Source organism: Nocardia sp. NPDC101769, from assembly GCF_044766925.1.
Taxonomy (GTDB): domain Bacteria; phylum Actinomycetota; class Actinomycetes; order Mycobacteriales; family Mycobacteriaceae; genus Nocardia.
Genome location: NZ_JBIWMX010000037.1, coordinates 1 through 55,942, shown reverse-complemented (window position 1 = coordinate 55,942; position 55,942 = coordinate 1). Strand labels below are relative to the sequence as shown.

The window sequence follows — 55,942 nt, the reverse complement described above, 5'->3', positions numbered from 1 at the left end:
CATGGCACGGGCCACCAGCTCCTCGGGACTGTAGAGGTCGTAGCGCTGCTGGTAGTACTCCTCCGGCGTGGTGTATCCGGGTAGGTCGTCGTGAATGCCGCCGGTGTGCTGGAGCAGGTGGCGAATGGTGATCCGGCTGCCGTCGTTCCCGTTGCCCTGCACGACTCCCGGCAGCCAGCGGTCGACCGTGTCGTCGAGAGTCAGCGTGTGCTCGGCCTCGAGTTGGAGGACCACGGTGGCGACCAGGGTCTTGGCGGTGCTGGCCATGCGGAAGTAGCCGTCGGAGGGGACAGGGAGGCCGGTGTTCAGGTCTGCGGTGCCGCCGGTGGCGACCGATTGCCCACCATCGGGCGCGATGACGCGGGCCTGCACGCCGCTGACACCGAGAGCGTGGATCGCTTCCAAGTCCTGACGCAACTGCTCCGTGAGCGAGGCACCGGCGGGCTGGGCGACCGCGGTGGCCCCCTCGGCGACAAGCAACGCGGCGGCACTGAGGGCAACCGAAAGGCGCCCGCGCAGAGTCGAAGTCATAGCTGAACGCTAGTTTCGGCGCCGCCCCGGCGTAATCCGGCACATCCCCAGAATCGGAATGGGGGAAATCCCCGAGCCCGACCCAAGGAGCTGGTCAATCCAGCTCAGCGAGTTTGGCTTCGAGCAGAGTGCGTTCCTGGTCGTTGCCGCACAGGACGATGGCAAGGTCGAATTCGGTTCGGGCTTCGGCTATCCGGCCCAGTCTGGGACAGCAGCTGGCCTGGATTCGAGGAATCTCAATGGCCACTGTCAAGCGGTCGCGGCGATACCCGGCGTCCGTTCGGAGTGGTGACGACCGTCCCGCAGCAACGCCCATGACACGTCGACACCGACGAGCCAATGCGAGTAGTGCCTGGGTGTGGAGCAATCGCTCGGATCGTCTGCGCTGGTAGAACTCTCGCGACGGTCCCGCGACCTTCAGGCTGGAAAGGGCTGCGATGAAGAACGCTCGGCGCAGTGAGGCCAGGTCACCACCTGTGGCCACCAGGAATTCCGCACCCAGGTGAGCGCTGCTGAATGATCCTCAACACCACCGGTGTTCGTTGACTGCAGATCCAATCGCCTGAACCAGGCCAGTTCGAATAGGCCGCTGAGAGTGCCCCGGTTTGTTGGGGCTGCCGCCAGGACGGTACACCAACGTACCGTGCCGTGCGAGATTGGCGAGAGGAGATCCGATGTCGGTTCGAATTCGCTGGCGCACAGTCATCCTGGCTGCACTCATAGCAGCATCATCCGTCGCGGCGGCAGAAGGGCCGGCCTCAGCAGACACCACAATGACCCTGCCCGGCGACGACCCGTTCTACCACGGTCCCGTCGGCTGGCAACACGCGGTGCATGGAACCGTATTACGAACCCGCACAGTGCCATTGGCGCCGACCACGGTTCCGCTGCCGATCGAGGCAACTCAGATGCTGTACTCGACGACCGGCCAATTCGGAGAGCCCGATGCGACGGTCGCAACGCTCATTCGTCCGCCTGTCACATCCGGTCCGTTGCGGCTGATCTCGTATCAGACCGCCTACGACTCACTCAGCGCCGGCTGCGATCCGTCATACGCGTTGCGAGGTGGCGGCGGCGGTGCACCGCAGGACGCGCTGATCATCGCCGGCTACCTGACGGCCGGGTTCACGGTGGTCGTCTCCGACTACGAGGGGTCCGACCTCGCCTATGGTGCCGGACGAGCTTCTGGCACAGCCACTCTCGACGGCATCCGGGCTGCCCTGCAGACCCTCGGCGCCCCGGACACCATCCCTGTGGGCATGTCCGGATTCTCCGGTGGATCCATCGCCACCGAATTCGCCGCCGAACTCGCGCCGTCCTACGCACCCGAACTAGACATCATCGGCGCCGCAGCAGGCGGTATGCCCGTCGACATGGCCGACACCATCGACTACGTCGACGGCAGCCCCCAATGGGCGCTGGTGCTGCCGTACGTCATGCAAGGCGCCGCACGCGGCTTCGGCCTCGACCTGACCCCCTACCTCTCCGACCATGGCCGGGACATCATGGCCCAGATCGCCGACCACTGCGTCTCCAACGGCCCGCAATTCCCCGGCCTACACCTCTCCGACCTCCTCCGGCCCGAGTACCAGGATTATCGATCGATCCCAGGCTTTGCCCGCATCCTCACCCAGAACCGGATGGGCAGCGCCGGCACTCCGACAGCACCCATGCTGTTGGGCGCAGGCAATGTTGACGGCATCGGCGACGGCGTGATCGTCGCCGCGGGCGAACGCGATCTCGCCGCCGACTATTGCCGCCGCGGCGTCTCCGTGCAGTACGTGGAATACCTCGGCCTCAACCACCTCCTGGCCGGCGCCCTCTTCGTTCCGGCCGCACAAGCTTTCCTCATGGCCCGCTTCGCCGATGCGCCACCGGACAGCGGCTGCACACGGCTGACACAGTGATCAGCCGCCGACAAATCCTCGACTTCCCAACGAGACTCGACCGAGTGGGACAATCTCACAGACACTTCGTAAGCGAAGCCGACACGAAATCGTTCATGAGATTGCAAAGCGCTTGCCGAAGATCTCTCCGCGGATGCGCACCGCCCGGGCCACCGGCTCTCTTCGGCAGGCGCCGGACACCCGTTCTCTGACGAACCGCATGCCCCTCGAGAACTCGCCGCCGAGGGCAGCACCATCGGTCACAGGCGCCGCTGGTCGAGCGGGCGCCGCCGACACCAATACCGCACCCGACGCAGCCGCTACCAGCGCCGATCCCGACTCACACCATGATCACGAAGTCCGGCTGGAGCATCAGCGGGTAAGCGTGAGTGGTCAGCGGGAGTTCCGGTCGACGATTATGTTGGCGACGCCATCGAGTAGGCAATGTAGTCCGAATTCGAAGATACTGTGCGGCTGAGAGGCTTCGAAGGCGTCGGTCCCGAAGCGCGCGATCATCGGCAGCGCGCCCGAGGCGAACGTTTCCTGGACTTCGCCGCTGCGGGCGCCGATCCATTCCTCGCGGGTATCGTTCGCGAATTGTTCCCGGGCCAGCGGATACGCCGCGCTCTGTGTGTGGGTGGAGACCACGATCGCGATCCGAACCATAGTCGGGAAGTCGAGGCCGAGATCGTCGACCGCGCGGATGCGCCAATCGGTGTACGCCATCAGCCGCGGTGCGATCGGCGGCCGGGTGGTCAACGCAAAAAGCTGTGGCACCCAAGGGTGTTCGCGGTAGATCTGCCATTCTTGCCGGGCGGAAAGTTCCAGCTTCGCTCGCCACCCCGGCGGGCCCGGTTCGGGTAGCGGGTGATCACCGAAGACCGCGTCGATCATGAGCCGCCCGAGTTCCTCTTTGCCGGAAACGTAGCGGTAGAGCGACATCACGCCGACACCGAGTTCGGCGGCAGTGCGGCGCATGGAGGGTCCGGGGCCGCCTTCGCGGTCGACCAACTCGATCGCGGCCCGCACCACGCAATCGGTGGAAAGTGCGGCATCGGCCACTGCCGTGGGCTCAGCGGCGCTCTGTTGTCTTGCCGCGACACGTTCCCGATACGCACGCGCGCGGCATGCACGGGAACAGTATCTGGCAGGCCTGCCACGCACCGCAGGCGGCAGCGCGCGGCCGCAGATCTGACAGTTCGGCATGCGACCCTCTTTTCGTCACGAATCTTCGAACGGTGACGAAAGTCTACCTCGACGGTTCTGGTGTGTCGAAAATCGTGATTGCCTCCGCAAAATAGCAGGTCAATACGATTTATGTTATCCAAATGTGCGGCGTACGCAGACGCTCAGTACGATGTATTTATGACTCGTACGGTGTACCCAGTAAATGTGCCGGAGGCAGCACTCGGGCGTAACAGTGTGGAGTTGCGTCAGGTGGTGAAGGTGCATGGGCAGGGTCCTACCGCGGTCAGAGTCCTCGACGGAGTGAGCTGGGGATTTCCTCGGCGTACCTTCACGGCGGTCATGGGGCCGTCCGGATCGGGAAAGAGCACGCTGCTGCAGTGCGCGGCAGGGCTGGACCGGCCGACGTCGGGATCGGTTTCGATCGACGGAACCGAGTTGACGACGCTCGACGAGACTGCATTGACACGCCTGCGCCGCGACCGGTTGGGCTTCATCTTTCAGTCCTACAATCTGGTTCCGACCTTGACCGTGGCGCAAAATGTCACGCTGCCCATGGAATTCGCTTCCCGGCCGATTCCGGCCGGCGCCGTGCGCAACGTACTGGCCCGGCTCGGCCTGGAGCAGCACACGCACACACGGCCCGCGGCGTTGTCGGGTGGTCAGCAACAGCGGGTGGCGATCGCCCGCGCGTTGCTGGGCGATCCCGCGGTGATCTTCGCCGACGAGCCGACCGGCGCACTGGACAGCCGTGCCGCCGCCGAAGTGCTCGGCCTGTTACGGGGAGCAGTCGACAGCGGGGGCCGCACCATCGTGATGGTCACCCACGATCCGGTCGCTGCGGCGGTGGCCGATGCCGTGGTGTTCTTCGCGGACGGGCGGGTGGTGGACGTGTTGCATCGCCCCAGCGCGGACGCAGCGGCGGCGCGTATGGCGCGGCTGGCCGATGGCTTCGCCGAGCGGGGCGGGGTCCGATGATGTGGCGTTTTGCCCTGCGCACGGTGCGGGCACGCTCCTCCGCGTATATCGCCTCGGCGTGTGTGATCGGTGCTGGAACGGCGTTGCTGACCGCGTTCGCCGCGTTGGTCGAGACCGGCATCACCATGCCGGCGGGCGGCGGGGAATCGCTGGCCATTCTGGCCACCATCATGGGTGGCTGGACGGTTGTTGTCGTAGTGTTCGGGATCGCCTCCACGGTCACGCTCGTAGTCCAGCAGCGCACACGAGAACTGGCCCTGATCCGATTGATCGGAGCGGTTCCCCGGCAGGTGTGCGCAATGGTGGTAGTGGAGACGAGCGCGGTCACGTTGCCCGCTGCTGTGGCCGGCCTCCTACCGGGTATCGGACTCGGCGCGTTCCTGCTCGATCGGATGGTCGGGGTCGGTGTGGTTCACGAGCCGATCCAGCTTGCCGTGAGCCGGGCGACCATCGCAGCGAGCGCGGTGATCTCGGGGTTGGCGGCGGTGGTGGCGGCGGCGATCGCCGGTCGGCGCGCGGCGATGGTCGCGCCGGTGCTCGCCCTGGCCGACGCATCGGGCGCGGAGACGGGCCCGGTCTCCCGGGCGAAGACGATCATCGGCGTGGCATTTCTGCTGATCGGCATCGGCTCCGGGATCGGTACGCTGTTCATGGCCGACGGGCCGCTATTGGCCGCGGTAGCCGGGCCCGCGTGCATCGGTGTCGCGATCGGCCTCGCGCTGTTGAGTCCCTTCGTCGTCGCGACGCTCGGGCGGATCGCGACGCTGGTGCCGAGCAGTGTCGGCAGACTGGCCATGCGTAATCTGAACGCCCGTGCCACGCAGGCAAGTACGATCGTCGGCGCGCTGGCCCTGCTCGTCGGTATCGCCACCGGCACGCTGTACATGCAGAGCACCGAGGACAGCATCGTCGATCGCGCACCGGATGACATCGGACCGCAGTTCGCGGCCGCGAACTACCTGATCGTGGCGATGATCATCGCATTCTGCTCGATCGCCGTCAGCAATTCGCTGATCGCGGCGACCTGGCAGCGCCGCAGGGAGTTCGGCCTGCTCCAGCTGACGTCGTCGACGAGGCGTCAAGTGCTGGGCATCGTGGCGGTCGAAAGTACCGTCACGACCGTCATCGCGGTTGTCCTCGGCACGATTGCGGCGGCAGCCACCGTCGTTCCCTACAGCATCGTCAAAACCGGGTCGCCGATCCCGGCCGGTCCGTGGTGGATGTACCCCGCGATCGTGGCAGCCGGTTTCTCCATCGCCCTTGCCGCGACCTTGTCGACGAGTGTTCGCGCCACACGCCTGCGACCGGTCGCTGCCCTCACAACACTGTGAGCCCAAGCGGGAACGACCCCACCGGCAGACCCGCGCCCGGTCCGCCATCGAAAGCAGACAAGCCGTGACCGAGAATCGAGAATTAGACCTCGTTCTCTTCGGCGCCCGACGTCAGCGAACCAGCCCGCAACCCCGATATCGACCACCACGGTTTCACCGACGATCACACGCCGGTCGCATGCGCGAAGGCTGGACGTCCCACCGCGACCTGGGTCCTTTCGGTTCCCGTCATCGGCACTGCCAATCAAGGTGAACCGTGCAACCCGACAGTCCAGGGATTCATCACCGACCAGGAGACTGGCCGCGACCTCATCTGCATCGACATCCAAACCCGAAGTTGTCAGCGGTCAAGTAATTCCCCCAGGTGAGGGGTAGTTCCGTCACGGAATTCCCCCACCTGGCTGTCACCGAATTCCTCCACCCGGCCGTCACGTAATTCCTCCACCCGGCGGTGTGTCGGCCGTGGGCGTGTCTCGCACACATGTTCGCTTGTTCTCGACGGTTGTTCCGGCGAGGAGAGCGAGAAGAAGATGGCGAGGAGGAGTTTCTCGGTGTTCGATCTTGTCGAGCTCTACACCCACTGGCAGGCCGGTCGCGGGCAACGCGAACTGGCGGCGTCGCTGGGCATCGACCGGAAAACGATCCGGAAATACGTCGCACCGGCCGTCGCAGCCGGCATCGAGCCGGGCGTGAGCCCGCCGTTGTCGGCGCAGCAGTGGGCCGAGCGGGCGGCGGAATGGTTTCCCGGACTGCATGATCCGGGTGCGCGGGCGGTGACATGGCCATTGATCGACCCGCACGCCGAGCGGATCCGGGAGTGGCTGGATGCGAAGGTAACACTCGCGACGATCGCGCAGCGGTTGCGTGACGACTACGAGGTGGAGGTGTCGGAGTCATCGGTGCGGCGTTGGGTGGCAACGCATTTCGCCGACGAGGTGGCGCGGGCGAAGGTGACGGTGCCGCGGCCGCCGGTTCCGCCGGGCAGCGAAGCCCAGATCGACTACGGCACGCTCGGGTCGTGGTTCGACCCGGTGCGCGGGCGGCGAGTATCGGTGCAGGCGTTCGTGATGGTGCTCTCGTGCTCACGGATGCCGTTCCTGCAGCCAGTGCTGTCGATGGATCAAACATCGTGGTGCGCTTCGCATGTCGCGGCATTCGAGTTCTTCGGCGGGGTCCCCGCGAGGCTGGTGATCGACAATCTGCGCACCGGTGTCGACAAGCCCGATCTCTACGACCCGAAACTCAACCGCACCTACGCCGAACTCGCCGTGCACTACGCGACGTTGATCGACCCCGCGCGGGTCCGCAAGCCGAAGGACAAGCCACGCGTCGAACGGCAGATGCAGTATGTTCGCGATTCCTTCTGGCGCGGACGGGAATTCACTACGCTGGCGCAGATGCAGGCCGAAGCGGTTCGCTGGTGTCGCGACGTCGCCGGGCTGCGCAACTCCCGCGCCCTGGACGGCGGACAACCGTTGCGGGTGTTCGAAGCAATCGAACGCGACGCGCTGGCACCGCTGCCGACGACGCCGTTCGTGTTGTCGGTGTGGTCGACCGGGAAAGTCGGGCTCGACACCCACATCAAGATCGGGAAAGCGTTGTATTCGGTGCCGTGGCGGCTGATCGGGCAGACCCTGCACGCCCGCACCAGCGGCGATATCGTGCAGATCTTCCGCGACCAGCACGTGGTCGCCACCCACGTCCGCCGCCTGTCAGGGCGAGCGACGAACATGAGCCACTATCCGCCCGAGACGGTCGCGTTCCATCTGCAGGGCCCGACCTGGTGCCGCAAGATCGCCGCCGACGTCGGACCGGCCTGCGAACTGGTCATCGGTGACCTGTTGTCCCCGAACGCGATCCACCACCTGCGCGCCGCTCAAGGCATCCTCCGGTTTGCGGGAGAAATACGGCATCGACCGCCTGGAGGCGGCCTGCTCACGCGCGATCGAGGTTGGTGACCCCTCCTATCGCACCGTCAAAGGCGTCCTCGCCGCCGGCACCGAAACCGAGGACCCGTTCGCGGGCACCGGCGGTGGTGACATCACCGCGGTTCCGGCGTTCCTGCGCGGCCCCGGCCAGTTCAGCAACAACTGACCTCCCCTCGGTCGGAGCATTCCAATTCTTCACTCCAACAAGGAAATACATTCATGAACATCAGTGACCCAGCCCTGCGTGACGTTCTGCGCGCGCTGAAACTCACCGGCATGCTCGACACCCTCGACGCCCGCCTTGCCCAGACCCGCGACGGGAAACTCGGGCACCTCGAGTTCCTGCAGGTCCTCTGCGAGGACGAGATCGCCCGCCGCGAAACCAACGCTCTCACACGACGAATCCGACGGGCGAAGTTCGAAGAACAAGCCACCTTCGAGGACTTCGACTTCGCCGCGAACCCGAAACTACCGTCCGCGATGATCCGCGACCTGGCAGCCCTGCGCTGGCTCGACTCCGGCGAGTCGGTCATCCTCTACGGACCAGTCGGGGTCGGGAAAACCCATGTCGCACAAGCACTCGGACACGCGGTCGCCCGCCGCGGCGGCGATGTCCGCTTCGCCAAAACCAGCCGAGTGCTGGCCGACTTGGCCGGTGGCCACGCGGACCGGTCCTGGGGCAAACGGATTCGTGAATACACCCGCCCGCACGTGTTGATCCTCGACGACTTCGCCATGCGCGAGCACACCGCCCTGCACGCCGACGACCTCTACGAGCTGATCAGCGAACGCGCACTCAGCGGCAAACCGCTCATCCTCACCAGCAACCGCGCCCCGAAAGACTGGTACGCCCTGTTCCCGAACCCCGTCGTCGCCGAAAGCCTGCTCGACCGGCTGATCAACACCAGCCACCAGGTCCTCATGGACGGCCCGTCCTACCGACCCCGCAAACGACCCGGCCGACCCACCAACTGACCACCGCACAGCGAATCGCTACGCTCGCAGCGAGGCACGCCCACTGGAGGAATTCCGTGACGGCAGCCCGGAGGAATTACCTGACGGTCGACACCCGAAGTCATCTCGAATACTACTGAGAGCCACACTATTTCGCTGACATCCTCTGCTTTTGGTGGCTCAGCTCGCCGTGCCGAGTTACCTGGGCGTAAGCCGCCGGCACGGCTGAACGAGCGGTAGCTTCGCAGCTCGCGTGGCGGTGGACCGGTTCGCCCCGGCGCCGAAATCACCGCCACCGTGACGATTCCACCCCAGTCCGGCGAAGCATCACTGCTGCAACACCTTCCACGCACCCTCGATCGAGTCCCGACCGCCTCACGGGTGCTGCACCGCTCGACGACCAGACAGCCATCCCGCTCACCACACTCGATTCCACTCCGATAACTTCGCCGCCTGCCGTCAACCGCGTCATGGTCAGAGAGGTCTTCCGTTGACTCCACGTATCCCGTGAACAGCCGGCAGACGATGTCACGCGGCCGATGTCACGTGACCGCACGGCCATGGCGTGGTGGCACGGCGTGCAGCCAACTCACGTTCGATCGCGACGGCCGCTTGCGGGAGTCCAATCGCAGGCAACTGTGCGATCCTCCGATATACCGCCTCGGCACTGTGATTCGCTGCTACCTCAGCGATCCCGAGCCTGTCCGCTGTGTCCCGGTCGGCAAGGTCGTTGGTGTTCGTCACCGGCTCCCCCAACAACAACGAGCGGTGCGGTCGATTCGTCTGTGCCCCACCGGAAGAATTACGTCGTGTCCGTGCATCCGCACGTGCGCCGCCTCGGAACACGGATTGTAATCAGTTGTGGCACACTCTGGTACGCCGAAACGTCACTGGGAGGGAGTGGCAGTGCTCGAAAACCGGACCACCACGGGCCCGATGGGCGGCGACACCGATCCAGGCGCGGATCCGGCCCTGTTGCGTCCTATCTCGCACTCGAGGATGCTGCCCAGCTCATCCGCTGCTATACACCGGGTCTGGTACCCGAGCTGGCGTGGACACCGTCCTACGCGCACTCTGTCACACCATCGCATATCGGGAACAGCCGCAGACATTCAGCGCCGCGTCGAGCTGCTGATGCGCCGCCAGCATCTACTCACCCGGCTCGATCCAGCGACGGTGTGGTTCGCGATCGAAGAGGCCGCGCTGCGGCGCCCGATCGGCGGATACGAGGTCTGGCAAACGCAATTGGATCACCTGGTGGCTCTCGCGGCCCGGCCGAACATCACCGTGCAGGTGGTACCCGATCGCATCGGAGGCCCGGCGATCTGCGCGGTGCCCTTCACGGTACTGCCTTTCGCTTCACCCGAACTCAGCGACGTCGTCCATCTCCAGCACGCGAGCGGCACCCAGTTCCTCGACAAGCGCGGTGAGCTCGACTGCTACAACGCCATCTGGGACCGCCTGTGCGTGTGCGTAACTACGCCGCAGCGCAGTCTCGACCTGGTCGACGCGATCCGGCCTCCCGACCGTCCGTCGGCGGACGAATAACCCGACAACACCGAAGCGGAGGGGAATCCTCTTGTCCGACAACACCATCGACAGCGAACTGCCGACCGAGATCGACATCACGATCGCTCATGAGGCGCGCGTCTACGACTACTGGCTCGGCGGCAAGGACAACTATCCCGCCGACCGAGCGCTGGGTGACGTCATCGCCGAGCATGTGCCCACGATCAAGACCATGGCCCGAGCCAACCGCGCCTTCCTCGCTCGGGCCGTCCGCTACCTGGTCGCCGAAGCCGGCGTCACGCAGTTCCTCGACATCGGTACCGGGATCCCGACCGCCGGCAACACCCACGAGGTCGCCCAGCAACTCGATCCCGCCGCGCGCATCGTCTACGTCGACAAGGACCCGATCGTGCTCGCCCACGCCCGCGCGCTGATGAACAGCACCCCGCAGGGCCGCACCCACTTCATCCACGCCGACCTGCACAACCCGAGTTCCATTCTCGCCCACCGTGCGATCGGCGAAACCCTGGACCGCGCCGAGCCGATCGCCATCATGCTCGTCGCGATCATGATGTACTTCCGCGACAGCGACCGCCCCCACGAGATCATCACCGAACTTCTCGATGCCGTCCCCTCCGGCAGCTACCTCGTCATCACCCACCCCACAGCCGATTTCGACCCCGAGGCGATGGCCGGGGTGGTCGCCGCCGCCGAAGCATCCGGTATCGCTTTCAACCCGCGCAGCGAATCCGACACCGCCGCACTGTTCGAGGGAACCACTCTCGTCGACCCCGGCATCACCCCCGTAGCCGCCTGGCGACCCGACCTCACCGACCGGCCCACGGCCGTCACAAACGCCGACAGTGCCTGGTATTGGGCAGGTATCGGCCGCAAGCCTTGAACTCGCGCTGACGAAAGCATGCCTGTTCCTTCTGTCGCACCGACCGGGTCGATCGATCGCAGCTGCCGCACCGTACCCTCGGTGACTTCACCGATGCCCAGTGCCACCACCACCGGCCGGAACGGATGGCGCGGCGCCTCCAGCGCGTGCCGGACCGGCAGCCACACCTCGTCCCGTTGCAGCTGGCCGTTGACCTGTGGATTCCCATCGGTCAGGAAGACGACGACCGGCGTGTAGGACTGCAGTCCGGCACGGGCGAACCGCTTGTGATCGTCGCGGAGCATCCGGTTCAGGAACGAGAAGACCTGGGCCCAATCGGTCAAGCCCTGCCACGGCGACCGCGGCAACGCCGGATCGGACCGCAGCGGAGTCAGCGGAAGCACCGCGACCGGGACATCACCGAACGCGATCATGCTCAGGTGGGCGGTGTCGTAGGTCGTCGGGTCGTCGGCCAGCACACCCAGCATGTCGGGCAACGACTGCTCGATCGTGTCCAGCGGCGTAATCGGCTGTCCCGGAGAGAATTCCGGATCCCACTGTGGGTGCCGCCCGCCAGCAGGTCCGCCACGTGCTCTACCGCTTCCCTCGACGAACTCGAAGCGCGACTACGACAACTCGCCGGCCCGTAAACGGATTGCCGCCCTTCGGTTTCGCCCCTCGCAGTGCGAGCTGTCGCGGTTGAGCAGATGCAGTGGCGGGCGCTCACTGTTGCTGCGCCAGGATTTCGTTGATGGCCTCGGCAAGGTATGGGCAGTTGTCGGCAGGATGATCGTTCGGGCATTCGAGCAGATGTGACAGGTAGTCGCGGGCGGCGGTGATCCGGGCAAGTTGCTCGTCACAGGCAGCGACTCGCGCGCGTACCGCATCTCGCCAATCCCGGCCGCCGGTACTTCCGGCGAGCACGGTCGCGATCTCGTCCAAACTCATCGACGCGCGCTGCCAGAGCTGGATCAGCGCGATCCGTCGCAGACTTGTGTGATCGTATCGCCGCTTGCCCGACACCCGGCCCGCCGGCACGACCAGCCCCATCCGCTCCCACCAGCGCAATGTCGACACTGCGACGCCGACGCGGCGAGCGACCACGCCGATCGAATAGGTTTGCTCGGCCGCCGACACCCTTGACATGAAGACGACTTTAGGTCGCAGACTGGATGAGTGGTAATGAAAATCGTCACCGACATCCTGCCAAAACTCCGCACCCGCAAGCCGTAGCGACGGGAAAGGCGAAATAGCTTGTCCGACATAGTCATCGATGGACTGGTTCTGCACTATCAGAGAAGCGGACACGGGCAACCGGTCGTTCTCGTACACGGATCGTGGGACGACCATCACGGATGGGATGACCTGGTCCCCTACCTCGAACCGCATCTGACCGTCATCCGCTACGACCGACGCGGCCATGGCCGCAGCGACTGCCCGCCCGGGCAAGGACGAATCGGCGAGGACGTGGACGACCTCGCCGGCCTCATCCAGCACCTCGGACACAGCCGGGTCCACCTCGTCGGCCACTCCTACGGCGCCACGGTCGCGCTGCTGTCGGCGCTGCGGTATCCCCAGCTGTGCCGAAGTCTCACCATTCACGAACCACCGCTGTTCGCGTTGCTCGCCGAAGCCGGCGAAGCCGAGTTGACCCGACAAGTGCGTGACCGCATGAGCCGAGTCATGACACTGCTCGCCAGCGGCGAAATCGAGGAGGGCACACAGACATTCGTCGACGAAGTCGGCTTCGGTCCCGGAACCTGGGACCATGTACTCGACTCGGGACTGCGCAAGACCTTCATCGACCACGCCGACACCTGGCTCGACCAAGCCCGCGATCCCGACCGGCTGGCATTGGAAGCCGAGCTACTGGCGACCGTCTCCACACCTACCCTGATCACGCGCGGTGACCGTGGATTGCCCTGGTACCCACCGGTAATGCGCATCCTGGCCGACACCATCCCAGACGCCATCCTGCACGTTATCCACGGGTGCGCGCATGCGCCACAGCTGACCCACCCCAACGAATTCGCAACCGCCATAATCGAACACGTCGATGTCCTCACAAGACTGTCGATGCCCGGCAGGCAGGAATCCCGGCGGCACTGCCGGCCATGCACCGATTCCCAGCATCCGATCGAGGCAAAGGTGAAGCCGTCGTCTCCCAACCCAGCCTCCTGACCAGCATCGATACCCTTAGGGACACGGCCTCTCGGCGCGGTCACCCATGTTCACGCAGGTCAAGGCATAAAACGCGACTCCAGACCACTGGAATTACGTGGGCTTTGACGAGTTCCTACGGGATGGTTGTCACGGTGGGGCGCCCGCCCCAGCGAATGTGCGCTCACCACGCTGGTTGCCAGAGAAATCCCGTAGGGCACGCTCGATGCGGCCGATGCCCGCGCGCGCCTACACCGCCGGCGCACTGTTCGGCGGCGTCAATTTCCCCCCGACGCGTCGACAGTGTCACGCCCGCGACGTGTCGACCGTGTCACGATGACGGGATGCGATAGTCCGCTGATCATCAACCGCGAAGGTGGGTCATGTCCGAATACGTCGCCGACGAGGCGTACCACGTGGTCCGGTTGCGGGACGGGCGGCAGTTGAGTTACGCGCAATACGGCGACCCGGACGGTTTCGTGACACTCAACGCGCACGGCGGGCTGGCCTGCCGTCTCGATGTGGCCGCCGCCGCGCCGACCGCAGAGCTGTGCGGGGTTCGGCTCATCTCCCCCGATCGACCGGGTGTCGGCCGTTCGGACCCGCAACCGGGCCGAACCATCCTGGACTGGGCCCGCGACGTCACCGAACTGCTCGACCGGCTCGATGTCGACCGGTTTGCCGTGATGGGCTGGTCTCTGGGCGGGCAATACGCCGCGGCCGTCGGTTACGCGCTGGCGCCGCGAGTAACCCGGACCGCCATCATCGCTGGGGCGTTACCGCTGACCGAACCCGGCGCATTCCACGGTCTGCCGACGATCGATCGCACGTACATCCGTATGTCTTGCCACGCACCGTGGGGGGCGCGGCTGTGCTTTCGCGCCATGGGGCTCGCCGCGGCATGGGCCCCGCGGCTCTACGGTTGGCTTGCCGCACGCGACCTCGGACCGGCCGACGGCGCGGTACTGAGGGCCACCGGTTTCACGACGTTCGCGCACATGTCACAGGAGGCACTACGGCAACCACAAGGAGTCGTCGAGGAGTACCGCGCCATGGTGCGACCGTGGGGCTTCGCGCCCGAGGATATCCGGGTGCCGGTGGACATCTGGGCGGGGACAGACGACCAACTCATCGACCCGTCTTGGCCGGGCGAACTCGCGCGCCGCATACCGGACGCAACGCTGCACCTGCAAGCGGGCGGGCACTTCCTAGCCCACCTGTACTACCGGGACATTCTCGAGTCGCTGCGCAGTAGCTGAACCCGCGGCCACTATCGTGAATTCTGCGCCCAAGCCGCTGCGTTAAGACCTCGGCCGACAGGTTGCGAGGCGTGAGCCGACGGCATCCACCTCAGTGCCCGTCAGCCAATTGCTCATTTTCGTGTGCGTTCGGATACCAGGGCGTGCTCGAATTCGGCTATCGCACCGAGGATTCGGAAGAACATGCGGCCGACGGCGGTGGAGGTATCGATGCCCTGACACAGCTCGCCGACCGCCACCCCAGATACGGTGCCGCCGACCGCAGATGCTCGATGCGTGTCTGAGCCCGCTTGCCGTACGAACGGATCAGCGACGCATCAACTTCCAGCTGCTCCGCCAGACGAGCCGCTGACCGGGTGTGTGGACAAGGATGCTTCGCTACTGTCGAGACCCCAAAAGAAGTGGAGTAGCCGAATTCTTCGGATTTGGTTTCGGTCGGCTATGTTCGAGACCTACGAATGATGGAGGTTCAAAATATGGCTGCTCTGTTTGCGAAAACCTATGTTGGCGTGACACTTGCGGCTGCGGCGATTGCTACCGCAGGTCCGGCTTCGGCGTCCGCGGGGATTTCGCTTCAGCCCGCACCGTCGGAGGTTTCAGCGACTTCCGCGAATACGGTGGCGGACAGCGGGTCCGGCCTGCTGCAGGGTGTACTGTCAGGAAGCGCTCTGCTGCTGTGTGGACCGTGGGCGAGCTCTCAGCCGAATCCAAATCCGTTGTGCAACACCGGAAGCGCCCACTGACGTCGCTGCGGGCTACCGAAGCGACACGCCATCTGTCGTGAATTCGGTCGGATCGGGATCCCTACTCATGTGCTGCTGCGCCCTGTGCAGTGGGGTCCCGACACTATCTGCAGAAGTATCCAGGTGAGGTGCCGGAACATCCTCGAACAGCGACCCAAAGTAGAATTGGGTAACTGAACGGAGTTGTTTGTGGCACAGAAGAAGTCGCATCAGTTCAGCCCGGAGGTCCGGGAAACTGCGGCACGCGAGATGTCAATAGGTCTCGGCCGGTCGCCGATGTCGCGCGCGATTGCGGGGTGACCGATCAGACGATCCGGAACTGGGTGAAACAGTTCCACCGCGCGAACTCGGCAGCGGACACCGGTTTGTCGATGCCGGAACGCGCCCGATTGAAGGAATTAGAGCGCCGGGTCCGGGAACTGGAAGAGGAGAACCGCTTCCTGGGAAATCGGTGGCCTTCTTCGCGAAGGAGCACCTGTAGGGGACATGCCCCGAGCATAGTCGAGCCTCAACAGGTCCAACATACGTAATCCCCTGCTGGACAGTGGATTACGTCATATCCGCCCGATTTTCCGGCGAAAGCGGCAACTGCCGCCGCATAGTGCGCGGTTCGAAACGGCCATGGGCCCTGGTCGCAGACATTCACTGCCGCATAGCACTTCACGACTGTCAACCCCTTTACTCCCGCCGAGCTGAGGAGTAGAAGTGGCGAATGTGCCCGGGGAAACCGACGTGGCCCGGATCATCGATACAGCCGGGTCTTCCGTGGCCGGCCTTGTGCACCAAGGTGATTCCTGGGGTGCCGGACAGCGGGGAGGGAGTTGCTCGGGCTACGGGGTGATGGGGTGTATGACGACCGAGCAGGGGTACATACTGCCGGTCTCCACCGGTTGGGTGGCGGTCATGTCGGGCGGGGTGACGTTGAGGGTGTGGGATACCGGGCAGGGGCGGCCGTTGTCGGTGGTGGTGCTTTCGACGATGGCGTGGGCGGGCTGCCCGGGTTTGATCGTCACCTGCTGCGGGGTCAAGAAGCTGTGGTCGGGGTTCTGGCCGTAGACGGCGCTGTACAGGGAGCGTCGGGCGTGCACCCAGTTGTTGCCCGGGGCCCACATGTCGACGCCCGGGTAGCCGACCATCCAGCACGAGGTGTTGCCGGTGGTTTCGAAGATCAGCGCGGTGCCAGCGTAGTTCTGGTTCAGGGCTGCCATGTTTTCGGCGCGGACATGGATCTGACCGTTCGTGCATTCCGTGATGGGCGCGACGGTGGGCGTCGGCGCCGGGGTCCCGGTCGAACCATCGCCCGCAACCGGACTACCTCCACCGGATGGCTGCCCGCCGCCGGAATCCGGCGAGCCCCCCGACCCCGGCGAAGCAGGCGCACCGCCGGGTGCCGGCGTCTCACCCGAACCCGTCGGACTGCCGGTCGGAGCCGAGCTCGACACGGTGGCCGGACCCGGCGAAACCGTCAGCGACCCACTTCCGTTCGCGGTGCACCCAGCGGTCACCGCCACCAACACGCCGGCCAACACTGCCGCACCCACGGTATTTCGCTTCATGATCCGATCACTCCCTTGTTTCGCGCCGTATCCCGTTGCGCTGCAGACCGATCGGCGACACTGCTGCAACGACTGATACATCTGCGCAACGGCCCGGAGTGTTAGCGAACAAGAATGTTCCCAATCGCGGATGTGGCGTATACCCCCGGTCGACGGGAGGCGGTCCGCTGCCGGCGATTACGGCGAGCCCACCTCGACCACGTACCGGCCGTGTGCGGTCATGGCGCATACAGTGCTGACTTGACCAGCCAGCGGGCATCGGAAGATCAACGGGCAGAGCGCCGTACGACCGCCTGCAGTACGCGCTCATAGCCGAATGCCGTATACGCGGTTTGGTATCAGATCCGGAATCCTTCAAGAGGTTCCACACCTGGATGGATAACGTCCTACGGGACGCCGTGCGACTCCTGCATCGGGTGGTTCGCGAAGACCTCGGGGTTAGTTCGGAGGCCGATATCAACCCCCGACAACCACGCGGATGCGGCCTTGCTCTGGATCGACGCCTGGCGCGATGCCAGTCCCCCAGTGCCCACGTATTTCAATACCCGGACTCGGGCGGCAATCCTGTCGATACACCCTCGGGTACCGGGGGTGTTGAGAATCGATCGATTCTCAACACCGGCGGTGGACGTGGTGACCGGACGAGAATCTCGGCGTAGACCCTGCCGTTCAGGACACCGACGATGGCCTCGGGGGCGGGTGCGTCCGGGAAGGCGGGCTTGCCGCGGTAGAGGTTTTCGTAGGACTCGGGATCGTGGGTCAGCGGCTTGGGTGCGGACCCGGTCGGGTTGTCGGCCATGTGTTATTTCTTTCAACTCGATCTCGGGGCCGGCATCATGCCGAATGTCCGGTCCATTCGTGTAATGCGTTGCGCCAGGCATGGTCTGCGGTATTCGAACCCGCCCAGGTGATGTAGCCGTCGGGCCTGATGAGCAGTGCGGGGCCGTCGTCGGCGTGTCGACGCCCTCGAGCTCGCGCTCCTGGAGCGGATGTGCCCCGGGCGTGTGGGCCGGGCCTGCGCGGTATCGACGCGATGCCTCATCGGCCTGCAATGCCAGCCCCACCCTCCGCGCTGCACCGCCGGGCCGGTCGGGTTCTCCAGCCAGGAACATGCGGGTAGTCTCTGCGGTAGTCTGGAGTGGTGGCGATCGAGTGGTACTGGGCACTTGCTCAGATGCTGGCGCGCGCCGGAGTCGATCCGGACGACGTGTTCGACCTGGTGGACACGTGGATGAAGGGAAATCGGCGCGTCTGGTTACGGACGGCCACCGACCCTACGACCGGGCTGATGTCCGTGGTCATTTGGGGGCGCGCCGACAACGGAAGACCGTTGGCGGTCTTCGCCAGGCGCATCGATCGCGACATCGAGGTATACAGCGCCGAGTATTTGGATTCCGATCAGACCGCGGACTTCGAGAAGTGGGAGGCAACCCGCAATGACTGATCCCTTCGACACCATGAGCCCTGCCGAGGTTGCGGCGATGACGCAGCGCCTCGTCTACACCGATGAACCGATCGAGCCTCCGGTGGAGACCGGCTCGGGCGCCGAGCCGGTACTTATCCCTCGGTCGGTGAAGCTGAGCCGCGACCTCGACAAGGCGTGCAAGCGCCGTGCCGAGAATCTCGGCCTGTCACAGTCGGCCTACATCCGGTCGCTGATCGAACGTGACATCGCCACGGCCGGGACCGGCGAGCAGCGCCCGGCGTGGGTCCGCGAACTCCTTGCCGTAATCGCGCAGCACGAGAACGACGAGTACCCCAAGGCATCCTGACCACCCACACCGGCCGCCCCAGCGCTCGAATCTCCCAGCCTCGCGGCACGGTCGGTGGGGCGGGGTGTCGCCCAGCATGTGATAGCCATGCAGCGAACAGGCCGGCGTGCTTGCTCGCCCTGTCGCAGTCCGGCCAGATCACCGGGCGGCACGGTCGACAAGCTCGCGATGCAAGGTGGAAGCATTGCCGCGCCAATATGCAAGCCGCACACGCAGTTCGGTGTCGATTCGGAATCGGTCGCGCGGCTGCGTGGGTGGCGATGGTCGGGTGCGTCCGGCATGGGCCCACCACCACACCGTGCGCTCGGTGACACCGATCGTGTGCGAGGTGAGCCGCACGTGTTCGCTGGTCAGCTCTCGAGCTTTGTCAGCCGCACCAGCATCGGCGGCGCTGGTTGTGTGTCGGGGTGAATCGTGTGGGATGTGCTGGGAGCGGCGGTGTGGGGCACGATGAGGGTGGCGATGATGGAGCCGGTCGCGAGCAGCGCCGCTGCGAGGCGAAGTGCGGTGGTGTAGCCGTGGGCGAGCGCGGTCGGGTCGGTGGCGGAACCGGTGGTGTTGGCGGCGACGGTAGCCAGGATGGCGAGGCCGAGGGAACCGCCGAGTTCGCGGGTGCTGTTGAGGATTCCGGAGGTCGGCCTATCCCCGGAATAGGCCCATCGCACGGGGGAACTCGGCATGGGTGATCGGGCCCAATCGGATTCCAAGGTCTGATGGTTAGCCTGCGGCCATGTCGCATACGTATGGGAACGCGGGCCCGGTTGCGGGCAAGCCGCCGGTGGCCGGGTGGGATGTCGCGGTTTCGATTTGTCTGCTGGTGTGCTCGCTCCTGGGGTGCGTGGCAGTGGCGGTCGCGGGGTTCTTCGTGCTTGCCTTCGCCGACTACTGCCCGCCCGAGAGCTGCCATCCCGATCGTGCGGTGAGTTGGCTCGGAGTGGGTGTGGCGGTTTCCGCGCTGACGGTCGTCGGTGGTGTTGTCGGCGTGACGGTTTCGGTGATTCGACGCAAGCGCGCCTGGCCGGTGGCGGTGGTCGTCGCGGTGGTGTGTGTGATCGGTTGTGGCGGCGGGATCGTGAGTGAATTCGCGTCGTTGTGGTAGTCCAGCCGCCCTCCAATCAGGTTCCAAACGATTCCCAATCTCGTCCGGATACCGTTGCGGCGCTTCGAGCCCGCGGATAGCCCGGTGAACCCGACCCCAGCACCCACAGGAGTAGCTTCCATGTCCAATCCCTATGAGCCCCGGATTGATTCGGGCGCAAGTCAACCGAACACCGGTCAGGCCCAGTACGGGCAGCCGCAGTACGCCCCGCCGGTGACCGCTCAGGCAGGTGTGGGTGGCGAGCAGGCCGCGCCATTCGGGCGTGATCCGCAGGGCCTTCCGTATTCGGACAAGACGAAAATGGTTGCGGGGCTGCTCGGGATCTTCCTGGGGAGCTTCGGTGCGGGCCGGTTTTATCTGGGGTACACCAAGATCGGGGTCGCGCAGATTGCGGTCACCTGGCTCACGTGTGGCCTCGGGGCGTTCTGGCCGCTGATCGACGCGGTCATGATGCTGACCGGCAAGGTGCCCGATGCCGAGGGGCGTCCACTGCGGGACGGCTGAGACCGCCGATCGTCAGTGCCACCAAGGCATGAGGGCGTCGAGGTGGCGGCGCATGCGGTGACGAGCTACTCCGGCGTCGCCCTCCAGGATCGCCTCGAGGATCTCGGCGTGCTGATGCTCGACCTCGTCGGCCGCCTGCGCGCCCGGCAGGGGCCGAGTTGTGGCCGGAGGCGTGGTGGCGGAACAGTTCGGTGAGGATCGACAGGAACAGTGACGGCACCGGATTGTCGGCCAGGGCGGCCAATTCGGTGGGCCAGCGCACCCAACCCATGATCGACCGGCTCCCGACCACCGACCCCGCCCGGTGGTTCGGCCTGCCCGTGACCGTCGCGGCGGGCTCCAGCGACGTGCTGGTGACCGGGGCAATAGTGGAGTCGACACTGACCTGCCACCCTTGCTGACCTGCGTTTAGTCACTACCCGTACGGGGTTCGGCATGGCCATCGAATCGGTCACAGCAGGAGTGGCCCTGTTGACCGAAATCCGATCGGCCAGCCGATCAGGGAGGGTGCGGGTTTTCACCCTGAGGTGGGTGTTGCTCGATCCGTTTACAGACGAGGATTGACCCTGTCCACCTCATGATCGGTACCGCGCCCAGGGATGTGATGTAGATGCCTTTTGCTGTTCAGTTTCTGTCTTCTCAGCCCGGGAAGCCCGGCATGCGACTGTGCTCGCGTGCCCAGCGCCGCATCCTTTTGTCGATGACCCTTACCGGTGGACTCATGCTGTTCGGCCCGAGCGTCCTGGGGATGTCGGGGTCGCTGCCGCTACCGGCACTCCCGGCGGCCTCCGCGTCGTCGTTCGATGCCGCCTCGCAAAGCCACTGGCGTCCGCCGGTACTTCGGTGCCCTGGCTTCGACTGCTAACTCAGTTCCCTACCGGACGGCGGGGGTGGTTCTCCCGGTCGCGAAGGTCGCGGAGAGGCGGAGGCTCCTACGAATCTATCCGGGTTTCCCCGCCCCGGACCAGGGTGAACCGGCTGCAGCACCCCAGACTCCCCATGTAACACGAACGCAGCGGTAACACGAACGCAGCGGCTTCGAGGCCGGACATGGTTTGCCCGAGGACTAGTCGACTTCGTCAGTCCGCATGACGCGAGTTATCGACGTATGGTCGATGCTGGTTGGCCGACGCGGCGGAGACATCGGCGTCTACACCGGGTTCTTCTTGAGCCAATCGGATAATCCCTGATCGGTCTTGGGACGGTTGGAGGGGGAATCGGGACCGACGGATTTGACTCGGATGGCGATGTCGCTGCTCTGATCCAACGCAACGAGCGTCGACACGGGATCGGTGAGGCAGGCGAACCGGCCGACGGTCGTGCCATTTCGAACCAACGGTTGCTCGGAAACCGTTGCCCCGTCGCACGCGCGCTCGCCGGACTTCCGTATGACACCATCGAAAAACTGGGTCGCGATCGGATGGTTGGGAAATTGGAAAAACCTTGCTGTCGGTGCACCAGACTCCTCGTTGCCGAAGCATCGAACGACGGCGGTCGCATCGCTCACGGGTGACTCGTGGCGACAGTATCGTGGGTCGTAGGCCTTGGGCAGTTTCTTGAGCAGATCGCGGTCGGCCGGAGTGTAGTCGTCCGGGTCCCTCGGAGTAGTCAGGAATTGCGAATTCCCCTCTCCCGTGTCGTGCACTGTCCAGTACATGGCGGAGCTACCGCCCACCGACTCGGGGAAGGAGAAAACCGCCATGCTCATGGCCGCGTCGTCGGTTTGGATCACGCCCGCGGTTGGTGGTGTCGTCGTGGCATTCGTGAAGCAGGCCGTCCGCCCGACCTGCCTGCCGTCTCTCGTCGCGGGGCCGTCGCGGCCGGGTGGATCGTCCGGACAGTTGCTGGTCTTCAACGCTGTCTCCAACGCTACGACGTGATAGGCCTTCCCTAGTGCGTCGGCGTTGGGAAACAGGTGGAACTCCGCGCTGGGCGCGCGGATTTCGGGAATCTCGTCGCAGCTGAGATGGGCTATCTCCCCCAGAATCGCCTCAGGGTTCCGGTGATGACAGACGCTTCGGTTGTAAGGGTCTTGCACGTTCTTCAGCAAGGTGATGTCGTCGTCGGTGAATTCGGATTTCGCCGCCCCCGAGGTCGGTGGTGTGGGCTTGTGGAGCAGCGGCCAGGCTCCGGCGGCCACGACGGCGGCAACGGCCGCGGCGGCGGCGATCCAGAGCAGGCGTGGCCGGCGCTTGGGCGCCGGAACGGATCTCGCCTCGGATGTGGAGGTCGCCCGGGGCGTGGGATGCGCCGCCACGGTGGGATCGTATTCGAATACGGCGAGGGGACTATGGTCTTCGACGTCGCCGGTAGACGATGCAAGTGCGGCGTGCGCGGCGGCGGCCAGTTCGCCGGCGCTGGAGTAGCGTTCATCGGGCGACTTCGCCATGCCGCGCGCGACGACAGCGTCGATCGAGGCCGGGATTCCCGGTGCGTAGCTGCTCGTTCGGGGTGGAGGTTCGAACATGTGGGCCCGCATGACGGCGGCGTCACCACCGTCGGTCGCGTAAGGGCGGGTGCCGGTCAGGCATTCGTGCAACACGCACGCCAGGGCATACACGTCGACAGCCGGGCCGGCCGGGCCGGCTCGGAAACGTTCGGGTGCCATGTAGCTGAACGAGCCGATCGCCGATCCGGTCTGGGTCAGGCGTTCGTCGGTGTTCGTGTTGGCCAGGCCGAAGTCGGCCAGGTAGGCGAACCCGTCGTCAGTGAGCAGGATATTGTCCGGCTTGACGTCACGATGGACCAGGCCGTCGTGGTGTGCGGCGTCGAGTCCGGCCGCGATCTGGCTGATCACCGAAACAGCTTGCTCAGGAGGCAGCGGGCCGTGGGTTCTCACCACGTTGCGGAGGCTTTCGCCATGCACGAGTCGCATGTCGATGTAGAGCAGCCCGTCGATCTCGCCGTAGTCGTGGATCGGGATGACGTGGGGCTCCTGCAGCAGCGCGGCAATATGGGATTCGCGCCGGAACCGGGCCCGATAGACCGGGTCGTCGGCCACCTGTTCGGGCAGCACTTTCACCGCGACCACCCGACCCTTGGTGGTGTCGAGTGCCTCGAATACCCTGCCCATCCCACCGGAACCGATCAGCCGCCGCAGGTAATATTTCCCGAACGTCGACCCTGGCACCAGTGGCGGCCGTAGGTTGGTCATGATTGCCCCGCCTGCGTTACGGGTAATCGCCGCAGGTTGGTCAAGATCGAGAATCGGCGCTTGAACATTGTCGACTCGCCAGCTGGTCGACGACGCGGCTGCGGCCCCTTCGGCGAAAGTGCGACCCCACTGCCACACAATCGATGACCCTTGCCATCGTAGTCCAACGGTGTTGCCCGGCGTGCTGCGAACGCTCGGGTATCGACAGGCTCTCGCGCCGAAACATCAAGCGAATGCTGGCGACTCACTGCTGGTGGCCCCATCTCGTTCCACAAATTCGCCTGGACGACTCGGTTCGCTGCGCGCAGCGTGCAGCACGCGACCGGTACTGCGATCGCTCCGGCATACGGGCAATCGAAGAACGCCCGCAGGAACTCGCGTCCGAGCGGACTCGGCAACGGCACCGCCAATGACGCCTGGACGGCACGGGCGGCCGGACCGCCTCCGCGACCAGTTCGCGGCCCTTCTCGCGGAGAAAGGTGTAGCCCGGTAGGCATCGGCTCAGCCGCAAACATCCGCGACAAAGGTGGACGGCATTCGTGAACTCCTCGGAAGCTGATTCGCGTATCGGCGCGCGATGGGTGAGGTCTGCCGCTTCGTTGGTGGCAGCCTTGACAAGAATCTTCGGCGCCGACGCTCGTCCCGAATAGCCACCATAGGTGGCGATCGTCTTCACCCCCTGGGCAACATCTCGTGCCCTGGGTGCCGGCACAGCACCGCTGGTCGGTGCCGATTCCACCGCGGTTGTACAACGGCCGGTCCGCTGCGTGACGCAATTCCGCGTGCCCCTGGTTGCTTGTCTACGCCTGCCCGTCCGCCATGAGTGAGACCGACGTCGGCGGCGTTGTCTGCACCGCGGACGGTGGTGAGGGCAACGGCCGCAACGGACCAGCGGACTCGAAGGGGCGCGTTGCCCCGGCCCATCGATGCCGCGGTCACCGTGGGGGTCTCGAATTTCGTCCATGTGTGTCCGACACCAGCGCCCAATCCGGTAGTCCCGTAGATCTTTTCCGGATAATGCGCGGGTGGAACCCCGCTGCGAGACAGACCGATCGCCCGCGATCCGGCCGAATACGTCGAGGCCCACGACAGCGGCCCACCGAGGTCACCGCTTCGGGTGGGTGGACCACGGAGCAGGTGCAGACCTTCGCCACCAAGGCAACCTTGGAGCGGTTGCACGCTCATCGGCAGAACTCCCCTCGGCGGAGGGTCGAACCCACCTTGCGCCGCCGCGCCGCCTCCGAGACACAGTGCCTGTCAACGGCATTGGTGGGATCCGGACCCGGAGGTCTGCCGTGGCGGCTGTTCGACATCGGCTCGAGCAGGTGACCACTCGAATCCGGCGCCACGCCCCGGGTTGATGCGTCGACAGGCCGGCGACCTGACGACGGCTCGGGTTCTATTTGGTCGGTTCCGGATGCGTCGTGGGCGTGTGGATGATGTCGTAGTACACGGCCTTGTTGGCGGCATCCGGGTACACGCGGTAGGTGAATTCCTTGTCGGTGAGGGTGACGATGTCGACTTCTCGGCGGAATTGTTCTTGTCCGGCATCGTTTTTCGCGACGATGGTGCGAGTCTTGCCGTCCGGCGAGACCGACCAGTCACCATGTGTCTTCGGCGTGTTGTCGAGGTTGAACATGGTGAAGGTGCCGTCGGTCTTGAAGTAGGCGAAGCCGACGTAGTTCTTGACGTTGCCATCGGTGAGCGGCACCGATGCGCCCTGGGCGTCCTTTGCGGACGTGGTCTCCCACGGAGTGGAGGCCAGCACCGCCGACGGCGAACCCGGGGCCACCGCCGCCGAGGTCACGGCGATCATCGAGGACGTCGGGGCGGATGTCGAGTGCACCGCAGGGCTCGAGTTGTCGTTGCTGCTGCACGCGGCGAGCACACCGACCGCGGCCAGCGCTGCGGCGAGGGAGGCGACTTTCTTCATGTGCATTGTCCTATTGATCACGGGATGTTTGTTCGGGGAACGTCGGGAGAACTCCGCCGCCGGACGCGCGCCGCTCACGGGAAGCGTGCTGCCGCAGTGAGGTGCCGATCAGTGCGCGGTGGGTGCGCCCGCCACGCGCCGTTCGCCGTTGTTGCGCTGTTGCCAGAGACGGTAGACGTCGACGGCGTCGCTGCGGGATTCATGGCGCATGGGGAGGCGGCGCTGGTCCCACGGCTTGCCGAACTCGTCGTAGAAGGTGTTGAACTCGAAGTACTTTCGATCGTCGACGTAGTACGGCTCGTACGCTTCGCGCGTGGTCAGGAAAACGACCTCGTCGGGCGAGCAGTAGTAGAGCGCACCCAGACACATCGGGCAGGGCAGCGCCAGGATATAGATGGTGGTCCCGGTCAGATGTTCGGTGCCCAGCGCGGTGCAGGCCTCGCGGATGGCGAGGATTTCGGCATGGGCGGTGGGATCGTTGGTCTGGGCGACCCGGTTGGGGCTCTCGGCCAGGATCTCGCCGTCTTTGACGATGACCGTGGCGAAGGGGCGCCCGCCTTCTTCGACGTTGCGGCGAGCCAGATCGATGGTGTGCTGCGCGAAGTCCATTGCGGTCCTTCCGGATTGACCTCACCGTCGGAACGGTTCGGTGAGTCGGTACTTGCCCTGATCCCAGGGTGCACCAGCTCCAGCTATAGAGTCCAATACTTGCTTTCCATAGAAGCGATAGACAGAAGCAATGGTTATTGGTGTTCGCCGGCGACCTTGTGGACGATTTCGGCAAACGCGTGGGCGGCCGTCGAATGGTTGGCGGTGTTGCGCCGCAACAACGCGACGACTCGTCTGGGCAGCGGTGGGCTCAGCCGCACCGGATGCAGATCGGCGCCTTTTCGCAGATCTACCGTCGAGAACTCCCCTTCTCGCCGGTAACCGGGATCGGCCACTCCACCCCGAGACGCCGATGGCCGTATCGGGCGCGGGCCGCGTCGGCGGTCAGACCCAGTGCCGCACCGATCTGGGCCCAGGTCGCTCCGGAGCGGCGATCCGCGATGACCGCGCAGGCGACCAGATCCTCGACCAGGCCGGGGAAGCGCGCCACCGCCGTACTGTGCACCCCGCCGGTGGCGAGGCGGCCGTGCTCGGTGAGATCGACGATCAGCTCCTTGACCACCTCGACCTGCACGGTCAGGTCTTCGGCGATGAACGCCATGGCCACCTGTGGATTGATCGCCGACCGCACCGAGCGGGCCTCCCGCCGGCGAGCCCGGTAGGCAGCTTGGCGGTGCGCGGGCCGACAGTAGCGGCGTACCCCGGCCCGATCGCTCGGCAGCCGGGCACCGCACCACCGGCAGGTCATGGGCATACCGTCACCCATAACCGGACGATACGCCCGGCAGGTCCTCGTTGCCGCTGCCGCGGATCGCGCAGTACAGCTTGCCGTCGAACACTGCCAGCGCCGGGGCTTTCGACGTGGTGCCGGAGCGGAACTTGGTGAACGAGGTCCACTTCGTTCCGACGAAGGTGTTCCAGTACAGTTCGCGGCCGTCGTCGGCGCCGCGGACCATGCTGTACGCGCTGCGGTGGGGTCACGCCGAGCCGCCGGCCCCTGTAGCACTGCACGGAGAGACGTCCAGGACGGCATCGCGTTCTGAGCGTGTTACGCCCTCGCGTTGAGCGACACCTCGCTCGGGAACGCCGGATCGCCGTCATGCCAGCGGGTCCCCGAGCGTGTCGTTCAGCTCGAGGTCGCGCCATGCCGAGATCGGAGGTCCGCTACGAGATCTCCTCTGCCGCAGGCCGATACGCGGCACCGCAGGAAAAGCAATCGAATTTGATCATTGAATTCGCGAGCGGAATGAAGATCAAATAGCGTTACCTCGGCAAAATGTGCCGTTATCCCATTATTAACTGTGATTCATCACACAATAATAGGAGTGGATTTATAGATTTCTTCTTCATAGCATCTTGATATGCGACGTGATGGCGTCGTTATCTGTCTGTGAAAAGGAAGCTCCATACGTGTTCTCTCGCAAGATCATTGCCGCCGCCACCCTCTCTGCCGCCGCCCTGTTCCTCGGCCCGGTCGCGGTGGCCTCCGCTGCCGGATCCCCCACCACCGGCCTGGGCGCGGGTTCGGCTGGCTCGTCCTCGGGTTCGGCTGGCTCCTCCTCGGGTTCGGCTGGCTCGTCCTCCGGTTCCGCCATGCTCGGCTCCGGCAGCTCGGCACTCGACGACGGCACCCACGCCATGGTCAACATCCTCGATCTGATCACCGGTGTCAACAACCTGAGCCAGCCCAAGCCCGCCTCCTGATTCGGGGTGCGAGACTGGTAAGTGCTCGTATTCAAGTGGTCTGAATTCGTCTGCTGGGTGAGCGCGAAAACCGCTGAGAGCAACGGTCGCCGCAACTTACCGCGAACTCGCATCGCTCGGATGAATTCCCTTCGGCCGCAGTGGATTCTGCTAGGGTTTTGCGTCCGGGACGGCGACGATTGCGGAAGGAAACGCGCGTGGGAGTAGCGCGTTCTCAGTGCCTGTTGATCAGGCTGTGAGCTGAGGATGTCGTGTCCGGAATGTCAGCCTCGGTCGGTCGCGAGCTTCATCCCGAACGCGATGAGGACGGTGCCGGTGAGGGCGTCCAGAGTTCGGCGCACCTGGTTGCGGCCGAGCCAGGTCTTGGCGGATCCGGCCGCGAGGATGTTGGCAGTGAACCAGAGCATGCCTTCGAGGTTGTGCAGGGCGGCCAGTGCGATGCCCATCGGAAGGTGTGGCGCGTCGACAGGGATGAATTGGGGGATCATCGCCATGTAGAAGACGCCGACCTTCGGGTTGAGGAGATTGGTTCCCGCGCCGCGGGCCCATGCTCCGAGAACTGTTCGTGCCGAGTCGTTTTCCCGCGATCCGATCGTCGCCTGTGAACGATGGAGCGCGCCGCGCAGCATGCCGATGCCCATCCAGATCAAGTAGATCGCGCCGACGATGCGCAGTGTCGTGTAGGCCAGGTCCGAGGCCGTCAGCAGGGCCGACGCCCCGACTGCCGCGGCAGCGCCCCAGATCAGGGTGCCTGATCCGATGCCGAGGGCGGTCGCGAAGGCGTGCTGGCGATTTCGGATGACGGCGGCGCGCAGGACGAGCGCGGTGTCCAAGCCCGGGACGATAGTGAGCAGGCCCGCGACGACGGCGAATGACAGCAGGGCGTGAACCACCGATCGAGCCTAAGCCGATCGACTCTGTTCGGTGTGGTTGTCGATCACGCGACGAGTTGATCGTCCTCGGAGTGGACTCGTTGACTAAAGGTTCGGCCGGTTCTGTATCCAATGGAACGGCGTCTTCCGTTGTGGAAAGCTGTTGGGGTCGATTCGGTCGAGTGTGAGTTCCACCTGGTGGCCGTCGAGTTCGCCGGTCAATACCGCTGTGTCGGGTTCGGGCTGTTGAAAAGTGAGTGTGCCCGACGAGCTACGGGGGCCGCTTGGGTCTGGTGAGGAGGGAATCGTCTTCGGTGTAAGCCGGATCCGGTGTGCGGTGGCGTCGATATCTGCGGACACGGTCACCAGGGTGTCGTCCATGCGCTGATAGGTGACGCTGTGCTGATAGTCGAACACCATTGTTTTCCAGCGGTTCTCATCAGTGGTCAGTGGTGGCACCGATTGGCCATCGCGGGTGTATTGCATCACCGACCAGATGCCGTACAGTGCGGGTTTGGGGCGATCGGGGCCGCCCGTGCGCCAGGCGTGCCATCCGCCCTGGCCCAGCGGTACCGCGATCCACAGGGCGAGCGCGACCTGCGCCGCCGCCGCTGTGCGGCGAGATCGTCTGGTGCGGAACGGGTATGGTACGGCGGATGGGCTGGCGGCGCGGTTGAGCAGCAGTATTCGCACCAACCGTCGTGTCTCGGGCGCCAGCAGCAGCAGCGACATCAGCAGCAGATGGGTAGACGAAATCTTTTCTGTCACATCGAAGGCCATGTTCAATACGACGATCTGCAGCGTGTCTATCAGTGCCAGCAGCGCACCCAGCAAGGCTGTGCGGGGAATGAACAGCAAGACCGCTGCCGTGATCTCCGCGGTGCCGAGCAGTATTTCGTACGGTCTCGACATCCCGACCTGTGACCACAACACTGCCATCGGCGTCATGTCACCGTAGTTGGTCAGCAGCGTGGTCAGTGAGGGTTGCGGCATCTGTGTTGGAATCGCTTTCGCGAAGCCGAAGCTCAACAGCTGACCCGCCAGCACCAGCCGTATGCCGAGTAGATACCAGCTGGTGAGCACGCGGTAGTGCGGGCTGTGGCGGTCGAGCACCGACCACACCGTGGTGCCGACCATTGCCGCGATCAGGATACAGAGCATCAACACCCAGAAAATGGCCTGGTCGCCGGCGCCATTGGGATACAGCTGTACCGTTGTCCCGAACAGGTGCTGGCTCACCCAGTTCATGGCGGGCTGCAGTTTGCGGATATGCCAGTACTGCGCGTCGTACCCCGAGCTGCGTCCAAGCCATCCGATGAGCGTGAAGAGGTTCGGCGGAACCAGCAGACAGTACAAGCTGAAGTACAGGAAGCAGAACCGAAACACGATGCGGGTGAGCCATTTCCACCGCATCGGCTGCGTATGAGCCGGTTGTGCGCCATCGGTGGTGATGGTGTCGAGTGTGCCGGTCACCGCCGCATCCTCGGATCGTGTGCGGGGTCGGGATACATCGGGGAGCGGCCATGCTCGATCGCCTCGGGGCGGAGTTCGAAGTGCCAAGGCTCGTTGTAGTAGATCTGGCACAGTCCGTGTTTCGCACCATAGGTGGCCAGCCAGCTGCTGGCGGGGCGGCTGAGGTCGACCGCATGGCCGGACACATGGGCGGAGGTATCTGCGGTGGTGACCCAGCGGGCGGCTTCGGATTCCGAACGGTACGTCCAGACCGCTTGGCAGCGAAGCTGATTCTGGAATGCCGGAGAACGCCATCCGCTGTTGACGTAGAGCCTGATGCCTGCGGTAGCGGCCTCGGCGGCTGCTTCGCGCAAGGCACGCAGCAGCAGGGGGTCGAGATTGCCAATCCCTGGATACCGGTCATCGAAAACTGTCACGCCGCGAGGAAGCGCACCGTCTGCCACGGATGGCCTGCGGCCACGAAGAGCTTCATACGATGAGAACACCCATGGCGCTAGCAATCGGTAGACGCGGGTTCGGGCGGCCGCGACGGTGAAGGCGCCCGGCCTGGTCGACTCGTGAGTCCAGCGTGTTTGTGGTGCAGTTGTGTGGCTCATGGTGCTAGTCAAACCAGCGTCGCGTTGTCGGTCCGTATGTGTTTTTCGATATGCCCGCGATAAGTGCGGACTCGTACCATCGGTCTTCATGCGTGTACTGGTCGTCGAGGACGAGCCCTACATGGCTGAGGCCATCCGCGATGGTTTGCGGCTGGAGGCGATCGCGGCCGATATCGCGGGCGACGGCGACACCGCGCTGGAACTCCTGAGCGTGAACGCCTACGACATCGCCATACTCGATCGGGATATCCCCGGCCCTTCCGGCGACGAGATCGCCAACCGTGTCGTCACCTCCGGCAGCAGCATGCCAATCCTCATGCTCACCGCAGCCGACCGGATCGAAGACAAGGCCAGCGGATTCGAGCTGGGTGCCGACGACTACCTCACCAAGCCGTTCGAACTGCGAGAACTCGTCTTGCGTCTGAGAGCACTCGACCGCAGACGTGGGCACCACAGGCCTCCAGTGCGCGAGATCGCGGGCCTGCGGGTTGATCCGTTTCGCCGGGAGGTTTACCGAGAGGGCCGCTATATCCCGCTCACCCGCAAGCAATTCGCCGTACTGGAAGTTCTTGTCGCCGCCGAAGGCGGTGTTGTCAGCGCCGAAGAGCTACTGGAACAAGCGTGGGACGAGAACGCCGATCCATTCACCAACGCCGTGCGCATCACCGTCTCCGCGCTACGCAAGCGCCTCGGCGAGCCCGTGATCATCGCCACTGTCGCCGGCGTCGGCTACCGCATCGACACCGGGCGTGAGACGTCGGGTCGTGCGTAGGGAGCCAGGCTTGGGCGTCCGGCTCAAACTTGCACTCAGCTACGCAGGATTCCTCATGCTCGCAGGCACCCTGTTGCTCGCTGTGGTGTGGGTGTTCCTGCTTCGAGGAGTCCCTGCCGAGTATTTCGCTCCCGAATTCACCAATATCGTGCGCGTATTCGACCCGACAAATTTCGGCCCGACGGTGTTCGGGACAGCGGCAGTGGTTGTGCTGGCATTCCTGCTTGTGTTCGGACTCCTCGGAGGATGGGTACTCGCCGGTCGCATGCTCGCTCCGCTGAATCGCATCACCGAGGCCATCCGGATTGCCGAGAGCGGATCACTGTCCCACCGGGTCCGGCTGCCGGGCCGCAACGACGAGTTCCGCGAACTTGCCGACAGCTTCGACGCGATGCTCATGCGGCTGGAAGCACATGTTGCCGAACAACAACGGTTCGCAGCCAACGCCTCCCATGAGCTGCGCACACCACTGGCGATCATGCAGACCCTGCTCGACGTCGCCAGCCAAGATCCGAACCGCGACAGTGGCGAGCTCACTGAACGCCTCCGCGTTGTCAACGCCCGCGCAATCGACCTCATCGAGGCGTTGCTCGTGCTCAGCCGGGCCGAGCAGCGGTCCTTCCTCCGGGAAACCGTTGATTTGTCCCTGACAGTCGAAGAAGCCATCGAGACACTGCTGCCTGTCGCCGAGAAGTACAGCATCACGATAGAAAGCTCCGGGAGCATCAGCCCGGTCGTCGGCTCGCCCGCTCTGTTGCTCCAGATGACCACGAATCTGCTGCACAACGCCATCGTCCACAATCTGCCCGAACATGGCACCGTGCAGGTCAGCACTGCCATCGGTCCCGAGTGCGTCGTGCTCACCGTGGAGAACAGCGGCGGCCGACTCGTTCCGCATCTGGTCTCGACACTGACCGAACCCTTCCAACGCGGAACCGACCGCGTCCACGCTGATCATGTTGGCGCGGGACTCGGTTTGGCCATCGTCAACAGCATCGTGCGAGCACACGCGGGAACCCTCACGCTCACCGCCCGGCCAGCAGGCGGGCTCCGCGTAGCAGTGCAACTGCCCAACCAGTCATCCAGCACGACCCGCTGACTGCGGCCTACGGCCTGAGATTGCCTGCGTCGCTGGGTAATTCAGCGCGCAGCAGTCGAGCGGCTGATGTCGTGCGAATCAGCCCGGCCGGTCACCGTCGTTTTCCGATCAGGTTGCTTGACCGCGCCGGTTGTGATGGGGGTGTGCGCGTCGGGTGACAACTCTATGTAGGCAGTGATGATCGAGGGCACGACGTTGAGTTGAACCGGTCCCTCCCGGTCAGAGGCGGCTGTAGGTCTCGATGTCCTCGGTGAACTCCTCGATGGCCTGCGTGGTGAGCGTCGGTCGCGTGTTGGCGATGGCGTTCAGGTAGTCGTCGGTGATGGCAGGTTTGCCCAGTCGCCGGCTGACCTCGCGTTCGAAGGCCGCTTGCGAGCCCTTGCGTGCAGCGAACTCGATGTCGGCAGGGGTGAAGAGCTCACTCGCCGCGACCAGCGCGGCCACATCCACCGATTCGGCGGCGGAGCCGAGATAGCGGGACCAGATTGCCGCGCGCGCGGCCGAGTTCGGCGGGCCGATCGGGATGATGTAGTCGAAGCGGCCAGGTCGCATGAAAGCCGGGTCGAGGGAGCGGACCGAGTTGGTGGCGCAGGCCAACAGCCTGTCATCGTGCTCACGGAAGCCGGGGATCAGCTTGAGCAGCTCATTGGTGACCCCGTGCCCGGGATCGACTGCTTGCCCGGAACGCACGCCAGCGATCTCCTCGACCTCGTCGATGAACAGCAGCACCGCCTCCAGTTCGGCGAGGTCCGCGAACGCCTCCCGCAGGGCCGCGGCCAGCCCTTCGCTGGTCGCTGCGGCGAGCCGGGAGGGAAACAGCTCCACGAAGGGCCATTTCAGTCGGGAAGCCACCGCCTTGGCGAAGCTCGTTTTGCCGGTCCCGGGGGGACCGAACAGGATGAACGCCTTCGGCGGGGCGACGTTGTACCGCTGGGACAAGGCGGGTTCCGCCAGCGGCAGCACGATCCGCTGTTCGACGATCCGCTTCTCCAGCTCCATGCCAGCCATCTGGTTCCACAGTCCCACCGGCAGCATCCGCCCCCCTAGCAGTGCGAGCAGGTCCGCATCGGCCACTCCGGACGGCTCGGGCCGCTCGTAGTAGGTGAGGTCGCCACGAGCGAGGTAACCGGAATTCTCCAGGGCCTTGGTGCCGGTGCTGTGTGAGGGCAGCAGCGCGCTGATGCGACGCACCCCTTGCGCACGCAGTCGTCGCTCGAGCTCGGCGAGCAACGCGCTGCCGATCCCGCGCTCGCGCCACTGTCCTGCCAGGGCCACCAGGAGCACCCAGGCGCGCTCCCCATGGACCTGCGCTACCGCGATACCGACGAGCTCCTCACCGACCACAGCCACGACGCCGCCCTGGCCGTCCCGGGCCGCCGCCATCGCCTCGGAGATGGGAAACACCGGCGTCACATCGTCGATCTGCCGGTTCTGATCCCATATCCGAAGCGCCTGGTCAAGATCGCCCTCTCGGAAGTCACGCAATCGCCACAGAGCCATGACACCACCTCACCCGATCGCGGACCACCATTCTCCCCGCTACGCCAACAGCACCGCCACGCGCGAACAACGAGCCCAGCTCATGTGGCTCCTGGCCCTGCTCGTCACCACCGCGAGCTTGCAGGACTCTCGGCACACTTGCACACCCAGCCGTAGCGGGCATCTCGGCGACGGCGGGGGCCGAGGTGACCGCGGCCAGCGCATTGTCCAGGCCGGCCCGGTTCTTGCGCGTGGTGCCGGAAAATCCCCGGTCGATGAAGATCCGCTCGGTCGACACCCCGAGCGCGCGGAACACCTGAACGGAACACCTGCGACCAGGGTCGAAGCTGTCGCACCCAAGTGTTCCGTTGGTCGTTCGGCTTTCGGAACACCTGACGGGCCCTCGCCGCGTACCGGGAAGCCGTCAGTGTTGAGGCGTTCCCCGCGGCGCCGTTGAGATGCGGACCTGAGTGTTCATTGTGGGATGCGCGTCACCGTTGTCCGCGCCCAGGCCCGCGAGCAGGCGCAGCCCGTCCTCGGCGGGGCCGCCGGGGGGTGCGGACAACACCACCAGCTCCATGCCCGATTCGTCCGGTAGTGCGAAGTTCTCCTGGTGCAGTTCCAGCAGTCCGACCAGCGGGTGCCGGTACGCCTTGCGTCCATGCGTGCGGGCGCGCACCTCCGCGCGGGCCCAGAGGCGGCGGAAGCGCTCGCTGCCCATCGCCAGCTCGCCGATGAGCGAGGCCAGGCGGGGGTCCTCGGGGTATTTGCCGGCAGCAAGGCGCAGGTGCCCGACCACGTCGAGAGTGCATTGATCCCAGTCCGCGTAAAGGCCGCGCTCGGCCTCCTCGAGGAAGATGTGCCGGGCGGTGTTCAGGCCCGGCATCGACCGGCCGAAGAGGAGCCCTGCGAGGCCGTTCCCGGCGAGCACATCCAGGCGGTGGTCCATGATCAGCGCGGGTGCGCCGGCGACCAGGTCGAGGACGCGCAGCAGCTCCGGCCGGACCCGTCCGCCCGGCGCCTTCGCGCGGTGGCGGCGCTGCCGGGCGAGCCGATAGAGGTGCCCGCGTTCGGTCTCGTCGAGGCCGAGGACACGGGCGAGCGCGTCCAGGACCTGCTCGGAGGGCTGGGTCGCGCGGCCCTGCTCCAGGCGTACGTAGTAGTCGACGCTTACCCCGGACAGGTGCGCGATCTCTTCGCGGCGCAGCCCTTCGACCCGGCGGTACCTATCGGTGGGGATGCCGACGGCCGCCGGGTCGACCCGGGAACGCCGGGTCCGCAGGAAGCCCGCCAGATCGTCCATGCCCCCAGTATGGCCTTGGTGATACACGTGAAGGTGGTCCTGCCGTTACCAGGAAGTCCCGTCCGATGGAAGAGGCGTCTCTGAACGCCGGGCGCTGCGGCGCCCAGGATCGAAGGCACCCGATCCGAAGGAGTTCCCATGAAGACGCTGATCGTCTACGCCCACCCGGAGCCGAAGTCGCTCAACAGCTCGCTGAAGGACCTCGCGGTGTCCACATTGGAGGCCGCCGGGCACGAGGTACGGGTGAGCGATCTGTACGCGATGAACTGGAAGGCGGTCGTGGACGCCGCGGACTACGGCCCCGACGCTTCGAGTCCGCTGAAGGTCGCCCTGGACTCGGGCCGGGCCTTCGACGCCGGGACGCTCACCCCGGACGTCCTCGCCGAGCAGCAGAAGCTGCTGTGGGCCGACACGATCATCTTCCAGTTCCCGCTGTGGTGGTACGCGATGCCCGCGATCCTCAAAGGCTGGGTGGACCGGGTGTTCACCTTCCATTTCGCGTACGGTGTCGGCGAGCACAGCGACACCAAGTACGGTGAGCGTTTCGGCGAAGGCACCCTCGTGGGCAGGAAGGCTCTGCTGTCGGTGACCGCCGGCGGGCCGGAGTCGCATTACGCCGCTCGCGGGATCAACGGCCCCATCGACGATCTGCTGTTCCCGATCCACCACGGCATCCTCTACTACCCTGGCATCGAGGTGCTGCCGCCGTTCGTGCTGTACGGCACCGACCGGATGACCGGCGACGACTACCCGGACGTCGCCGAGGCATGGGAGCAGCGCCTGCTCACCCTGGAGTCGACCGAGCCGATCGCGTTCCGGCGGCAGAACTTCGGTGACTACGAGATACCCTCGCTGCACCTGAAGGAAGGACTGGAGCCCGCGGGCCGCACGGGTTTCGGGCTGCACGTGCGCGGCTAACCGCAGGAAGCTGGTTCACAGACCGCCGAAGGCGAGCCGGGTGTTCATGTCGAGTTCGACTCGCCGTACGGGAGCATATGCGACCAGAACAGCGGAGTCAGGCCGCGCTCGTTCTCGGCGGTGAGCACGCCCTCCCACTCCGGGTCGGCCAGGATGTCCTGGATCATCAGCAGATCCGCAGGCACACGCCATCTTCGAAGTCCAGGCTGAAGGCAACGACTACCCGTGGCACCCGCCGGACGTGTTCTTCGTAAATGTCGCCTTCGCCGGGTACGACGGGGAAGGATCAACTGGATGAGCTGGGATTGCGAGTTTGAGATCCAGGTGCGCGAGGACTTGCGCTACGAGAGCTGGCTGGTCGAATTCGACGCGACCGACCTGGTCGATTATCCAGAGTCGCCGGACATCGGCTATGTCTACGTCCTCGGCCTGACCGACGGGTGGATCAAGGTCGGCAAGACATGGCAGCGGTCGTCCAGGCGGTTACGCGAGCTCCCCAACCAGACGAAGGACCGGCACGGCCCGGACATTCAGCAGGTCTGGAAAACACCGCCCCTGCCACCCGTCTTCCATAACGTCGAGCGTCGAGTCCTGCGATACGCGAGCAGCCTCTCGGACGGCCAATACGCCACCTATAAAGGCGGGGGGCGCCTCCGACGCGAGACGGAGATGTTCCACGGCGTCGATTTCTGGACGGTCCGCGCCTACGCGGACTTGATCGGACGTTGTGAAGTGCAGTGGTAAACAGGGATTCGACCCTTGAGGATCAGCAGCACGAGCGCAACACTGTGCGGGTTCCGACGAACTACGTCGGCGATGTCCGCTGCCATTCTCGTTGTGCGGCAAGCACGCATGCCGAAGGATGATCGATTATGAACCGCTGGATCCAACTCGCCGGGCTGTCCCTTGGGAGCACGCCTTGATGGCGCTCATTGATACGGCCAGAGTCGCTCGCCGAAATTCCCCAGGCGGCTTGGGGTTTGGAGGCTAGCAGGTTGAGCGGGACGATCGGATGTTGCTGACACACTCGACGCATCGATGCAGCTCGGTCAGGGCCGGTTGGCAGCAGTTGTGCTGGTGGACTTGGCGATCTGGAGTCCGATGATCGCGACGAGGAAGACCGCGGCCGCGACAATGGTCAGCGCCTGGTCGATGGGCAGAGAGTTCGCGATCGACTGCTTCTCCTGTTCGTAAGTCCATTCTCCACCGCCGCCACCAATGCGACGGCAGATCTCACCTGGACTCATCGCATGATGATTGCACTCCGGGACTGCACTGCTGTGCCTCATCCACAGATACGCCCCGAATATGGACAGTAGCGCGCTGATCCACGCCACAACTTTCGCGAACTTCCTCACGTGAGGCCACTATTCATCAGCCTGGACACCCCGGCAACTCAAGGGAAGAACTGACCACTCCGGACTGAGATCATCGTTGCGGCCCCTGCATTCTGCCGGACTTCCCCTGGAGCCCACATACCCCGAGGAGAACACAGATCCTCGCCGCTGGCGTGCAGCAACCCACCTGCGTGCCCGCGATGGTCGAATCTGAGTGATGCGCGCAGTTTCTGACATCTTTCCGATCGATCCCCGAATGGCGGGCGATCGCCGAGAGCGACCACCCCGGACGCCCGAAGGGGCCGCGTTGGCCGGTTCGGTCAGCGCGGTATGCGGCAATAGCGGATGGTTCGGCTGCAAGGCAGCGTCCTGCGAATGCGCAGCCGTCCCGGTCAATTCGCTGCCAGGACACGCTCCAAGGTTGCGTAACCTGCTGGTTCCCAAGTCGATTTGCCTCCCGGGAGCCCCCGTCTCCCGTTCTGTCCGATCTGAATCAAGCCCAGCGCGCGCAGGACTGCCCAGCCGCGGGCCCGGGTGATGGTTGGTTCGTCGGCCTGCCCGTATGCGTCGAAGAACTGGCTTGCTGCCCCGGCAGGCAACAGGATCCAGGCGGCTGAAAGATCAGTCGCGGGATCTCCTGCGCACATATCGCCGAAGTCGATCACACCGGCGAGCATGCCGTCCCGGACAACCACATTCGCCGGATGCAAGTCGCCGTGCAGCCACACGGGCGCTCCCTGCCAGGCGGGCGCTGCGACGGCCTTCTCCCAGACTTCCCGCGCGCCATCGGCGCTCGCGTGGTCGGCGATGACGTCAAACCCGCTCCCGACCCCGGCGTGCAATAACGCCAGAGGGATGCCCCGCGCTGGGTTGGCCGGTGCGCCGGTGGGCGCTTGGTGGTGCAACGCTCCAAGGAACTTCGCGAGGGCTTGGGCCGCATCGACGCGCACAACCGGCGCACGATCGGCCGGCTCGCCCTCGACCCAACGTGTGATCGTCCAGGTGTGCTCGAACATGCTCGACGGTTCGCCGATACGCACCGGAGTCGGAGTCGGTAGCGGCAATCGGTTCGCCAACAATGGAAGCCACCTCTGCTCAGTGCGCAGCAGGGCAGGCGCACGCGCGGTGCGCGGCAAGCGCACCGCCAGCTCCTCTCCGAGCCGCCACACCTGGTTATCCCAGCCTCCGTTGATATCTCGGAGCTCGAGATCTGCCAAATCCGGGTGCTGATCTCGTAGCAGCGCGCGCACCAGGCTCTGCTCGAACCTGATCTCATCCATCAACAAACCCCCGATCGCTGCATGCGCAGGCACGCTAGCACCGGCGAGCCCCCTCCGACATCCGGAGCGGTCGAGTCCAAACACTCCCCGCAGATACGCCGAATAAAGCTCGGCTCCAATCACATTCGGTACGGGTCACTCGGGGCGGGCGGCCGGCCGGGTGATGAACACCCGTTCCAACAAGGCGCACAGGTGGTTCTGCTCTTCGTCGCTGAGTCTGTTCAGCCCATCCCGGGTGGCATGCATCTTCGCGCGGATCGCGTCGGTGATCAGCTCACCCTCGGTCGTGATGACGAGGTTCGTGACGCGTCGGTCGGATGCGCTGGCCTCGCGGCGCACGAGCCCGCGCTTCTCGAGTCGGTCGATGATCCCGGTGACGTTGGAGGCGTCGCAGGCCATGATTTCGGCCAGGGCGCGCATCGCGACGGGCCCGCGACGCAGCACGGTCAGGGTCTTGCCTTGGATCGCCGTGAGGTTCTCGCTCGCCGCCGCGAGTGTGAAGTCCCCGTAGTAGGCGCCGAGCGACAGCGAGAGCAGCTCCATGAGCTGGGCGGTGTCGACGCGGGGAGCTGCTGCCATGGGACCAGCCTATCCGCGGATACTTGACTTCCTCAAATATTTACCATTAGCGTCTGGCCGCATTGCTTGAAGTTCTCAACCATCGACATTGGCAAGTAACCACGAGGAGCATCCAGTGACCGTCACCGCCTCCGACGCCTCCCGAACGGCCCACCTGCTGTCCCGGCCCGTCGCACTGAACGGACTGACCGTTCCGAACCGCATCGTGATGGCGCCGATGACGCGCATGTTCTCCCCCGGCGGCGTTCCCGGCGAGGACGTGCGGTCCTACTACGCACGCCGCGCCGCCGCGGGCGTGGGCTTGATCGTCACCGAGGGCACCTACGTCGGCCACGATTCGGCCGGACAGAGCGATCGCGTACCGCGCTTCCACGGCGAGGACCAGTTGGCGGGATGGGCCAAGGTCGTCGAGGACGTGCACGCAGCGGGCGGCACGATCGTGCCGCAGCTGTGGCACATCGGTATGGTCCGCACCCATGGCGAGCCGCCATTCGCCGAGGCGCCCGCGGTCGGCCCCTCCGGCATTCGCGTCGACGGCACCGAAGGCACGGGCAAGGCGATGACCCAGCGCGACCTCGACGACGTGATCGGTGCCTTCGCGGAGGCCGCCGCGGCCGCCGAGCGCATCGGTTTCGACGGCGTCGAACTGCACGGCGCCCACGGCTATCTCCTCGACCAGTTCCTGTGGGAGCGAACCAACCGCCGCACCGACGCCTATGGTGGCGACGCCGTGGCCCGCACACAGTTCGCAGCCGAGATCGTCGCGGCGGTCCGCGCGGTCGTCTCCCCCGACTTCCCGGTGATCTTCCGCTACTCACAGTGGAAGCAAGAGGCCTACAACGCGCGCCTCGCCGAGACCCCGCAGCAGCTCGAAGCAATCCTCGCCCCGCTCGCCGCGGCCGGTGTCGACGCCTTCCACGCCTCCACCCGCCGCTACTGGCTCCCGGAATTCGACGACTCGGACCTGAATCTGGCTGGCTGGACCAAAAAGCTCACCGGCAAAACAACGATCACCGTCGGTTCGGTCGGCCTCGACGGCGACTTCCTGCGCGCCTTCACCGGCGAGGGCGCCGCACTAGGCAGCCTCGACAACCTCCTCGACCGCCTCGAACGCGACGAATTCGACCTGGTAGCAGTCGGCCGCGCGCTCCTCCAGGACCCGGAATGGGCCTCCAAAGTGCTTGCGGGACAGATCGACGAGCTGAAGCCATACGACGCGGCGGCATTGAAAACGCTGAGCTGACGGCCTGCGGGCTCGACCGCCGCACCAGCCAGCGGTCGAGTCCGAGTCGCAGCCGTTTCATCAGATGATCTGCGTACGTTGATCTTCCGATGCCTGCCTGGCCGGTTCGGTCAGGCGGGGCATGCGGCAAGAGCAGAGGAACCGATCGGCTTCGGTGACCAACGCGATTGCCCGGTCCCAGACCTTGTCACCTTATCCGGACGAGAGTCAACCGGCCGAACCTTACGGCCATGGCGCAAGCCTCAGTCGCGGGCCCGCCGAGGTGGGCAGATCAAGTCGGCAGGAACTGCCTTCGCGATCGTTGAGTGCTCCCTGGGCCTGTATTGCCACGGCAACGCATTTCGAGTCAGCACGATGAACAACACGGACACGAGGACGACGGCACACACGGCCTCGACAATCTGGAAAACCCCGAATTCTGCACCGCGTGGCATCACCACAACACCCACCACTACCGAGAATGACACCGCCGGTACCAGAAACCTCGACGTGGTTGCCCACGCGGCCAACGGCACGATTGCCCAGAGCAGATACCACGGTTGCACCACCGAGGACAGCAGCACGACTGCACCGATCGACAAGCCGAGCGCTCCGATCGCGTGCAGACGTCCGGTCCAGGTGGCCACCAACATGCGCAGGACGAACAGTACTGCTGCCGCCATAGCGAGCGGACGGGTGAGGCTCAGCACGGCGGTGGTGTGATCACCCAATCCCAGCAGCACACCCCCGAATCCGGTGATGATGCCCAGCGCTGTCGGTACCGACATCCAGCTGCGTACCGCGTTGGCCGTACCGAGGGTATAGATCCAACCGAAACCGAGCCCACTGCCCCAGCAGACCACCAAGGTGGTCACCGCGGCGATCGCGCCCAACCCCGTCGCGGCACGAATTACCGGCCCGATCCGTGTGCCCCAGCGGCGAGCCAGCGCCATACCGACGAACCCCAGCGCGACGAACGCCGGAATCTTGACCATGGCCGCGAGTGTGATGAGTGTCGTTCCGAACCCCAACAAGGCCCACGAGTGCCAGTCCAGCGGCAGAGATGACCGTCTCTGATCGCCTGTGTCGCAGGCGAGTGCGCGCAGGCAGCATTCCAGCCCGGCCAGCATGAGTCCGAGCATCAGTGTGTCGTTGTGTACTCCCGCGATCAAATGGAACAGCACCAGCGGATTGGCCGCACCGAGCCACAACGCGCTCACCGGTGCCACCCCGCAACGGCGAGCCAATCGTGGCAGCGCCCATACGATCAGCGCCATCCCGCCGAGTTCGAGCAGCCGGTGCGACCAGACACCGAAAACGATGTTGTCACCAGTGATCTCAGCGATGCCACGGCCTATCCACAGGAACAACGGCCCGTAGGGGGCGGGTGTCTCACGCCAGATGTTGGGCACATTGTTGGTGAGCACATTGCCCAGCCCGAGGCCTGTGGCCGGGCCCACCACGTAGGGGTCCATGCCGCGCCGGGCGATCTCGCTCTGCGCGAGATAGGAATACACGTCGTTGGAGAACATCGGCGGCGCGATCACCAGGGGAATGACCCACAGCAAGAGGGTGCGGTCGAGCTGGGAGCGGCTGATCCGGTGCGCAGGAGCGAAACCGGTGCCGCCAACCGCGAATCTCCCCAGCAATAGCCAGGCCAGTATCACCGCGACCGTTCCGATCATGCACATAGCAAGAACGGAGGTCGGCGTGCGCGCGAACAATCCCATCACCCGAACTCCCGACACCGGGTTCTGATGCACCGGCTGAGCGCCCACGCCCAGCGCGCTGATCGCCATCAACACCGCGCCAGTGGCACCGAGCATCCGGATCCTCGTGAACTGCAGGGCTTCGCGGCGATCGAGACGCGGTGCCTGCGCCTCGTCGCCGGGAAGGGCAGCGATCCTGTATGAAACAGGCGGCATGTCCAGGCCGAGAGTTCGCCGCCCTAGCCCGATGCTCCTGCGCCACATGCTTTCCCCAAACCCCACAACGACCGAGCCTAGCCGCACCACATGGTGGGTATGGACCTTGGTTCTGCCAACGCGAACGCTCACACAGCCGCCTATGCGGGATAGGAAAGGCGCTGAGCCGGCCGCAAGAACATCACATAATCGGCAATAGCGGACGTTCTGCACCGCAACAGGTTTGGGCCGCCGGCGCCTTGCGCTGGCCTGTTCGGTCAGCGCGGTGTGCGGCATAGGGATGCTTTGCACTGCTGAAACCATTACCTGCAGTGGGTTTGGCCGGCGCTGCGGGGTGAGCGAGTTGTGGTGTTCAGGTTCGCAGGTACGATGCGCCGTTGAGATCGAGTACCGTCCCCGATGCCCACGCTGCTTCGGGGGAAGCCAGGTAGAGCACTGCCGCGGCGACCTCGTCAGGTGTTCCGACCCGCCCGAACGGGCTTTGGGCGCGTACTCCGTCACCGGCGTCACTCGCCAGTTTCGCCTCTTGCCGCTCGGTGCTGATGAACCCTGGTGCCACCGACGTCACGGCGATTCCATGGGGTGCCAGTGCGACCGCCATGGACTGCCCGAAAGCGTGCAGCGCGGCTTTGGTCGAAGCGTATGCGGGAAATTCCGGTTCACCCCGGAACGCGCCGCGTGAGCCGATGTTGACGATGCTGCCGGTCGCGCCACGGTCGATGAGGTGCTGGGCGACCGCATAGGTCAGGTGCACCGCGCCGAGTAGGTTGACATCGATCATCTGTTGCCAGGTCCGTCGCCATTGGGAGTAGTCGACCTCCGCGACCGCGTGCCGAGTGGCCGCCGAGGTCGCGACGGCAGCATTGTTGATCAGGACGTCGATCCCACCCAGAGCGCGTATCGCCGCCTCTGCCACCTGCTGCGTTGCCTCTGGATCACCAAGGTCACCGGCGACCGTGGTGTGCCCGGAACCCGGCAAATGCCGTCGAGTTCGATCCGCGGCGTCGGCGTCGCTGACATAGTGCACCGCCACTCGGTCACCCTTTTCAGCGAACGCCGTTGCCACCGCCCGGCCGATCCCACGCGAGGCACCGGTCACCAATACCCGCCTCATCGAGCGAACACCTGCTCTTCATCGGCAAAGGCTTTGAACTCCAAGGCATTACCGGCCGGATCGCGCAAGAACATGGTCCACTGCTCCGCCGGGCGGCCCGGGAACCGCAAGTAGGGGTCGATCACGAATTCCACACCGGCCGTACGCAACCGCTCGGCCAGCGCGTGGAAATCCTCTGACTGCAGAAGCAGGCCGAAATGCGGTACCGGCACACGGTGCCCGTCGACCTCGCTCATCCCCTGAACAGCAGACTCGCTGGCCACGAGATGTGTCACCAACTGGTGGCCGTGCAGGTTCCAGTCGATCCAGTGGTCGCTGCAGCGTCCTTCGTCGAGCCCGAGGACTCCTCCGTAGAACCGTCGGGCGGCGCCGAGGTCGTCAACCGGTATTGCCAGGTGCACGGCAGGACGGGGTGACATGGTCAGCACTCCTTCGCTTAGAACGAGCCCCCACCTTGCCCAACCAATGTCCTAATGTCAACATTCAGACATGATCTCCTCACTGCCCAAAGCAGCCCGCCGCGGGCTGGCGCAAGAAGCTGCCGACGTCATCCGCCGCGCGATCTTCGCCGGCGACTTCCCGCCCGGTGCACCACTACGCGAGGTCGAACTCGCCACCGCACTCGGTGTCAGCCGCGGATCGGTTCGGGAGGGCCTGACTCTGCTGGAACGCGAGGGACTGATCCGCAGTGGTTGGCATCGCGGCACCACCGTCATCGAAGTGACCGCACACGACGTCGAGGAGGTCTATGCGGTCCGCGGTGCGCTGGACCGGCTGGCCGCGATCAGCGCCCAGGTCACAGCGAGTCCGCAACAGCTGGCACCGCTCGACGAGCTCGTTGCAGCGATGGCGGCCGAGATCGCCGGCGCAGCATCCGGACCGCGACTGCTCGCCCTGGACATCGCCTTTCATGACCGCATCTACGACGCCGCCGGAAACCAACGGCTCAGCCAGGCGTGGCTGGCCGTGCGATCGCAGGTGTACCTGTTCCAAATGCACCGCATCGCAGTCGGATACGAGCACTACCGCGACCGGGTGATCGACGAGCATCGACAGCTGACCGTGCTGCTGCGCTCCGGTGATCGCGAAACATTGGCGCGATGCGCCGAAGAACACGTCGACTCGGCCCGCCGCAACCTGCTCGCCCACCTCTCAGCGTAAGCCGGCGAAAAGATCCTCAATTCGGCAATAGCGGACCTTCTGCACCGCAACAGGTTTCGGCCGCCGACGCCTCACACTGCCGGTTCGGTCAGCGCGGAATGCGGCAGATCAGTGCGTTTCATCCCTCCGCAGCCGACACCAGACTCGTCCTCAGTCGAGGATCTCCGGCGAACGCTAGGATCCGGCATTGTGCCGGAGATCTTCTAATCCGGCGGGGAGGGAATGGATTACGTGATTGATCAGCTCGACCGGCTCGCCGGTCGTCGGGGCGGCGAGTGATGACGAGAACGCTGTTCTTCTCTCTCGTTTCGTTCGCGCCGCTGTTGATCTGGCTGCTCATGGCCCGAACCGGCCGCCAGCGATGGCTCGGCAGTCTGGCAGTGGCGGTGTGGGGCACGCTGTTCCTGTCGGTGGCCCAGCGGTGGATCTCTCTCTCGGAACAGATCAGCGCCTTGGCCTTGCTGATGGTCATCCTCGTGGCAGCCTTCATGATTGTGCTGGTGTCCCGCCGCCTGTCAGCCGATAGTCCGATGATCCCGCGAATGAACCTGGGCAAGTTCCTGGCGAGCGCGTACTGTCTCGTGGTTCTCTTCTACTGCGGCGGACTGGCTTTGGTCATGAAGGGCGAACACGCCTACGTGCCGCCCAGCTCCGAACTTCTGCCCCTCCCCCACGGCCTCACCGTCCTGTCGAACGACGACGAAGGCTGTGGCGGCAACTCCGCCACGATCTGCGGACGCGCGTTCGTCATCGGCGGCCCGACAACCCAGGACATCGCGGCCACCCTCGTCGAGCATCTCAATCGAAAACACGGCTGGCACCTGAATCCTCCCACCCCCGACGGCAAATCGGACAGCTGCCGCAACCAAGGCTTCCTCCTAGACCGCAATGAACTCTGCGCCTCGATCTTCCAGCACGACGGCCACACCGACGTAGCCTTCGAAAGCTCCGCCGACAACTAACCCACCAGGCCACCACGACCAGGAAACAGTGGCGGCATCGCCCGAGAGCCACCCGCCACCGTTTCCCGATGATCGACTGTCCAAGCGAGCTCTTGCGCACTGCGGAGCGAGCGGAAGAAACTCGCGGACGTCGGTGACGAGTTCGGAAAGGGCTTGGAGGGAAGCGGAGCCCGTGGCCGGTTCGGTCGGCGCGACTCGCGGCAGAATAGTGCGTTCAGCTCGCACGGCCTCTGCATCGGTCAGAAGCACCGCTTTTCGAATCCACCATCTGGGGCTCTCGAGCGCTTTAGGTGCTCGCGGGCGGCAATTGCGGCACCGAGCCTGAATGAGCCCCAGGCCACCATAATCTGGTTTCAGATGCCGTCGCGGGCGAAATTCATCCTGTTCGCGCTACGAGGCAGACGGGCGTGCTGATCGGGCGTGCCTGGTGAGGAATTCGAGTTCGACGCGGAGCACATCGGAGTGGTCGACCCCGTCGGCGTACACGTCGTAATGCCCGCCGCGGCTGCGGTATAGCTCACCGCGGGGCGCTCGTGCGGCGGCTTGGGTAGCGGGTCCGGTGGGGGCCATCGTGTCGGTTTCGGCGACGACCATCAGTAGGGGGCATTGGATTCGATGGGCTGCTCGGACGGGGCGATGGACAACGATGTCGAGCAGTGATCGTGCGGTGATGCGGTTGGGCCAGGGGTCGCCATCGGCTGGAGTCAGTCGGTGCAGTCCGGTGAGTGCGTCGGTTGTCGCGATCACTCCGAAGCTGTCGGGTCCGACGCTGAGCGGCACGTACTTCGGCGCCCCGCCGACGACGCCGGCGAGCAGGTCCGCCACCGCTGTAGCGGTCAGGCGCAGCGCGCGCGGTAGGGCGACATTTCCCATCCCGGCCAGGCCGTCGACGAGGGGGGGCACTGTGCGATCGCTCCAGCCAATGCCGGATCGGTGGCGGCGATCTCGAGGATGTGCATGCCGGCAAAGGAGGTTCCCCAGATGAACAGCCGGTCGTTGTCGATCGAGTCGTGGCCGCGCGCCCAAGCGAGGGCGGTGCGGTAATCCTCACGCTGGCGGCGGATCGATAGTAGGTCGCGTGGTGTGCCCCCGGAGCGGCCCCAGTGCCGGTAGTCGAAGACGAGGGCGGCAAATCCGTTGTTGGCGAAGAACTCCGCGAATGGGGCCAGACCGGCGGCTTTGATGCCGCCGATGCCGTGTGCCATTACCACCGTCGGATGGGGAGCCGGTGTCGATGGCTGGTAGTGCGTTTTCGCACCGGTCGCCGGGCCGTCGAATTGATATTGCGGAAATTCTCTGGCGCAGCGCAGTCCCGCCTTGCCGACCGCGTCGTAAGCGGTTATGGATTCGGAGCGTATTCGTGTCGAGAGCTGTTCGCGTCACGCGGTGGAGTGCGTGTCGAGTAGGCGGTGAGCGACGTGTCTGGCGAGTGCCTGGATGGTCAGGCTCGGGTTGACTCCGCCGGGGTATGGCAGCAGGCTGCCGTCGGCGATGTAAAGGTTGTTCATGGTGTGGACCCGACCGTCCGGGTCGCACACGGAGGTGCGCGGATCGACCCCAAATCGGCAGGTGCCGTGGAGGTGGGCGCTGCCGAGGGTGAAGTCGATAGGCTCGGTGGTCAATTCGCGTGCACCTGCGGCGTGCAGGATGGTGATGGCGTGTTCGCGCATGTGGGCGAGTCGTGCCAGGTCCAGTTTGTGCGGCCGGTAGTCCATGACTATGCGCGGCAGCCCGAGAGAGTCGGTGGATGCGGGATCGAGCAGGACCCGGTTCCTGGCGAGTGGCTGGTCGGCGAGCAGACATTCCAATCGGACCAGGTGCCGGTCCTGGTCGTCGCTAGGGTCGGTCGGTCCGACGTCGTAGATCATTCCGCCCAGGCCGGTCGGGCAGCTGTCGTCGAGGTAGTAGTCGGATATGGCGATACTGCTGTGCCGACCGGTCTGCGGTTGAGCGGCATCCAGTCGGGCTCGAATGTATTGGCTGGCTTTGAAGCACAGGCCGCGTCCGACGAGATCATTGTCGTTACCGATACCCGAGGGCGCGTGCCGGGAGGTCGAGCGCAGCAGGAGGGCTGCAGTTTGCACCGCGTTGGCAGCCAGTATGAACAGGCGGCTACGTACCGTGATCGGTCTGCCGCTGATCAAGTCGACGCAGCGCAGGCTGTGGACCAGATCGCGCGACATGGCTTCGAGGGCAACAGCTTTGATGCGGACGAACAACGAGAAGTTCGGCATGGCCAGAAGGTTGTCGAGTACTCGTTCCACAACCCCGCCCTTCGCACCGGTAGGACAGGCAAAGTATGTGCAGGTCGTCAGCTCGGCGCACGCCTTCCGCGTGCTGGTGGCAACGCTTGCGACCGCTAGCGGTGTCGGAAACGGGTGCAACCCCAGACTTGTCGCGGCTCGATGCAGCAGTTCACCGCGCGCACCGTAGGGATGGGCAGGCATGACCGGAGGTGCCGCGGCGGGAAGCAGAGGGTCCGATTCGTCGCGGGCGACTCCGATCGTGGCTTCGACGGCGTCGTAGTGCGGCCTGAGTTGGTCGTAGGTGATCGGCCACTGCGTCGGCAACGCGTCGGCCGCCAGGTGCGTTCCGGGGTCGAAGTCGACATTTCTGAAACGCCATGCCAGCCCGGCGAAGAAGCGGGTGCCTCCACCCACCGCGCATGCGGCCCAAGGGTTTCCGTACTCCACCCAGACGCCGTCGGGCCTGCGAGCTCGTGCTGTCTCATGACTGGGAAGCAGGTCCCGAAGATCCGACCCCGGCGCAACGTGATCGCCCTGCTCGATCACCGCGACCTCCCAGCCGGCGGCCGCCAACTCGGCCGCCGCGACGGCTCCGCCGCCGCCGCTACCCACGATGCACACATCGAAATGCCGGTCGTTGCCCAGCTTGGATCCCACGCCGATGACGATAGCGGCAAATCGCTTGCGGGGGGCCGACTCTCACGCCGCATGCAACCCACCGGAATCGGTACGATGCATTCGACCGGGGGCGCGCACAACGCCGATCGGCGGATGGGGGGCGTATGCCAGCACACGCAGAATGGTCGAAGATCGTGATCGCCGATTGCGACCTCATATCACTCGACAGTGCCCCTCCCGTGCGGCGGCTCCACACGCCTCTGGCCAACGACGACCGGATGATCGATACCCGCGCGGTGTTCGTGAGCAGCGCAGAACCCGCCCCGCACGACGCAGTTCCGACAAGCGAGTACTCCCACTGGGCCGATGAACCCGGCGTGGCGGGTGTACTGTCGGCGCGACTCGGCTGGGTATGACCGGATTTCCGCTGGTCATCGCATATCACCGGCCACCGATGGAATGGGCCGATCACCGATGGCGAGCACCGGCCAGCCCGAACGGGGTGATACCGACCCTGCGCGCCCTGCTGGCCGGGACCCCACAGGCGACCTGGGTCGCCGCAGCGGTCGATACCGACCCAACCCAGCTCGACCACCACGGCACCGGCCTCCCGCTGTCATTTCTCCCGTTGACTCGCTCGGACTGGTCCGGATACTTCCACCGCTGCTGCAAAGAAACATTGTGGCCGGTATTGATGTCCCACCCGCACCTGATGCGCTTCGACAAGACCGCATGGGCCCAGTACCAGACGGTGAACGCGCGATTCGCCGACCACATCAATGCTGTCGCCGCACCAGGAGCGACTGTCTGGTTGCACGACTACAACCTGTGGCTCGTCCCTGGTCGGCTCCGCCGCAGCCGTCCCGACTTACGACTGGGCCTGTTCCACCACACCCCCTTCCCGCCGCCGTCGATCTTCGCCACCCTGCCCACCGCCGCCGAGATCCGCGCCTCGGTCGCCGGCCTGCACTGGGCAGGCTTTCACACCAGCAGCGACGCCGAACACTTCCGCGACATCCTCGCGGGTACTGCTGCCACCACCCGCCTCGGCGTGCATCCTCTCGGTATCGACAGGACAGCCGTCGAAACCATCGCCCGTGCCCGCCTGCCTTACCGTCAACCCGACACCGAGAAACTCGTGCTGTCGGTCGAACGTTTGGACTACACCAAAGCACCGGTGCAGAAGGTCGACGCCGTCGCCACCCTGCTCGCCCGCCGCCCCGAACTCGCCGGGCGGCTGCGATTCCGATTGGTATGCCCACCACCGGAATCCGGCATCACCGCCTACGACACCACCCGAAACACCCTCGGCCACCATGTCGACCAGGTCAACAACCAGTGGCGAACCACCGACTGGCAACCCATCGACTACCTACCCCACCCCCTACCACTCACAGAAATAATCGATCACTACCTGGCCGCCGACATATTCTGGATAACCTCGCTGCGCGACGGCATGAACTTGACCGCCAAAGAATTCATCGCATCTCACGCCGCCTGTGGCCTATCCGGCGCGCTCATCCTGTCTCGATACGCCGGCGCCGCCGCTGAACTGGGCGACGCTGCACTGCTCACCGACCCACACTCACCGACAGATCTCGTCGACACCCTCGAATACGCTCTCACCCTCAACCCCACACAGCGCAACTCACGACTGACTCGCCTCGCTCACCGCCTCGGACACCAACACCCCACCCACTGGGCAGCCGAGATCATCGCAGCCATCCAACACCGCAGTACCCTCCCTGGCCACCACCCGGCCTAGGCAGAAGATGGCGCAAACACCTAGCATCAGCAGAGCACCGGCAATGAATCGCTCATCGGCAATAGCGGACGTTCTGCACCGCACCAGGTTTCGGCCGCCGGCGCCCCGCGCTGGCCGGTTCGGTCAGCGCGCCATGCGGCAGTTCCGGACGTTCTCGAGGGCCAGGATCATTCCGGGTCGTACACGACCACACTGATACCGCGGCTGGACAAGCGGTCATGAATGAGCCGTTCGATCCGGTCCCAGGTTCCGCCGGCCAGGCCGCACCCGATACGTGGCATGTGTACCGAGGCGTTCGACACCGCCGCGAAGTCGGCGAGTTTCTCCAGGCTCTGGTCGACCGCGTCGTAGCGGATCGGCGGTCCGCCAGCACTGGAGCGGATCCCGTGTTGGCCGATCATGTTGGCCACGTGCAGATCAGATGCGACCCGAACGAACTGCACTGAACCCAGGCCGAAGGCGTTGGAGTCGCGTTGCTTGTACCAGTCGCGGTAGGCGCGTTCAGGTTGCGGCCATCGAGCTGATACGGCGATGACGAAACCCTTGCCCCAGCGGCCGAGGTCGTTACAGATATGCGCGATGATCGCGGACCCAATGGCGCTGGGCGCGGTCGCGTCCCCGGTTTCATAGACGATCTCGGTCATGCTCATGTTGTCCTCCCGCGCCGAACATAGACGCGGGCACCGACATCGACCGCTGGCCGATCCGACCAGCGCGGGTCGCGGCATGACAGTGCGTTCACCACCCGAGTCGGCGTCACTGTCGGTGTGCTGTCGGTGGCCTGTCAGCGCGGCCCGCCATTGTCGATCTCAGCACAGAGATCCGCCACGGCGGACACGGAGAAAGGGTCGGCACGATGTCGAACATGGGCTTGAACGCACTGGTCAGCGAGTTCATCGAAACCAGCGGGGTACCCGGCGTGGTCGCGGGTGTGTATCACGCGGGACAGCAGGAAGTGGTGGCGCACGGGGTGACCAATGTGGTTACCGGCGAGCCGATGCGGGAGGACACCGGGTTCCTGCTCGGGTCGATCACCAAGGTGCTGACCACGACCCTGGTCATGCAGCAGGTCGAGCAGGGCCGCATCGACCTGAACGAGCGGGTTGTCACCTACCTGCCGCAGTTTCGCCTCACCGTCGCGGGCGCCGAGGACATCCGTATCCGGCATCTGCTCAACCACACCAACGGAATCGACGCCGACCTGTACTTCCCCGACTCCGACGGCCCCGACGCCCTGCGGATCGCGGTCGACGGGATGGCCGAACAGGTCGGCACGCTGTTCACGCCCGGCGAGCACATCAGCTACTCCAACGGCGGCATGATCGTCGCGGGCCGCGTGCTGGAGGCGGTGACCGGACTGCCGTATCACGAACTGCTGCAACGGGATCTGTTCATCCCGGCCGGTATGACCGGTGCCGTCACCAGCCCCGCGCAGGCGATCCTGCGCAGCACCGCCATCGGCCACTTCCCCACCCAGGACGGCGCACGCCGCACCGACCTGTTCAAACTGCCCGACACCTGGGGCCCGGCCGGTTCCTCGGCCATCGCCGGCATCGGCGATCTGCTGGCCTTGGGCCGCACACACCTCGACGGCGGCCTGGCGCCCTCGGGCGCCCGGATACTGTCCGAGGAATCGGTGGCGCGCATGCAGACTGTCACGCATTCCAGTGGCACCCTGCACATTCCGCCGATCGGCCTGGGCTGGCTGCTCATGCCCTTCGGCGACATCGATGTCCTGTCACACTCGGGCGCCTCCCCGGGCGGAGTCGCGGTGCTGGTCGCGGTGCCCGGCCACGACCTGGTCTTCGCCGCCTACGGCAATGACGCCCGCGCGATGGCGCTGTTCGACCGTATCCTGTTGTCACTGCTGCGCGATCGCTTGGGCGCCACAATCCCGGATCTGATCACCGCCACGGTCGAGGTCGAGGATCTGACCCGCTACGAGGGCACCTACCGCTCCAACCAACTACGCATCGACGTCCGCGCGGTGGACGGCGCGCTCGAGGAGACCACCACCTACGAACCTGCCGATGACCAACAGTCCCGCGTCTTCACCGCCTTCGTCGGCGGCTCGATCCCGGTCACGACCCGCCGGTTCGTCCCGGTCGGCGAGGACCTCTTCGCACCCGCCGGGCTGCCCCTGGAGATGTTCACCGGCTACTCACGCCAGCTGCTGGTGTCCTTCCACGACCTCCTCGACGGCCGAGCGAGCTACCGCTCGGCGGGCGGCCGCATGACCCGCCGCGACGCTGCATAACCCGACAGAGCGAGCGGAATCCCGACCTCGAACGGCTCGAGCTGAACGAACATCCGTCCGAGGCAATGGATTACCACCGATCAATGTCCTGCATTCGGCATGGATGGTCTGCCGGCCTCGGATCAGCACGGCCAGTTGATCTTCCGATGCCCCGCGCTGGCCGGTTCGGTCAGCGCGGTATGCGGCATAGCGGACGTTGGGTCAGCCGGGCTGCCGGCCTCGCTGTCGATCCAACGAACTGTCCGATCCTGTCAAAAGATTGACCCCAAGACATACAGGTGAGTGTTTGGGAGTATGTCGTTGGCGGTGTCGCGGGTCGACACAATCGCGAGCCGTCGAAGCGCAGTGCTCGCCCCGCGGAAAGAGATTCCTCCGCCGCCACAGGAAGCAGTCAGGTTGATACGACCGAAGAGCCGACCACCATCGAACTCGACGAGGCCCTCTTCACCGGACCACCCAAGACCCTGGCCAGCGGCCTGGTCAAAGCCCTGCGGCCACGTCAATGGGTGAAGAACGTTCTGGTGCTGGCCGCACCGCTGGCTGCGGGCACGATTCCGGGTACAGACACCTTTGCCATCTCCGATCTCACCCGCGATCTGCACATCGGTATCGCGTTCGTGGTGTTCTGCCTGGCAGCGTCGGGCATCTACCTGGTCAACGACTCGCTCGACGTGGAAGCCGACCGAGCGCATCCGACCAAACGCTTCCGCCCGATCGCCGCCGGGCTGGTTCCGGTACGTCTGGCCTACGCGCTGTCGGTGGTGCTGCTGACCGCCTCGATCCTGATCTCGTTCGTGGCGACATGGCAGCTGGCCGTGGTGATGGCTACTTACGTCGGCATCCAGCTGGCCTACTGCTTCGGTCTCAAGCATCAAGCGGTCCTCGACGTCTGCATCGTGTCATCGGGCTTCCTGTTGCGCGCGGTTGCCGGTGGCGCGGCGGCGAGTATTCATCTGTCGCAATGGTTCTTGCTGATAGCGGCCTTCGGTTCGCTGTTCATGGCCGCTGGCAAGCGCTATGCCGAGTTGAAAATCGCGCTGGACACCGGCGCCAAGATTCGTAAGTCGTTGCAGTACTACACGCCCACCTATCTACGTTTCGTCTGGACCTTGTCGGGCACGGCGGTCGTAGTCTTCTACGGGCTGTGGGCGTTCGAGGCCGATCACAAGGACAACCCGTGGTTCGCAATCTCGATGATTCCTTTTACAATCAGCATCCTGCGTTACGCGGTCGACGTTGATGGGGCCGGAGCCGGTGAACCCGAAGAGATCGTGCTGGGCGACCGCACTCTGCAGTCATTGGCCCTGGCGTGTGTCGCAACAATCGGTGTGGCCGTCTATCTCACCTGAGCAGACATATGGGGCACCTGCCGCATCATGAGCGGACCTCATGGCACTGGCTCGACACACCGACGACCTGGAATCGGCAATAGCGGACGTTCTGCACCGCACCAGGTTCCGGCCGCCGGCACCTCGCGCTGGCCGGTTCGGTCAGCGCGGTATGCGGCAATAGCGCGCACTCGAGTTCACCAGAGTCAGGGGGCTATTACCGGGGCAGGCGCCGGAAACTCAGCCTTCGCACGGTATCTCGTCCTTGTAACCCGGTACGGTAGGTCTCCGTGGCCGCGCCGGATTCCGCCGGGTCGTCCAGGAATACCGGTAACTGCCGCTCGATGAAGCAGTACAGTCACGATTCGCCTTCCAACACCAGGTATCTGGGCTGGTGGTGGCGAACCGCTACTCATGTCGGTAGAGGGCCATCGGGTGGGCACGGGGTTCAGTGGCAGGAGGGATCAAAGACCCAGCAACTCCGGCTTCTTCGCGATCGCGCGGTATCGCGCCGCCGGGTCGGCGACCAACCGACGCTCGGCCAGGTCGAGGATGCCACCGACATGCGACACCTTCGCCACTACGGCCCCGTCGAGCGTGGTGAACAGTTGCTGAATCCGGAACGATTTGCCGGTGCCCCACAGGTATTCGCACGAGACCTCGACTTCATCGCCCGCGAGGAGCTCGTTGTGATAGCCGATCGTCGTCTCCAGAATCACCGGGCCGACACCCCGCGCGAGTAGATCGCGCTGGGCGATGCCGGCCTCCTGAAGCAGCGACCAGCAAGCATGTTCGGCGTACTGCAGATAGATAGTGCCGTTCAGATGCCCTTGACTGTCGGTCTCGTATCCACGCACGACGATTCGAACCGTGAACGCAGTCAACTCATACTCCTTCGGGTTGGTGAATTCGAACTGACCCAGCATCCGAGCTTGCGTAGGCATCGGCAACAGCTCGCAAGGCTGTGTTGGCGACCAGCACGACCATTGCTGTACCGAGCACGACGGCACCGCATCCTCGCCCCGCACCGATGACCGCGCGAGAACCCTTGTCCTGCAGGGAAGTTCCACCATCATGCGAGAGCATCGATCGGTATACGAACCGGCCAGATCAGGATCGACATCCTCGCACCCGTACCAACAATTGTGAGACAGCGAAGCGACCTGGAATCGGCAAGACGTTCTGTGCCGCACCAGGTTCCGGACGTCGACGTCCCGCGCTGGCCGGTTCGGTCAACGCGGGACGCGGCATAGAGCGTGCGTTTGCGGGTCGCCCGGTGATCCGGCTCCGCACCGCGATTTAGCATTGTCGTTGGTCGGCGCGGGGGATCCAAGAAGCCCCGTTGGCAGTAGTCCTTTGGGTACCGGGCCCTGGACTCGGGTGGTTTCACCCAGCTGCAGAAGAGACCGTCTACAGCTACTTGCGCGCCGAGACTGTCACCGGCTGAGCCGACATTCCGTCGGCATCCCGGATGCGGCGGAAACCCGTTGCCGCCGAAGCCCGGAAAAGTGGGGGCACCTCAAATCTGTGAAGTATCAACGTTTCAACTTCGTTGGTGGTTAGTGTCGGACGAGCTGTTTCGATCGACCGGAGGTACTCGTGAAACGTTGTGTGGCAAGCCTTGTCGTGGTGGGTGGGTTGATGAGCGTTGCGCTCGCCGGGTCGGCGAGCGGCGACCCGGCGAGTGTTCAGAACGTCGCGAGCACCGGCAGCTCCGACCTGATGACGTCGATCTTGCCGCCGGCCTGTGTAGGGAACGGAGACATCTATGCGACGGGATGCGGTCCAGGAGGCGCCCTCCTGTCCACCTTGCTCGCCCCGCTGTCCATCCTCGGCGCTGGTTCCACCTCCACGGTGTATCCCACTTGAGCGGTCCCCGATGACGAGACCATCCGGGAGTAGAGCCAGGTGATTTCGTTCCGTGTTCAGTTGGTCCCGCAGGCCACTGGGTGGTGGGTGTG

56 protein-coding genes and 4 pseudogenes (1 of these 60 cut by a window edge) are annotated in these 55,942 nt (G+C 65.0%); 28 read left to right on the top strand and 32 right to left on the bottom strand.

The window, feature by feature from the left end; translation table 11 throughout:
• Nucleotides 1-531: the 5' portion of a serine hydrolase domain-containing protein gene (locus ACIRRA_RS38605; RefSeq protein WP_402778964.1), read on the bottom strand. Its footprint begins 642 nt before the window's first position; the window shows 531 of its 1,173 coding nt (coding positions 1-531); it begins with the start codon at nt 529-531; its stop codon lies off the left edge, out of view.
• Between the two features lie 249 nt (nt 532-780).
• Nucleotides 781-988, bottom strand: a pseudogene (locus tag ACIRRA_RS38600) (IS110 family transposase); the annotation flags it as partial.
• Nucleotides 989-1,304: 316 nt separating this feature from the next.
• On the opposite strand from ACIRRA_RS38600, the gene ACIRRA_RS38595 reads away from it, so the two are divergent.
• The gene (locus ACIRRA_RS38595; protein ID WP_402778961.1) at nt 1,305-2,438 is read left to right on the top strand and encodes a lipase family protein; all 1,134 of its coding nucleotides are present in this window, start codon (nt 1,305-1,307) and stop codon (nt 2,436-2,438) included.
• Between the two features lie 372 nt (nt 2,439-2,810).
• On the opposite strand, the gene ACIRRA_RS38590 is transcribed toward ACIRRA_RS38595, so the two are convergent.
• Complete coding sequence (locus ACIRRA_RS38590) at nt 2,811-3,311, bottom strand: TetR/AcrR family transcriptional regulator C-terminal domain-containing protein (protein WP_402778958.1); 501 nt, start codon at nt 3,309-3,311, stop codon at nt 2,811-2,813.
• Nucleotides 3,312-3,782: 471 nt separating this feature from the next.
• Here ACIRRA_RS38590 and ACIRRA_RS38585 point away from each other — a divergent pair, with 471 nt between their 5' ends.
• From ACIRRA_RS38585 to ACIRRA_RS38560, 6 genes and pseudogenes are all read left to right on the top strand, one after another.
• A complete protein-coding gene (locus ACIRRA_RS38585; protein ID WP_402778955.1) occupies nt 3,783-4,580 on the top strand; it encodes an ABC transporter ATP-binding protein in 798 nt (265 codons plus the stop codon).
• Nucleotides 4,577-5,911 carry an FtsX-like permease family protein gene (locus ACIRRA_RS38580; protein ID WP_402778952.1) on the top strand — a complete coding sequence of 445 codons (1,335 nt, stop codon included), beginning with the start codon at nt 4,577-4,579 and terminating at the stop codon, nt 5,909-5,911. Before ACIRRA_RS38585 ends, ACIRRA_RS38580 begins: the two co-directional genes overlap by 4 nt.
• A 551-nt stretch (nt 5,912-6,462) precedes the next feature.
• Nucleotides 6,463-8,005 (top strand): annotated as a pseudogene (gene istA, locus ACIRRA_RS38575) (IS21 family transposase).
• A gap of 53 nt (nt 8,006-8,058) precedes the next feature.
• Nucleotides 8,059-8,814, top strand: coding sequence for an IS21-like element helper ATPase IstB (gene istB, locus ACIRRA_RS38570; RefSeq protein WP_402778949.1), 756 nt, complete (start codon nt 8,059-8,061; stop codon nt 8,812-8,814).
• A gap of 518 nt (nt 8,815-9,332) precedes the next feature.
• Nucleotides 9,333-10,341 (top strand): annotated as a pseudogene (locus ACIRRA_RS38565) (DUF5753 domain-containing protein).
• A 31-nt stretch (nt 10,342-10,372) separates the two neighbouring features.
• Entirely contained in the window at nt 10,373-11,203 is an 831-nt protein-coding gene (locus tag ACIRRA_RS38560) for an SAM-dependent methyltransferase (protein ID WP_402778946.1), read from the top strand.
• Nucleotides 11,204-11,905: 702 nt separating this feature from the next.
• Here the strand turns inward: ACIRRA_RS38560 and ACIRRA_RS38555 are convergent.
• The gene (locus tag ACIRRA_RS38555; RefSeq protein WP_402779049.1) at nt 11,906-12,328 is read right to left on the bottom strand and encodes a MerR family transcriptional regulator; all 423 of its coding nucleotides are present in this window, start codon (nt 12,326-12,328) and stop codon (nt 11,906-11,908) included.
• A gap of 108 nt (nt 12,329-12,436) precedes the next feature.
• Between ACIRRA_RS38555 and ACIRRA_RS38550 the strand changes: the two genes are divergently transcribed.
• The gene (locus ACIRRA_RS38550) at nt 12,437-13,363 is read left to right on the top strand and encodes an alpha/beta fold hydrolase (protein WP_402778943.1); all 927 of its coding nucleotides are present in this window, start codon (nt 12,437-12,439) and stop codon (nt 13,361-13,363) included.
• 362 nt (nt 13,364-13,725) lie between these two features.
• Complete coding sequence (locus tag ACIRRA_RS38545; RefSeq protein ID WP_402778941.1) at nt 13,726-14,601, top strand: alpha/beta fold hydrolase; 876 nt, start codon at nt 13,726-13,728, stop codon at nt 14,599-14,601.
• 113 nt (nt 14,602-14,714) lie between these two features.
• Here the strand turns inward: ACIRRA_RS38545 and ACIRRA_RS38540 are convergent, their stop codons facing one another.
• A complete protein-coding gene (locus tag ACIRRA_RS38540; protein WP_402778937.1) occupies nt 14,715-14,840 on the bottom strand; it encodes a recombinase family protein in 126 nt (41 codons plus the stop codon).
• Between the two features lie 677 nt (nt 14,841-15,517).
• Between ACIRRA_RS38540 and ACIRRA_RS38535 the strand changes: the two genes are divergently transcribed.
• The gene (locus ACIRRA_RS38535) at nt 15,518-15,874 is read left to right on the top strand and encodes a transposase (RefSeq protein ID WP_402779046.1); all 357 of its coding nucleotides are present in this window, start codon (nt 15,518-15,520) and stop codon (nt 15,872-15,874) included.
• Between the two features lie 300 nt (nt 15,875-16,174).
• Here the strand turns inward: ACIRRA_RS38535 and ACIRRA_RS38530 are convergent, their stop codons facing one another.
• The 3 genes from ACIRRA_RS38530 to ACIRRA_RS38520 form a co-directional block, all read right to left on the bottom strand.
• Complete coding sequence (locus tag ACIRRA_RS38530; RefSeq protein ID WP_402778934.1) at nt 16,175-16,900, bottom strand: DUF4232 domain-containing protein; 726 nt, start codon at nt 16,898-16,900, stop codon at nt 16,175-16,177.
• Nucleotides 16,901-17,438: 538 nt separating this feature from the next.
• Nucleotides 17,439-17,699, bottom strand: coding sequence for a hypothetical protein (locus ACIRRA_RS38525; RefSeq protein WP_402778931.1), 261 nt, complete (start codon nt 17,697-17,699; stop codon nt 17,439-17,441).
• Nucleotides 17,700-17,734: 35 nt separating this feature from the next.
• Nucleotides 17,735-17,926 carry a hypothetical protein gene (locus ACIRRA_RS38520; protein WP_402779043.1) on the bottom strand — a complete coding sequence of 64 codons (192 nt, stop codon included), beginning with the start codon at nt 17,924-17,926 and terminating at the stop codon, nt 17,735-17,737.
• A 115-nt stretch (nt 17,927-18,041) separates the two neighbouring features.
• Here ACIRRA_RS38520 and ACIRRA_RS38515 point away from each other — a divergent pair, with 115 nt between their 5' ends.
• Together ACIRRA_RS38515 and ACIRRA_RS38510 are read left to right on the top strand one after the other, a co-directional pair.
• On the top strand, nt 18,042-18,344 hold the full coding sequence (locus tag ACIRRA_RS38515) for a hypothetical protein (protein ID WP_402778928.1): 303 nt from the start codon (nt 18,042-18,044) through the stop codon (nt 18,342-18,344).
• Nucleotides 18,337-18,672, top strand: coding sequence for a hypothetical protein (locus tag ACIRRA_RS38510; RefSeq protein ID WP_402778925.1), 336 nt, complete (start codon nt 18,337-18,339; stop codon nt 18,670-18,672). The genes ACIRRA_RS38515 and ACIRRA_RS38510 overlap by 8 nt, the downstream gene beginning before the upstream one ends.
• 350 nt (nt 18,673-19,022) lie before the next feature.
• Here the strand turns inward: ACIRRA_RS38510 and ACIRRA_RS38505 are convergent, their stop codons facing one another.
• Nucleotides 19,023-19,337, bottom strand: a complete 315-nt coding sequence (locus tag ACIRRA_RS38505) for a hypothetical protein (protein WP_402778922.1) — start codon at nt 19,335-19,337, stop codon at nt 19,023-19,025.
• 65 nt (nt 19,338-19,402) lie between these two features.
• Here ACIRRA_RS38505 and ACIRRA_RS38500 point away from each other — a divergent pair, with 65 nt between their 5' ends.
• On the top strand, nt 19,403-19,771 hold the full coding sequence (locus tag ACIRRA_RS38500; RefSeq protein ID WP_402778919.1) for a hypothetical protein: 369 nt from the start codon (nt 19,403-19,405) through the stop codon (nt 19,769-19,771).
• A gap of 120 nt (nt 19,772-19,891) precedes the next feature.
• On the top strand, nt 19,892-20,275 hold the full coding sequence (locus ACIRRA_RS38495) for a TM2 domain-containing protein (RefSeq protein ID WP_402778916.1): 384 nt from the start codon (nt 19,892-19,894) through the stop codon (nt 20,273-20,275).
• Nucleotides 20,276-20,287: 12 nt separating this feature from the next.
• Here ACIRRA_RS38495 and ACIRRA_RS38490 read toward each other — a convergent pair whose 3' ends face one another.
• Nucleotides 20,288-20,377 carry a hypothetical protein gene (locus ACIRRA_RS38490; RefSeq protein WP_402779040.1) on the bottom strand — a complete coding sequence of 30 codons (90 nt, stop codon included), beginning with the start codon at nt 20,375-20,377 and terminating at the stop codon, nt 20,288-20,290.
• Between ACIRRA_RS38490 and ACIRRA_RS38485 the strand changes: the two genes are divergently transcribed.
• Both ACIRRA_RS38485 and ACIRRA_RS38480 read left to right on the top strand, forming a co-directional pair.
• Nucleotides 20,333-20,470: a hypothetical protein gene (locus ACIRRA_RS38485; protein WP_402779058.1), complete on the top strand. Its 138-nt coding sequence runs from the start codon at nt 20,333-20,335 to the stop codon at nt 20,468-20,470. The genes ACIRRA_RS38490 and ACIRRA_RS38485 overlap by 45 nt on opposite strands.
• Complete coding sequence (locus tag ACIRRA_RS38480) at nt 20,467-20,676, top strand: hypothetical protein (RefSeq protein WP_402779055.1); 210 nt, start codon at nt 20,467-20,469, stop codon at nt 20,674-20,676. The genes ACIRRA_RS38485 and ACIRRA_RS38480 overlap by 4 nt, the downstream gene beginning before the upstream one ends.
• Nucleotides 20,677-21,425: 749 nt before the next feature.
• Here ACIRRA_RS38480 and ACIRRA_RS38475 read toward each other — a convergent pair.
• The 5 genes from ACIRRA_RS38475 to ACIRRA_RS38455 all read right to left on the bottom strand — a co-directional run bounded on the left by ACIRRA_RS38475 (nt 21,426) and on the right by ACIRRA_RS38455 (nt 26,927).
• The gene (locus ACIRRA_RS38475; protein ID WP_402778913.1) at nt 21,426-23,567 is read right to left on the bottom strand and encodes a serine/threonine-protein kinase; all 2,142 of its coding nucleotides are present in this window, start codon (nt 23,565-23,567) and stop codon (nt 21,426-21,428) included.
• A 1,261-nt stretch (nt 23,568-24,828) separates the two neighbouring features.
• The gene (locus ACIRRA_RS38470) at nt 24,829-25,362 is read right to left on the bottom strand and encodes a DUF4822 domain-containing protein (RefSeq protein WP_402778910.1); all 534 of its coding nucleotides are present in this window, start codon (nt 25,360-25,362) and stop codon (nt 24,829-24,831) included.
• Between the two features lie 108 nt (nt 25,363-25,470).
• Complete coding sequence (locus ACIRRA_RS38465; protein ID WP_402778907.1) at nt 25,471-25,971, bottom strand: nucleoside deaminase; 501 nt, start codon at nt 25,969-25,971, stop codon at nt 25,471-25,473.
• A 289-nt stretch (nt 25,972-26,260) separates the two neighbouring features.
• A complete protein-coding gene (locus tag ACIRRA_RS38460) occupies nt 26,261-26,737 on the bottom strand; it encodes a hypothetical protein (protein ID WP_402778904.1) in 477 nt (158 codons plus the stop codon).
• The gene (locus ACIRRA_RS38455) at nt 26,730-26,927 is read right to left on the bottom strand and encodes a hypothetical protein (protein WP_402778901.1); all 198 of its coding nucleotides are present in this window, start codon (nt 26,925-26,927) and stop codon (nt 26,730-26,732) included. Before ACIRRA_RS38455 ends, ACIRRA_RS38460 begins: the two co-directional genes overlap by 8 nt.
• 454 nt (nt 26,928-27,381) lie before the next feature.
• Between ACIRRA_RS38455 and ACIRRA_RS38450 the strand changes: the two genes are divergently transcribed.
• Nucleotides 27,382-27,675 carry a hypothetical protein gene (locus tag ACIRRA_RS38450; RefSeq protein ID WP_402778898.1) on the top strand — a complete coding sequence of 98 codons (294 nt, stop codon included), beginning with the start codon at nt 27,382-27,384 and terminating at the stop codon, nt 27,673-27,675.
• 263 nt (nt 27,676-27,938) lie between these two features.
• Here ACIRRA_RS38450 and ACIRRA_RS38445 read toward each other — a convergent pair whose 3' ends face one another.
• The 3 genes from ACIRRA_RS38445 to ACIRRA_RS38435 all read right to left on the bottom strand — a co-directional run bounded on the left by ACIRRA_RS38445 (nt 27,939) and on the right by ACIRRA_RS38435 (nt 30,436).
• Complete coding sequence (locus ACIRRA_RS38445; RefSeq protein WP_402778895.1) at nt 27,939-28,568, bottom strand: LysE family translocator; 630 nt, start codon at nt 28,566-28,568, stop codon at nt 27,939-27,941.
• 84 nt (nt 28,569-28,652) lie between these two features.
• Complete coding sequence (locus ACIRRA_RS38440) at nt 28,653-30,020, bottom strand: DoxX family protein (protein WP_402778892.1); 1,368 nt, start codon at nt 30,018-30,020, stop codon at nt 28,653-28,655.
• Nucleotides 30,017-30,436: a D-alanyl-D-alanine carboxypeptidase family protein gene (locus ACIRRA_RS38435; protein WP_402778889.1), complete on the bottom strand. Its 420-nt coding sequence runs from the start codon at nt 30,434-30,436 to the stop codon at nt 30,017-30,019. The genes ACIRRA_RS38440 and ACIRRA_RS38435 overlap by 4 nt, the downstream gene beginning before the upstream one ends.
• A 268-nt stretch (nt 30,437-30,704) precedes the next feature.
• Here ACIRRA_RS38435 and ACIRRA_RS38430 point away from each other — a divergent pair, with 268 nt between their 5' ends.
• Both ACIRRA_RS38430 and ACIRRA_RS38425 read left to right on the top strand, forming a co-directional pair.
• Nucleotides 30,705-31,388 carry a response regulator transcription factor gene (locus ACIRRA_RS38430; protein WP_402778886.1) on the top strand — a complete coding sequence of 228 codons (684 nt, stop codon included), beginning with the start codon at nt 30,705-30,707 and terminating at the stop codon, nt 31,386-31,388.
• Entirely contained in the window at nt 31,381-32,487 is a 1,107-nt protein-coding gene (locus ACIRRA_RS38425) for a sensor histidine kinase (RefSeq protein WP_402778883.1), read from the top strand. The genes ACIRRA_RS38430 and ACIRRA_RS38425 overlap by 8 nt, the downstream gene beginning before the upstream one ends.
• A gap of 219 nt (nt 32,488-32,706) precedes the next feature.
• Here the strand turns inward: ACIRRA_RS38425 and ACIRRA_RS38420 are convergent, their stop codons facing one another.
• Together ACIRRA_RS38420 and ACIRRA_RS38415 are read right to left on the bottom strand one after the other, a co-directional pair.
• Nucleotides 32,707-33,987 (bottom strand): ATP-binding protein, encoded by a 1,281-nt coding sequence (locus ACIRRA_RS38420; protein WP_402778880.1) that lies wholly within the window; start codon nt 33,985-33,987, stop codon nt 32,707-32,709.
• 403 nt (nt 33,988-34,390) lie between these two features.
• Nucleotides 34,391-35,269, bottom strand: coding sequence for a helix-turn-helix transcriptional regulator (locus ACIRRA_RS38415; protein ID WP_402778877.1), 879 nt, complete (start codon nt 35,267-35,269; stop codon nt 34,391-34,393).
• A gap of 138 nt (nt 35,270-35,407) precedes the next feature.
• Between ACIRRA_RS38415 and ACIRRA_RS38410 the strand changes: the two genes are divergently transcribed.
• On the top strand, nt 35,408-36,187 hold the full coding sequence (locus ACIRRA_RS38410; RefSeq protein ID WP_402778874.1) for an NAD(P)H-dependent oxidoreductase: 780 nt from the start codon (nt 35,408-35,410) through the stop codon (nt 36,185-36,187).
• 44 nt (nt 36,188-36,231) lie between these two features.
• Here ACIRRA_RS38410 and ACIRRA_RS38405 read toward each other — a convergent pair whose 3' ends face one another.
• Entirely contained in the window at nt 36,232-36,372 is a 141-nt protein-coding gene (locus ACIRRA_RS38405; RefSeq protein WP_402778871.1) for a hypothetical protein, read from the bottom strand.
• 109 nt (nt 36,373-36,481) lie between these two features.
• Between ACIRRA_RS38405 and ACIRRA_RS38400 the strand changes: the two genes are divergently transcribed.
• Complete coding sequence (locus ACIRRA_RS38400; protein WP_402778868.1) at nt 36,482-36,931, top strand: hypothetical protein; 450 nt, start codon at nt 36,482-36,484, stop codon at nt 36,929-36,931.
• Nucleotides 36,932-37,236: 305 nt separating this feature from the next.
• Here ACIRRA_RS38400 and ACIRRA_RS38395 read toward each other — a convergent pair whose 3' ends face one another.
• The 3 genes from ACIRRA_RS38395 to ACIRRA_RS38385 form a co-directional block, all read right to left on the bottom strand.
• Nucleotides 37,237-37,545: a hypothetical protein gene (locus tag ACIRRA_RS38395; RefSeq protein WP_402778865.1), complete on the bottom strand. Its 309-nt coding sequence runs from the start codon at nt 37,543-37,545 to the stop codon at nt 37,237-37,239.
• Nucleotides 37,546-37,916: 371 nt separating this feature from the next.
• Nucleotides 37,917-38,804 (bottom strand): aminoglycoside phosphotransferase family protein, encoded by an 888-nt coding sequence (locus tag ACIRRA_RS38390; RefSeq protein ID WP_402778862.1) that lies wholly within the window; start codon nt 38,802-38,804, stop codon nt 37,917-37,919.
• Between the two features lie 135 nt (nt 38,805-38,939).
• Nucleotides 38,940-39,383, bottom strand: coding sequence for a MarR family winged helix-turn-helix transcriptional regulator (locus tag ACIRRA_RS38385; protein ID WP_402778859.1), 444 nt, complete (start codon nt 39,381-39,383; stop codon nt 38,940-38,942).
• A gap of 115 nt (nt 39,384-39,498) precedes the next feature.
• On the opposite strand from ACIRRA_RS38385, the gene ACIRRA_RS38380 reads away from it, so the two are divergent.
• Nucleotides 39,499-40,626 (top strand): NADH:flavin oxidoreductase, encoded by a 1,128-nt coding sequence (locus ACIRRA_RS38380; RefSeq protein ID WP_402778856.1) that lies wholly within the window; start codon nt 39,499-39,501, stop codon nt 40,624-40,626.
• Between the two features lie 242 nt (nt 40,627-40,868).
• Here ACIRRA_RS38380 and mptB read toward each other — a convergent pair whose 3' ends face one another.
• The 3 genes from mptB to ACIRRA_RS38365 all read right to left on the bottom strand — a co-directional run bounded on the left by mptB (nt 40,869) and on the right by ACIRRA_RS38365 (nt 44,045).
• The gene (gene mptB, locus ACIRRA_RS38375) at nt 40,869-42,530 is read right to left on the bottom strand and encodes a polyprenol phosphomannose-dependent alpha 1,6 mannosyltransferase MptB (protein WP_402779037.1); all 1,662 of its coding nucleotides are present in this window, start codon (nt 42,528-42,530) and stop codon (nt 40,869-40,871) included.
• A gap of 352 nt (nt 42,531-42,882) precedes the next feature.
• A complete protein-coding gene (locus ACIRRA_RS38370) occupies nt 42,883-43,644 on the bottom strand; it encodes an SDR family NAD(P)-dependent oxidoreductase (protein WP_402778853.1) in 762 nt (253 codons plus the stop codon).
• Entirely contained in the window at nt 43,641-44,045 is a 405-nt protein-coding gene (locus ACIRRA_RS38365; RefSeq protein WP_402778851.1) for a VOC family protein, read from the bottom strand. Before ACIRRA_RS38365 ends, ACIRRA_RS38370 begins: the two co-directional genes overlap by 4 nt.
• 88 nt (nt 44,046-44,133) lie before the next feature.
• Between ACIRRA_RS38365 and ACIRRA_RS38360 the strand changes: the two genes are divergently transcribed.
• Nucleotides 44,134-44,805 (top strand): GntR family transcriptional regulator, encoded by a 672-nt coding sequence (locus ACIRRA_RS38360; protein WP_402778848.1) that lies wholly within the window; start codon nt 44,134-44,136, stop codon nt 44,803-44,805.
• Between the two features lie 278 nt (nt 44,806-45,083).
• Nucleotides 45,084-45,767 carry a hypothetical protein gene (locus ACIRRA_RS38355; RefSeq protein WP_402778845.1) on the top strand — a complete coding sequence of 228 codons (684 nt, stop codon included), beginning with the start codon at nt 45,084-45,086 and terminating at the stop codon, nt 45,765-45,767.
• Between the two features lie 390 nt (nt 45,768-46,157).
• On the opposite strand, the gene ACIRRA_RS38350 is transcribed toward ACIRRA_RS38355, so the two are convergent.
• From ACIRRA_RS38350 to ACIRRA_RS38340, 3 genes are all read right to left on the bottom strand, one after another.
• Nucleotides 46,158-46,670: a hypothetical protein gene (locus ACIRRA_RS38350; protein WP_402778842.1), complete on the bottom strand. Its 513-nt coding sequence runs from the start codon at nt 46,668-46,670 to the stop codon at nt 46,158-46,160.
• Nucleotides 46,604-46,972: an alpha/beta hydrolase gene (locus tag ACIRRA_RS38345; protein ID WP_402778839.1), complete on the bottom strand. Its 369-nt coding sequence runs from the start codon at nt 46,970-46,972 to the stop codon at nt 46,604-46,606. Before ACIRRA_RS38345 ends, ACIRRA_RS38350 begins: the two co-directional genes overlap by 67 nt.
• Before the next feature lie 174 nt (nt 46,973-47,146).
• Nucleotides 47,147-48,670 carry a GMC oxidoreductase gene (locus tag ACIRRA_RS38340; protein ID WP_402778836.1) on the bottom strand — a complete coding sequence of 508 codons (1,524 nt, stop codon included), beginning with the start codon at nt 48,668-48,670 and terminating at the stop codon, nt 47,147-47,149.
• A 415-nt stretch (nt 48,671-49,085) separates the two neighbouring features.
• Between ACIRRA_RS38340 and ACIRRA_RS38335 the strand changes: the two genes are divergently transcribed.
• The gene (locus ACIRRA_RS38335; protein WP_402778833.1) at nt 49,086-50,396 is read left to right on the top strand and encodes a trehalose-6-phosphate synthase; all 1,311 of its coding nucleotides are present in this window, start codon (nt 49,086-49,088) and stop codon (nt 50,394-50,396) included.
• A gap of 167 nt (nt 50,397-50,563) precedes the next feature.
• Here ACIRRA_RS38335 and ACIRRA_RS38330 read toward each other — a convergent pair whose 3' ends face one another.
• Entirely contained in the window at nt 50,564-51,040 is a 477-nt protein-coding gene (locus ACIRRA_RS38330; protein ID WP_402778830.1) for a macro domain-containing protein, read from the bottom strand.
• A 221-nt stretch (nt 51,041-51,261) separates the two neighbouring features.
• On the opposite strand from ACIRRA_RS38330, the gene ACIRRA_RS38325 reads away from it, so the two are divergent.
• Nucleotides 51,262-52,653 carry a serine hydrolase domain-containing protein gene (locus ACIRRA_RS38325; protein WP_402778827.1) on the top strand — a complete coding sequence of 464 codons (1,392 nt, stop codon included), beginning with the start codon at nt 51,262-51,264 and terminating at the stop codon, nt 52,651-52,653.
• A gap of 404 nt (nt 52,654-53,057) precedes the next feature.
• Nucleotides 53,058-54,002 (top strand): annotated as a pseudogene (locus ACIRRA_RS38320) (decaprenyl-phosphate phosphoribosyltransferase); the annotation flags it as partial.
• A gap of 443 nt (nt 54,003-54,445) precedes the next feature.
• On the opposite strand, the gene ACIRRA_RS38315 reads toward ACIRRA_RS38320, so the two are convergent.
• Nucleotides 54,446-55,057, bottom strand: coding sequence for an acyl-CoA thioesterase (locus ACIRRA_RS38315; protein WP_402778824.1), 612 nt, complete (start codon nt 55,055-55,057; stop codon nt 54,446-54,448).
• Between the two features lie 565 nt (nt 55,058-55,622).
• On the opposite strand from ACIRRA_RS38315, the gene ACIRRA_RS38310 reads away from it, so the two are divergent.
• The gene (locus ACIRRA_RS38310; protein ID WP_402778821.1) at nt 55,623-55,850 is read left to right on the top strand and encodes a hypothetical protein; all 228 of its coding nucleotides are present in this window, start codon (nt 55,623-55,625) and stop codon (nt 55,848-55,850) included.
• The last annotated feature ends 92 nt before the right edge of the window (nt 55,851-55,942 follow it).

Excerpts from the sequence above, each read along its gene's own strand:
- ACIRRA_RS38590 (WP_402778958.1), bottom strand. The coding sequence starts at position 3,311 with ATGATCGACGCGGTCTTCGGTGATCACCCGCTACCCGAACCGGGCCCG.
- ACIRRA_RS38510 (WP_402778925.1), top strand. The coding sequence starts at position 18,337 with ATGACTGATCCCTTCGACACCATGAGCCCTGCCGAGGTTGCGGCGATG.
- ACIRRA_RS38580 (WP_402778952.1), top strand. The coding sequence starts at position 4,577 with ATGATGTGGCGTTTTGCCCTGCGCACGGTGCGGGCACGCTCCTCCGCG.
- ACIRRA_RS38465 (WP_402778907.1), bottom strand. The coding sequence starts at position 25,971 with ATGGACTTCGCGCAGCACACCATCGATCTGGCTCGCCGCAACGTCGAA.
- ACIRRA_RS38310 (WP_402778821.1), top strand. The coding sequence starts at position 55,623 with ATGAGCGTTGCGCTCGCCGGGTCGGCGAGCGGCGACCCGGCGAGTGTT.
- ACIRRA_RS38335 (WP_402778833.1), top strand. The coding sequence starts at position 49,086 with ATGGAATGGGCCGATCACCGATGGCGAGCACCGGCCAGCCCGAACGGG.
- istB (WP_402778949.1), top strand. The coding sequence starts at position 8,059 with ATGAACATCAGTGACCCAGCCCTGCGTGACGTTCTGCGCGCGCTGAAA.
- ACIRRA_RS38370 (WP_402778853.1), bottom strand. The coding sequence starts at position 43,644 with ATGAGGCGGGTATTGGTGACCGGTGCCTCGCGTGGGATCGGCCGGGCG.
- ACIRRA_RS38400 (WP_402778868.1), top strand. The coding sequence starts at position 36,482 with ATGAGCTGGGATTGCGAGTTTGAGATCCAGGTGCGCGAGGACTTGCGC.
- ACIRRA_RS38470 (WP_402778910.1), bottom strand. The coding sequence starts at position 25,362 with ATGAAGAAAGTCGCCTCCCTCGCCGCAGCGCTGGCCGCGGTCGGTGTG.
- ACIRRA_RS38460 (WP_402778904.1), bottom strand. The coding sequence starts at position 26,737 with ATGGGTGACGGTATGCCCATGACCTGCCGGTGGTGCGGTGCCCGGCTG.
- mptB (WP_402779037.1), bottom strand. The coding sequence starts at position 42,530 with ATGCCGCCTGTTTCATACAGGATCGCTGCCCTTCCCGGCGACGAGGCG.
- ACIRRA_RS38390 (WP_402778862.1), bottom strand. The coding sequence starts at position 38,804 with ATGGATGAGATCAGGTTCGAGCAGAGCCTGGTGCGCGCGCTGCTACGA.
- ACIRRA_RS38530 (WP_402778934.1), bottom strand. The coding sequence starts at position 16,900 with ATGAAGCGAAATACCGTGGGTGCGGCAGTGTTGGCCGGCGTGTTGGTG.
- ACIRRA_RS38525 (WP_402778931.1), bottom strand. The coding sequence starts at position 17,699 with ATGGCCGACAACCCGACCGGGTCCGCACCCAAGCCGCTGACCCACGAT.
- ACIRRA_RS38315 (WP_402778824.1), bottom strand. The coding sequence starts at position 55,057 with ATGATGGTGGAACTTCCCTGCAGGACAAGGGTTCTCGCGCGGTCATCG.
- ACIRRA_RS38495 (WP_402778916.1), top strand. The coding sequence starts at position 19,892 with ATGTCCAATCCCTATGAGCCCCGGATTGATTCGGGCGCAAGTCAACCG.
- ACIRRA_RS38415 (WP_402778877.1), bottom strand. The coding sequence starts at position 35,269 with ATGGACGATCTGGCGGGCTTCCTGCGGACCCGGCGTTCCCGGGTCGAC.
- ACIRRA_RS38410 (WP_402778874.1), top strand. The coding sequence starts at position 35,408 with ATGAAGACGCTGATCGTCTACGCCCACCCGGAGCCGAAGTCGCTCAAC.
- ACIRRA_RS38430 (WP_402778886.1), top strand. The coding sequence starts at position 30,705 with ATGCGTGTACTGGTCGTCGAGGACGAGCCCTACATGGCTGAGGCCATC.
- ACIRRA_RS38345 (WP_402778839.1), bottom strand. The coding sequence starts at position 46,972 with ATGGCACACGGCATCGGCGGCATCAAAGCCGCCGGTCTGGCCCCATTC.
- ACIRRA_RS38420 (WP_402778880.1), bottom strand. The coding sequence starts at position 33,987 with ATGGCTCTGTGGCGATTGCGTGACTTCCGAGAGGGCGATCTTGACCAG.
- ACIRRA_RS38455 (WP_402778901.1), bottom strand. The coding sequence starts at position 26,927 with ATGGTCCGCGGCGCCGACGACGGCCGCGAACTGTACTGGAACACCTTC.
- ACIRRA_RS38330 (WP_402778830.1), bottom strand. The coding sequence starts at position 51,040 with ATGACCGAGATCGTCTATGAAACCGGGGACGCGACCGCGCCCAGCGCC.
- ACIRRA_RS38545 (WP_402778941.1), top strand. The coding sequence starts at position 13,726 with ATGTCCGAATACGTCGCCGACGAGGCGTACCACGTGGTCCGGTTGCGG.
- ACIRRA_RS38555 (WP_402779049.1), bottom strand. The coding sequence starts at position 12,328 with ATGTCAAGGGTGTCGGCGGCCGAGCAAACCTATTCGATCGGCGTGGTC.
- ACIRRA_RS38385 (WP_402778859.1), bottom strand. The coding sequence starts at position 39,383 with ATGGCAGCAGCTCCCCGCGTCGACACCGCCCAGCTCATGGAGCTGCTC.
- ACIRRA_RS38360 (WP_402778848.1), top strand. The coding sequence starts at position 44,134 with ATGATCTCCTCACTGCCCAAAGCAGCCCGCCGCGGGCTGGCGCAAGAA.
- ACIRRA_RS38355 (WP_402778845.1), top strand. The coding sequence starts at position 45,084 with ATGACGAGAACGCTGTTCTTCTCTCTCGTTTCGTTCGCGCCGCTGTTG.
- ACIRRA_RS38595 (WP_402778961.1), top strand. The coding sequence starts at position 1,305 with ATGACCCTGCCCGGCGACGACCCGTTCTACCACGGTCCCGTCGGCTGG.
- ACIRRA_RS38585 (WP_402778955.1), top strand. The coding sequence starts at position 3,783 with ATGACTCGTACGGTGTACCCAGTAAATGTGCCGGAGGCAGCACTCGGG.
- ACIRRA_RS38500 (WP_402778919.1), top strand. The coding sequence starts at position 19,403 with ATGTCGCATACGTATGGGAACGCGGGCCCGGTTGCGGGCAAGCCGCCG.
- ACIRRA_RS38325 (WP_402778827.1), top strand. The coding sequence starts at position 51,262 with ATGGGCTTGAACGCACTGGTCAGCGAGTTCATCGAAACCAGCGGGGTA.